This is a genomic window from Microbacterium ureisolvens (assembly GCF_019511645.1).
In the GTDB taxonomy this organism is placed as follows: Bacteria; Actinomycetota; Actinomycetes; order Actinomycetales; family Microbacteriaceae; genus Microbacterium; species Microbacterium ureisolvens_A.
Map to the genome: position 1 here is coordinate 112,408 of NZ_JAEUAX010000007.1, position 57,671 is coordinate 170,078.

46 protein-coding genes and 1 tRNA gene (2 of these 47 only partly in view) are annotated in these 57,671 nt (G+C 71.3%); 21 read left to right on the forward strand and 26 right to left on the reverse strand.

Features of this window, described 5'->3' with window-relative positions:
- On the forward strand, positions 1–159 hold the 3' end of the coding sequence (locus JNB61_RS13915) for an SDR family oxidoreductase (RefSeq protein WP_220289924.1). It extends 831 nt beyond the left edge of the window; only the last 159 of its 990 coding nucleotides appear in the window; its start codon lies beyond the left edge, outside the window; it ends in the stop codon at positions 157–159.
- A 14-nt stretch (positions 160–173) separates the two neighbouring features.
- Here JNB61_RS13915 and JNB61_RS13920 read toward each other — a convergent pair whose 3' ends face one another.
- Positions 174–899, reverse strand: coding sequence for an ABC transporter ATP-binding protein (locus JNB61_RS13920; protein ID WP_220340053.1), 726 nt, complete (start codon positions 897–899; stop codon positions 174–176).
- Between the two features lie 65 nt (positions 900–964).
- A complete protein-coding gene (locus JNB61_RS13925; protein WP_220340005.1) occupies positions 965–2,434 on the reverse strand; it encodes an ABC transporter permease in 1,470 nt (489 codons plus the stop codon).
- Positions 2,435–2,672: 238 nt separating this feature from the next.
- Here JNB61_RS13925 and JNB61_RS13930 point away from each other — a divergent pair, with 238 nt between their 5' ends.
- Both JNB61_RS13930 and JNB61_RS13935 read left to right on the forward strand, forming a co-directional pair.
- Complete coding sequence (locus JNB61_RS13930; protein WP_220289928.1) at positions 2,673–3,401, forward strand: response regulator transcription factor; 729 nt, start codon at positions 2,673–2,675, stop codon at positions 3,399–3,401.
- A gap of 176 nt (positions 3,402–3,577) precedes the next feature.
- Positions 3,578–4,981 (forward strand): sensor histidine kinase, encoded by a 1,404-nt coding sequence (locus tag JNB61_RS13935; RefSeq protein WP_220290097.1) that lies wholly within the window; start codon positions 3,578–3,580, stop codon positions 4,979–4,981.
- Here the strand turns inward: JNB61_RS13935 and JNB61_RS13940 are convergent.
- The 8 genes from JNB61_RS13940 to JNB61_RS13975 form a co-directional block, all read right to left on the reverse strand.
- Positions 4,968–6,530 carry an FAD-dependent oxidoreductase gene (locus JNB61_RS13940; protein WP_220340006.1) on the reverse strand — a complete coding sequence of 521 codons (1,563 nt, stop codon included), beginning with the start codon at positions 6,528–6,530 and terminating at the stop codon, positions 4,968–4,970. The genes JNB61_RS13935 and JNB61_RS13940 overlap by 14 nt on opposite strands.
- A gap of 5 nt (positions 6,531–6,535) precedes the next feature.
- Positions 6,536–7,090: an MOSC domain-containing protein gene (locus tag JNB61_RS13945; protein WP_220340007.1), complete on the reverse strand. Its 555-nt coding sequence runs from the start codon at positions 7,088–7,090 to the stop codon at positions 6,536–6,538.
- On the reverse strand, positions 7,087–8,022 hold the full coding sequence (locus JNB61_RS13950) for an FAD:protein FMN transferase (RefSeq protein ID WP_220340008.1): 936 nt from the start codon (positions 8,020–8,022) through the stop codon (positions 7,087–7,089). The genes JNB61_RS13945 and JNB61_RS13950 overlap by 4 nt, the downstream gene beginning before the upstream one ends.
- Before the next feature lie 3 nt (positions 8,023–8,025).
- Positions 8,026–8,496, reverse strand: coding sequence for an FMN-binding protein (locus JNB61_RS13955; RefSeq protein ID WP_220340009.1), 471 nt, complete (start codon positions 8,494–8,496; stop codon positions 8,026–8,028).
- 71 nt (positions 8,497–8,567) lie between these two features.
- Positions 8,568–11,327, reverse strand: coding sequence for a cation-translocating P-type ATPase (locus JNB61_RS13960; protein WP_159843177.1), 2,760 nt, complete (start codon positions 11,325–11,327; stop codon positions 8,568–8,570).
- A 49-nt stretch (positions 11,328–11,376) separates the two neighbouring features.
- Positions 11,377–12,411, reverse strand: coding sequence for a ribose-phosphate diphosphokinase (locus JNB61_RS13965; protein WP_159843175.1), 1,035 nt, complete (start codon positions 12,409–12,411; stop codon positions 11,377–11,379).
- On the reverse strand, positions 12,386–13,858 hold the full coding sequence (gene glmU, locus JNB61_RS13970; RefSeq protein WP_159843173.1) for a bifunctional UDP-N-acetylglucosamine diphosphorylase/glucosamine-1-phosphate N-acetyltransferase GlmU: 1,473 nt from the start codon (positions 13,856–13,858) through the stop codon (positions 12,386–12,388). Before glmU ends, JNB61_RS13965 begins: the two co-directional genes overlap by 26 nt.
- A gap of 1 nt (position 13,859) precedes the next feature.
- A tRNA-Gln gene (locus JNB61_RS13975) sits at positions 13,860–13,931 on the reverse strand.
- Positions 13,932–14,136: 205 nt separating this feature from the next.
- On the opposite strand from JNB61_RS13975, the gene JNB61_RS13980 reads away from it, so the two are divergent.
- Positions 14,137–14,640 carry a MarR family winged helix-turn-helix transcriptional regulator gene (locus JNB61_RS13980; protein WP_220289942.1) on the forward strand — a complete coding sequence of 168 codons (504 nt, stop codon included), beginning with the start codon at positions 14,137–14,139 and terminating at the stop codon, positions 14,638–14,640.
- Positions 14,641–14,648: 8 nt separating this feature from the next.
- Here JNB61_RS13980 and JNB61_RS13985 read toward each other — a convergent pair whose 3' ends face one another.
- Positions 14,649–16,460: an ABC-F family ATP-binding cassette domain-containing protein gene (locus tag JNB61_RS13985; RefSeq protein ID WP_220289944.1), complete on the reverse strand. Its 1,812-nt coding sequence runs from the start codon at positions 16,458–16,460 to the stop codon at positions 14,649–14,651.
- Positions 16,461–16,673: 213 nt separating this feature from the next.
- Here JNB61_RS13985 and JNB61_RS13990 point away from each other — a divergent pair, with 213 nt between their 5' ends.
- The gene (locus tag JNB61_RS13990) at positions 16,674–19,331 is read left to right on the forward strand and encodes an AMP-binding protein (RefSeq protein WP_220340010.1); all 2,658 of its coding nucleotides are present in this window, start codon (positions 16,674–16,676) and stop codon (positions 19,329–19,331) included.
- On the opposite strand, the gene JNB61_RS13995 is transcribed toward JNB61_RS13990, so the two are convergent.
- The 6 genes from JNB61_RS13995 to JNB61_RS14020 all read right to left on the reverse strand — a co-directional run bounded on the left by JNB61_RS13995 (position 19,306) and on the right by JNB61_RS14020 (position 26,537).
- On the reverse strand, positions 19,306–20,427 hold the full coding sequence (locus JNB61_RS13995) for an ABC transporter ATP-binding protein (protein ID WP_220289948.1): 1,122 nt from the start codon (positions 20,425–20,427) through the stop codon (positions 19,306–19,308). The genes JNB61_RS13990 and JNB61_RS13995 overlap by 26 nt on opposite strands.
- Positions 20,424–21,899, reverse strand: a complete 1,476-nt coding sequence (locus JNB61_RS14000) for an ABC transporter permease (RefSeq protein WP_308289195.1) — start codon at positions 21,897–21,899, stop codon at positions 20,424–20,426. Before JNB61_RS14000 ends, JNB61_RS13995 begins: the two co-directional genes overlap by 4 nt.
- Before the next feature lie 77 nt (positions 21,900–21,976).
- A complete protein-coding gene (locus JNB61_RS14005; RefSeq protein WP_220340011.1) occupies positions 21,977–23,026 on the reverse strand; it encodes an iron ABC transporter substrate-binding protein in 1,050 nt (349 codons plus the stop codon).
- A gap of 93 nt (positions 23,027–23,119) precedes the next feature.
- Complete coding sequence (locus JNB61_RS14010) at positions 23,120–24,487, reverse strand: GNAT family N-acetyltransferase (RefSeq protein ID WP_220340012.1); 1,368 nt, start codon at positions 24,485–24,487, stop codon at positions 23,120–23,122.
- Positions 24,488–24,546: 59 nt separating this feature from the next.
- Positions 24,547–25,473: a 4-(cytidine 5'-diphospho)-2-C-methyl-D-erythritol kinase gene (locus JNB61_RS14015; protein WP_220340013.1), complete on the reverse strand. Its 927-nt coding sequence runs from the start codon at positions 25,471–25,473 to the stop codon at positions 24,547–24,549.
- Complete coding sequence (locus JNB61_RS14020) at positions 25,470–26,537, reverse strand: aldo/keto reductase (RefSeq protein ID WP_159843158.1); 1,068 nt, start codon at positions 26,535–26,537, stop codon at positions 25,470–25,472. Before JNB61_RS14020 ends, JNB61_RS14015 begins: the two co-directional genes overlap by 4 nt.
- A 197-nt stretch (positions 26,538–26,734) precedes the next feature.
- Here JNB61_RS14020 and JNB61_RS14025 point away from each other — a divergent pair, with 197 nt between their 5' ends.
- Positions 26,735–28,321: a stealth conserved region 3 domain-containing protein gene (locus JNB61_RS14025; RefSeq protein ID WP_220340014.1), complete on the forward strand. Its 1,587-nt coding sequence runs from the start codon at positions 26,735–26,737 to the stop codon at positions 28,319–28,321.
- Here the strand turns inward: JNB61_RS14025 and JNB61_RS14030 are convergent.
- Positions 28,269–29,189, reverse strand: coding sequence for a phosphodiesterase (locus JNB61_RS14030; RefSeq protein ID WP_220340015.1), 921 nt, complete (start codon positions 29,187–29,189; stop codon positions 28,269–28,271). The two genes, JNB61_RS14025 and JNB61_RS14030, sit on opposite strands and share 53 nt — an antisense overlap.
- A 118-nt stretch (positions 29,190–29,307) precedes the next feature.
- Entirely contained in the window at positions 29,308–30,168 is an 861-nt protein-coding gene (gene rsmA, locus JNB61_RS14035) for a 16S rRNA (adenine(1518)-N(6)/adenine(1519)-N(6))-dimethyltransferase RsmA (protein WP_220340016.1), read from the reverse strand.
- Between the two features lie 92 nt (positions 30,169–30,260).
- Between rsmA and JNB61_RS14040 the strand changes: the two genes are divergently transcribed.
- Both JNB61_RS14040 and JNB61_RS14045 read left to right on the forward strand, forming a co-directional pair.
- The gene (locus tag JNB61_RS14040; protein WP_220340017.1) at positions 30,261–31,724 is read left to right on the forward strand and encodes a sugar porter family MFS transporter; all 1,464 of its coding nucleotides are present in this window, start codon (positions 30,261–30,263) and stop codon (positions 31,722–31,724) included.
- Between the two features lie 83 nt (positions 31,725–31,807).
- A complete protein-coding gene (locus tag JNB61_RS14045) occupies positions 31,808–33,112 on the forward strand; it encodes an MFS transporter (protein ID WP_220340018.1) in 1,305 nt (434 codons plus the stop codon).
- 50 nt (positions 33,113–33,162) lie between these two features.
- On the opposite strand, the gene JNB61_RS14050 is transcribed toward JNB61_RS14045, so the two are convergent.
- From JNB61_RS14050 to rsmI, 4 genes are all read right to left on the reverse strand, one after another.
- A complete protein-coding gene (locus tag JNB61_RS14050; RefSeq protein ID WP_220340019.1) occupies positions 33,163–33,699 on the reverse strand; it encodes an NUDIX hydrolase in 537 nt (178 codons plus the stop codon).
- Between the two features lie 19 nt (positions 33,700–33,718).
- Positions 33,719–34,630, reverse strand: coding sequence for a TatD family hydrolase (locus JNB61_RS14055; RefSeq protein WP_220340020.1), 912 nt, complete (start codon positions 34,628–34,630; stop codon positions 33,719–33,721).
- Complete coding sequence (gene metG / locus JNB61_RS14060; protein ID WP_220340021.1) at positions 34,630–36,210, reverse strand: methionine--tRNA ligase; 1,581 nt, start codon at positions 36,208–36,210, stop codon at positions 34,630–34,632. Before metG ends, JNB61_RS14055 begins: the two co-directional genes overlap by 1 nt.
- A 153-nt stretch (positions 36,211–36,363) precedes the next feature.
- Positions 36,364–37,182 carry a 16S rRNA (cytidine(1402)-2'-O)-methyltransferase gene (gene rsmI, locus JNB61_RS14065; protein WP_220340022.1) on the reverse strand — a complete coding sequence of 273 codons (819 nt, stop codon included), beginning with the start codon at positions 37,180–37,182 and terminating at the stop codon, positions 36,364–36,366.
- 23 nt (positions 37,183–37,205) lie between these two features.
- Here rsmI and JNB61_RS14070 point away from each other — a divergent pair, with 23 nt between their 5' ends.
- A complete protein-coding gene (locus JNB61_RS14070; RefSeq protein ID WP_308291270.1) occupies positions 37,206–38,789 on the forward strand; it encodes a dolichyl-phosphate-mannose--protein mannosyltransferase in 1,584 nt (527 codons plus the stop codon).
- Between the two features lie 6 nt (positions 38,790–38,795).
- Here JNB61_RS14070 and JNB61_RS14075 read toward each other — a convergent pair whose 3' ends face one another.
- Positions 38,796–40,646 (reverse strand): thioredoxin domain-containing protein, encoded by a 1,851-nt coding sequence (locus JNB61_RS14075; RefSeq protein ID WP_220340023.1) that lies wholly within the window; start codon positions 40,644–40,646, stop codon positions 38,796–38,798.
- A 28-nt stretch (positions 40,647–40,674) separates the two neighbouring features.
- On the reverse strand, positions 40,675–41,511 hold the full coding sequence (locus JNB61_RS14080) for an aldo/keto reductase (RefSeq protein WP_220340024.1): 837 nt from the start codon (positions 41,509–41,511) through the stop codon (positions 40,675–40,677).
- A gap of 79 nt (positions 41,512–41,590) precedes the next feature.
- Here JNB61_RS14080 and hrpA point away from each other — a divergent pair, with 79 nt between their 5' ends.
- The gene (gene hrpA / locus JNB61_RS14085; protein WP_220340025.1) at positions 41,591–45,556 is read left to right on the forward strand and encodes an ATP-dependent RNA helicase HrpA; all 3,966 of its coding nucleotides are present in this window, start codon (positions 41,591–41,593) and stop codon (positions 45,554–45,556) included.
- A 29-nt stretch (positions 45,557–45,585) separates the two neighbouring features.
- A complete protein-coding gene (locus JNB61_RS14090; protein ID WP_220289998.1) occupies positions 45,586–46,527 on the forward strand; it encodes a quinone oxidoreductase family protein in 942 nt (313 codons plus the stop codon).
- Between the two features lie 15 nt (positions 46,528–46,542).
- Here JNB61_RS14090 and JNB61_RS14095 read toward each other — a convergent pair whose 3' ends face one another.
- Positions 46,543–47,397: a sulfurtransferase gene (locus JNB61_RS14095; protein ID WP_308289196.1), complete on the reverse strand. Its 855-nt coding sequence runs from the start codon at positions 47,395–47,397 to the stop codon at positions 46,543–46,545.
- A 115-nt stretch (positions 47,398–47,512) separates the two neighbouring features.
- On the opposite strand from JNB61_RS14095, the gene JNB61_RS14100 reads away from it, so the two are divergent.
- From JNB61_RS14100 to JNB61_RS14145, 10 genes are all read left to right on the forward strand, one after another.
- The gene (locus JNB61_RS14100; RefSeq protein ID WP_223214839.1) at positions 47,513–48,883 is read left to right on the forward strand and encodes an O-acetylhomoserine aminocarboxypropyltransferase/cysteine synthase family protein; all 1,371 of its coding nucleotides are present in this window, start codon (positions 47,513–47,515) and stop codon (positions 48,881–48,883) included.
- A gap of 42 nt (positions 48,884–48,925) precedes the next feature.
- Entirely contained in the window at positions 48,926–49,918 is a 993-nt protein-coding gene (locus JNB61_RS14105; protein WP_220340027.1) for a Gfo/Idh/MocA family protein, read from the forward strand.
- A 1-nt stretch (position 49,919) separates the two neighbouring features.
- A complete protein-coding gene (locus JNB61_RS14110) occupies positions 49,920–50,795 on the forward strand; it encodes an NYN domain-containing protein (RefSeq protein WP_220290006.1) in 876 nt (291 codons plus the stop codon).
- Positions 50,796–50,851: 56 nt separating this feature from the next.
- Complete coding sequence (locus tag JNB61_RS14115; protein ID WP_220290016.1) at positions 50,852–52,054, forward strand: ROK family transcriptional regulator; 1,203 nt, start codon at positions 50,852–50,854, stop codon at positions 52,052–52,054.
- A 9-nt stretch (positions 52,055–52,063) separates the two neighbouring features.
- Positions 52,064–53,161 (forward strand): sugar ABC transporter substrate-binding protein, encoded by a 1,098-nt coding sequence (locus JNB61_RS14120; RefSeq protein ID WP_220340028.1) that lies wholly within the window; start codon positions 52,064–52,066, stop codon positions 53,159–53,161.
- A gap of 40 nt (positions 53,162–53,201) precedes the next feature.
- A complete protein-coding gene (locus JNB61_RS14125; RefSeq protein WP_159843121.1) occupies positions 53,202–54,137 on the forward strand; it encodes an ATP-binding cassette domain-containing protein in 936 nt (311 codons plus the stop codon).
- A complete protein-coding gene (locus JNB61_RS14130) occupies positions 54,134–55,381 on the forward strand; it encodes a sugar ABC transporter permease (protein ID WP_220290022.1) in 1,248 nt (415 codons plus the stop codon). Before JNB61_RS14125 ends, JNB61_RS14130 begins: the two co-directional genes overlap by 4 nt.
- A gap of 294 nt (positions 55,382–55,675) precedes the next feature.
- Positions 55,676–56,758, forward strand: a complete 1,083-nt coding sequence (locus JNB61_RS14135; RefSeq protein ID WP_223214840.1) for a sugar ABC transporter substrate-binding protein — start codon at positions 55,676–55,678, stop codon at positions 56,756–56,758.
- Positions 56,759–56,842: 84 nt separating this feature from the next.
- Positions 56,843–57,649 (forward strand): ATP-binding cassette domain-containing protein, encoded by an 807-nt coding sequence (locus tag JNB61_RS14140; protein ID WP_220340029.1) that lies wholly within the window; start codon positions 56,843–56,845, stop codon positions 57,647–57,649.
- Positions 57,649–57,671, forward strand: partial view of a sugar ABC transporter permease gene (locus tag JNB61_RS14145; protein ID WP_159843113.1) — the start only. Its footprint extends 1,246 nt past the window's final position; only the first 23 of its 1,269 coding nucleotides appear in the window; its start codon is at positions 57,649–57,651; its stop codon lies beyond the right edge, outside the window. The genes JNB61_RS14140 and JNB61_RS14145 overlap by 1 nt, the downstream gene beginning before the upstream one ends.

Here is a 57,671-nt window from a genome sequence, read left to right on the forward strand (position 1 = left end):
ACGCAGCTCGTGCCCGAGTTCCGCACCACGGTGACGTTCGACGAGGGCGCGCGCCGAATCCTGGCGTACTACGACGCCCACCCCGAGGCCCAGGAGATCGACGAGGGCCGCGATGCGGTCTTCGATCGCATCGCGGCCCATGCCCGCTCGGCGGGCTGATCGGACGAGCAGGCTCAGCGGGTGATGTCGCGCACCGTGCCCTTGTCGAGGCGCAGTCGGCGCCGGGCGCGTCGCGCGACGGCCGAGTCGTGCGTCACGACGACGAGCGTGAGCCCTTCCTCGTTGAGCGACTGGAGCACGGCGAGGATCTCGTCGCGCATGCTCTCGTCGAGGTTGCCGGTGGGCTCGTCGGCGAGGAGCACGCGTGGACGCTTGACGATGGCACGCGCGATCGCGACGCGCTGCTGCTGACCGCCCGACAGCTCGCCGGGCCGGTGGTCCGCGCGCTCGGCGAGACCGACGTGCGTGAGGGCCTCGGCGACGCGTGCGCGGCGCTCGTCCCTCGACAATCCCAGCGGCTCGAGCGCCATGTCCACGTTCTCGTGAGCCGTGAGCGTCGGGATGAGGTTGAATCCCTGGAACACGAAGCCGATCTCGTGCGCGCGGATGCGGCCGAGCTCGCGGTTGTTCGCGGTCGCGATGTCGATCTCGCCGAGGTGCACCGAGCCGGTGGTGGGCCGGTCCAGCGCGCCCAGCAGCTGCAGGAGCGTCGACTTTCCGCCGCCGGTCGGGCCCTGGATCGTGACGAAATCGCCTGCCTCGATGGTGAGGTCGACGCCCGCGAGCGCCTTCACGATGCGGCCCTTCTGCGAGTAGGTGCGGGTCACGCCTTCGAGACGGTACCGCGCCGGGGGCGCAGCATCCGGAACTGATTGCGGCTCGGTGTCGATGATGGTCATGACGTGCTCTCCCGTCGGTGAGGTGAGTTCGGGTGCGGTGGGGATGTGGTCGGCCATGGGATGCCTCAACCGACCGATCGGAGCGCTTCGGCGGGGCTCAGCCGGGCCGCGCGCCAGCCGCCGAACGCGCCGGCGACGAGACCGCCTAGGACCGCGATGCCGACCGCGGCGACGACGACCCACAGGGTGATCGGTGCGGAGAGCACGATGTCGGTGCCGGCCGACTGCATGGCGCTGCCGAACGCACCGGGCCCGCCGCCCATCGGGGCGCCGCCCTCGCCACCGGGGCCGAACGTCTGCGCCGTCGGGGCTGTCGAGATCGTCGGCGAGATGAGGTTGATCGCGAGAATGCCGGCGAGGCCGATGACGAGTCCACCGACGCCGCCGATCGCGCCCTGCACGACCGACTCCCCCGCGACCTGGCCGACCACGCGGCCGTTCGACCAGCCGATGGCCTTGAGCGTGCCGAACTCGCGGGTGCGACGCGAGACGCCGGAGATCGTGAACAGCACCGCGAGGACGAGCGCCACCGCGAGGACGATGATCGAGAGCCACGTGCCGAGGTTGGTGATCAGTGACGAGGCGCTCGAGAGCGATCCCGACACGGTGGAGGCCAGGTCCGACTGCGAGCTGACGGTCGCCTCCGGCAGCTCCTCCTGGATCGCCGCCTGCACCGAGGCGATCGAGTCCGACGAGTCGGCCTGTACGTAGACCGTCGACACGACATCGCCCGCGCCGGAGAGCTCCTGCGCCACGTCGAGGGGGATGTACACGTTCGACGCGGTGTCGGCCTCGTCCGAGGTGGACGTGACGATGCCGACGACCTCGAAGTCCTGGCCGCCGACGTCGATGGTGTCGCCGACGGCGAGCTCCGCCGTGGTGGCGTAGGTCGCATCGAGCACGGCCACATACGCGCCCTCGTCGGAGGACTCGAGGCCGCGACCGTCGGACACCTCCACGGCCGACAGCGGGCCGACCGCGTCCGCCGACGGATCGATGCCCAGAACCGTGAACGAGTCGACGTCGAACGAGCCGCCGCCGAAGCTGCCGCCCTCCCCCTGCTGCGGCGGCTGCGCCTGCGTCACGTCGCCCTCGGCGCCGTCGGCCGGGCGCTGCGGCAGCTCTCCCGAGAAGGTCGAGTTCGTGAGGCTCAGTGCCCCGGACGCCGCGGCGACGCCCTCCACCTCCGCGACCGTTTCGACGGTGGAGGCGTCGAGCGTGCCGCGCATGAAGTCCGTCATGAGGCGGGACTGACTCAGCTCGGTCGTACCGTCGTCGGTCGTCGAGCCGGCGTCCTCGCCGAAATCGAAGCGCGCGCCGCCGCCCTCACCGGGCTCCGCCTGGGCTCCGGTGACCGTGAGGTCGGTGCCGACGCCGTAGACGGACTCGAGCGCCTTCGCCTGTGCGGAGCTCACCCCCGCGGCGAGCGAGTTCACGATCATCACGAGCGCGATGGCGATCGCGAGGCCGGCGGCCACGATGATCGTCTGCTTCTTGCGGCCGGCCAGCTCCCGCCGCAGATAGGTCATGTACATGGGTCTCCTCCTGGGCGGGCGGAATGCCGGCCGTCGTCGTGACGCTACGAAGGGATGTGATGCGCCTCTCCAGCGGGAGCTAGGTGCGACCTATGAAGGCGACAGCGCAGTCGCGAGGCGAGAGCTGAGGAGCGCCGGGTTCCCGACTCGCAGCCTTCCTTTCGGGAGCGGCCGATCTCACAGCCGCTGCATAGCCGGCTCCATAGGAACCGCATAGGAAGGCGTCCACAATGGACGCATGACCAACCCCGCACCGGCACTCCTGCGTCCCGACGGCTCGAACCTCCGCGTCCTCGTGGTCGACGACGAGCAGATGCTCACCGACCTGCTGTCGATGGCGCTGCGCATGGAGGGTTGGGAGGTCCGCACCGCGGGCTCCGGCTTCGAGGCGCTGCAATCGGCGCGCGAGTTCGAGCCCGATGCGATGGTGCTCGACATCATGATGCCCGATCTCGACGGCATGGCCGTGCTGCAGCGGCTGCGTCAGGCCGGCGACGACGTGCCGGTGCTGTTCCTGACCGCCAAGGACGCCGTGACGGACCGGGTCGCGGGGCTCACCGCCGGAGGCGACGACTACGTCACGAAGCCCTTCAGCCTCGAAGAGGTGGTCGCACGCCTGCGCGGGCTGATGCGTCGCGCCGGCACCGCCCATGCCGCGGGCGCCGAGCCGATCCTCCGCGTCGGGGACCTCACCCTGAACGAGGACAGCCACGAGGTCGAGCGCGCGGGCTCCGAGATCGAGCTCACCGCGACCGAGTTCGAGCTGCTGCGCTACCTCATGCGCAACCAGCGTCGCGTGGTGTCGAAGGCGCAGATCCTGGACCGCGTGTGGAACTACGACTTCGGCGGCCGCTCCAGCGTCGTTGAGCTCTACATCTCGTACCTTCGCAGGAAGATCGACGCGGGCCACGAGCCCCTCATCCACACCGTGCGCGGCGTCGGATACATGATCAAGGCGCCGCAGTGACGTCCGACGGGAACCCCACGACGGGGACAGTGGCGGATGCCTCGGCCGGCGCAGACGCGCGGGCAGAGGCATCCGGTGACTTCGTGGAAGCCCCGGCCGAGGCGCTCCCCCGCCGCGCGCCGTGGACGCTGCAGCGCCGGCTCATCGTCACCGTCGTCGGCATCACGTCGTTCATCATGGTGCTCGTCGCCGTCGCGACCAGCGCGATCCTCGGCCAGGTGCTGGAACAGCAGCTGGAGGCGGAGGTGAAGTCCGCCCAGCAGAGTGTCGAGTTCATGCGCGTGCCCATCGCCTCCGGATTCACCGCGCAGCAGATCCTCGAGCAGCAGCCGGCGCCGCGTCCAGGGTTCTTCCTCGCCGTCGAGTCGACGCGCGGCGAGCCTTCGGCCGCGGTCGTCGACTCCGAGGGCGACGTCGTCGCCCTCACGGACGACCAGATTCAGTCCATCGCCGACAGCCTGAAGAACCAGCGCGGGCAGTTCGTCGTGACGATCGACGGACTCGGCACCTACCGCATCGAAGGGGTCCCACTGGGAAACGCCTTCGCGATCGTCGGCCTGTCTCGCGCCGGGATCACCGAGACCCTCTCCCGGATGCTGATCACGATCGGCCTCCTCACGGCGGGCGGCCTGCTCCTCCTCGCCGTCGCGACCGCCTGGACGATCCGCCGAGGGCTGGCTCCGCTGCGCGCCGTCGCCGACACCGCCGCGCGGGTGTCGTCGCTGCAGCTGGACCAGGGCGAGGTCTCGATCGCGGAACGGGTGCCGGTGCGGCAGGCCGACCCGCGCACCGAGGTGGGACGCGTCGGGGCGGCCCTCAACACGCTGCTCGATCACGTCGACGAGTCGCTCACCGCCCGCCAGCGCAACGAAGAGCGCATGCGCAGCTTCGTCGCCGACGCCAGCCACGAACTGCGCACGCCCCTCGCGTCGATCCGCGGGTACTCCGAGCTGTCGCTCACGGCGCTGGGCCGCGGGCAGAGCACGGCGCTCGAGACGACCGAGGCGTCGCTGGAGCGCATCCAGGCGCAGTCGCTGCGCATGACCTCGCTCGTCGAGGACCTGCTGCTGCTCGCCCGGCTCGACGAGGGCCAGGAGCTCGTCTACGGCACCGTGGACCTGACCCGGCTCGCGATCGACGCGGTCGCCGACGTCACGCCCACAGGGCCCGACCACGAGTGGGTGCTCGAGGTGGGCGACGAGCCGGTTCTCATCGCCGGAGACACCGGACGCCTGCACCAGGTCGCCGCGAACCTGCTCGCCAACGCCCGCACGCACACGCCGGCCGGCACCACGGTCACCGTGAGCGTGTCGCGCAACGGTCACGACGCGATCCTCCGCGTGCACGATGACGGCCCGGGGATCGACCCCTCGATCAAGGACGAGCTCTTCGAGCGCTTCTCCCGCGCCGATCGCTCACGTGCCCGTCAGACCGGCGGCACCGGCCTCGGGCTCTCGATCGCCCGTGCCATCGTCGACGCCCACGGCGGCAGCATCCGTGTCGAAAGCGCGCCCGGCGACACCACCTTCGAGGTGCGTCTGCCCGCTCGCCCCGCCGACCCCGTGGTCAGTAGCCGCTGAAGGCGTCGGTCGTGATCGAGCGGGCCTTCTCGAGCGCGGGGGCGAGCTCGGCGATCAGGCCCGCCGGGCCGGAGATGTACGCGTGGCGCGCGGCGATGTCGGGCACGACCCTCACGAGGCCGTCGGCGTCGAGGCGCACGCCCTGCGCCCACGTCCAGTGGGCGGGGAGGTCGGCAGGCCGGTCGCGCGTGAACACCACGACGCGGGCTCCGGATGCCTCGATCTCATCGCGGTACGCCAGCTCCGAGGAGTCCGACGCGACGTAGACCAGGACCACGTCGCGGTCGAGGCCCATCGCCCTCGCCTGGCCGAGCTGTGACACGAACGGCGTCACGCCGATGCCGGCTGCGACCATGAGGATCGGCGCGGCGTCGCGCTTGGGGAGCAGGAAGTCGCCCCACACGCCGGTGATGGCGAGCTCGTCCCCGGGCTCGACCAGCGCGAGCGCCTTCTTGTACGAGCTGAGCGCCTGTGAGGTCTTCCCCTCCTTGAAGGCGACCTTGACGAACGGCAGGTCGGCCGGCGCCGACGCGATGCTGAACTCGCGGCGCGTGCCGCGCGCGTCGGGGTGGCGGTGCGGCACCTCGAGCTCGAGGTACTGGCCGGGCAGGAACGCGAGCCGGTCGTGCACGCGGAACGTGAGCTCCTGGACGGTCGGGGTCGGCTCCGAACGCGCGACGAGCGTGAGCCGCACCGCGGTGCGCACGGCGAACGCGAAGGCCACGAGGTTGCCGACCAGGAGCGCGCGCTCCTGGCCGAGGGTGATGTCGCCGACCGGGATCGGCCAGCCCGCGAGCACCCCCACGACACCGGCGACGACGAACTGCTGCCAGCGGCGCGGTGGGAGCGTCAGCGGCTCGGAGAGCATGAACGCGCCGAGGAAGAGGAACGGCGACGACCACAGGACCGGCCAGAGGAGATCCAGCACCTCGGTCTGGAGGCCCGCCTGCTGGTACTGCACCGAGGTGCGGATGACGGCGACCGCGACCGCGACCACGAGGAACACCGCGATGACGCGCACCTTCTCGGTGCGCACGAGGACGGCCAGGCCCAGCAGGATCACCGGCGCGGCGAGCGCGGGCGTGCCCACCCACCACGCCGAGGCGCCCAGCGCGGGCCACGCGAGGCTCAGGAGGGTCAGGACGGTCGCGCCGACCGCCGCGGGGTTGAAGATGTGGCGGCCGCGCCATGCGAGCACGTACTTCGACAGCGAGGCGACGGCCGCAGCGATCGCGATCCCGATGAGCCCGACCAGCTCGTACGTCGGACGCAGCACGAACAGGAGGATGTGCGCCGTGATGAGCGACGATTCGAGCCGCCACGGGAGCTTCAGCACGCGCTGGGCGGCGGCATCCACCCCCACGCACACGGCCGAGAGCACGACCAGCGTCGCGATCAGCTCGAGGGGGTCGGGCCCGACGAGGCCGAAGAGAGACAGCAGCACCGCCACGACGGCGAGCGCGGCGAGCGCGAAATAGGCGAGGCGGTACATCGACATGCGGCCGAGCACCGCGAAGACGCGGTTCCAGAGGGCGGTGAGCGATCCCATGCGCGTCACACCGGCTGGAGGGGCTCGAAACGACCCGCAGGCGGGAGGGCACGGATGCGGTCGCCCGGGCGGACGATGCCACCCGTGAGGACGACCGACATGACACCGGCCAGCCGCACCGTGGCGCCCGTGTCGTCGACGTGGACCAGTTCCTTCATGAGCCCTTCCGAGAGTCCGTTGATCTGCGCACAGGGGTTGCGGAGCCCGGTGATCTCGATCACGGCGTCCTCCCCCAGCTCGAGCCGCGTGCCGCGCGAAAGCCCGAGCAGATCGATGCCGGCGGTCGTGATGTTCTCGCCGAGAGCTCCGGGGGTCACCGCGTGTCCGCGGTCGGCCATGTCGTCGAACAGCTCGGCGTGGATGAGGTGCACCTGCCGGAGGTTCGGCGTCGACGGGTCCCGCTTGATGCGGGAGAGGTGCTGCACGGTGGCGCCGGCGTGGGCGTCACCCTCGACGCCGACCCCGGCGATCAGGGTGATGCTCTCGCGCGCCGGCTTGCTGAAGCGATGCGCGTCGTCGCGCGCGACGGCGACGACGTGTCCGGGGAGGGGCTCGGTCACCGTTCCAGGCTATTCGCTCGCGCACCGGGCGCGGTCCGCGCCCCGCTGCCGGGGCGCACGAAGAGGTCGGCGCGGCAGCCGGGCGACCACTCGACGCGGCCGTCGGTGGTCATGCGCACCCACTCGACGCCCCACTCGTGCGCGAGGCGCGGGCCGCCGTCGAAGAACAGCGCCGTCGCGACCGCGTCGGCGGTCATCGCGTCGGGCGCCACCGCCCACGTCGCCGCGATGGTCCTGACCGGCTGTCCGGTGCGCGCGTCGAGCACGTGGTGCAACGTCGTCCCTGTCGCCGACGGCCACGCGCGCCGGTTGATCGCGGACGCGCAGAGCGCAGCATCCACCAGCTCCCACACCCCGATCGCGCGTCGCGGATCGAACGGATGCTCCAGCCCGATGCGCTGCGGACGCCCCCGCACGGCGAGGTCCCCACCGGCGTCGACGGTGATGTCCGCGGACTCGGTGAGCGACAGGAGGCCGAGCACGAGATCGACCAGACGGCCCTTGCCGAGCGCACCGACGTCGAGTGCAGCGGGTTCGGCGAGCGCGAGGCGACCGCTGTGCCAGTCGAGCCGCTCGCGCCAGTCGACGGGCGCGGCGACCGGCCCGGCGTCGTGGAACGAGTAGCGGGCGTCGTAGCCGAGCGCGTCGAGGGACGCGCCGACGAGCGGATTGACCGCGCCGTCGGTCGCGTCCGACACCGCGGCGAGGGCGTCGAGCATAGGCGCCGCGTCCTCGGGCGCGGGGATCGATCCCCCGGTGCGAGCCAGTGCGCTCACGTCGGAGTCGGGCCGGAACCGCGACCATGCGCGGTCGAACGCCTCGATCCGCGCGGTCACCTCCTCGCGCACGGCCGCGGGAAGCGGGCGCTCGGTGACGATCTCCCACGTCGTGCCGATGGCGTCGAAGCGCCAGGACGCCGGCACAGGGTCCATGGGCTAATTCGCCGCTTCGGACTTGATCGCCTCGATGGCCTCGTTGAACCCACCGCTGGTGAGCGACGACCCGGCGACGCGGCTCACCTGGAGGTCGTCGATGTCCTCCCCGACCACCGCGTCGGCGATGCCACCGATGAACTGGCTCTGGTACTGCTCGGACTCGCGCTTCTGCGGGTCGCCGGTGACCTCGACCGCCGTGATGGTGTCGTCCTCGAGGGTCACCGTGACGGTGATGGTCTCCACGGACTCGGGCGTCGCGTAGGAGCCGTCCGCCGTGTAGGTGCCGTCGGCGTACGCGCCGGAACCGGTCGAGCCCGTGTCCGTCGAGGACGACGATCCGGTGTCGGGCGTAGCCTGTTCCTCGGCCTCCGAGGCGGTGGCGGCGCACCCCGAGAGGAGGGCGATACCCGCGACGGCGGTCAGAGCCGCTCCGGCGCGGACGGGGCGGGAAGGAAGTCGGCTGCCGGTCATGGCGGTCCTCCTGGCTCGGGTCGGGCTCGTGCGGCGGGATGTCGCGTCGGATCGAATCCTGTCAAGCCCGCCTATGAGCCGGCTTTGAGCGCCGCAGCGGCACGTGATGAGCGCTGCCGCGCACGGATCACCGCCTTCAGCACCTCCACCGCCAGGAAGATGCCGATCGACACGAGGACCGGGAGGATCCAGGATGCGGCGGGCACCGGTCGCGACTCGAACAGCACGTTCATGAACGGCACGTAGGTGTAGATCAGCTGCAGCACCACGAGCGCGATGGCCGACCACCACACCGTGCGATTGCCGCGCAGCACGTCGATCGTCAGGCTCGAGCGGGACAGGAACCGGCAGTTGAAGAGGAATGCGAGCTGCCCGAACGCGAGCATGAGCACCGCCTCGGTGCGCGCCACCTCGATGTCGGCTCCGGTCGCCGCGACGCCGTAGAACACGCCCATCGCCGCGCCGCCGATGAGCAGCGACACGACGAGGATGAAGCCCAGCTCGCCGCGGTCGATGATCGGGCCTCCGGTCGCGCGAGGCGGACGGCGCATGATGCCGCGCTCGGCCGGCTCGTACGCGAGGGCGAGGGAGAGCGTGACGGCGGTGACCATGTTCACCCACAGGACCTGGACGCTGGTGAGCGGCAGCGCGAGGCCGAACACCACCGCGACCAGGATCACCAGGGACTGGGCGCCGTTCGTCGGCAGCAGGAAGACGATCGACTTGCGCAGGTTGTCGTAGATGCGCCGGCCCTCGGCGATGGCGCTGCGGATGGTCGCGAAGTTGTCGTCGGCGAGGACGAACTCCGCCGCTTCCTTCGTCGCCTCGGTGCCCTTGATGCCCATCGCGATGCCGACATCCGCGCGGGTGAGCGCCGGGGCGTCGTTGACGCCGTCTCCGGTCATCGCCACGACCTCGCCGTGCGACTGCAGCGCTCGCACGATGCGGATCTTGTGCTCAGGACTCGTGCGCGCATAGACGTCGACGTCGCGCACCACCTCACGCAGCTGCTCCTGGGTGAGCGCCTCGAGCTCGGCGCCGGTGAGCACCTCGGCGTCGGCGCCCGCGAGGCCCATCTCGTGGGCGATCGCCAGGGCGGTGCCCGCGTGGTCGCCGGTGATCATCTTCACGCGGATTCCGGCGGCGTGGCAGTCCGCGATCGCCTCGACGGCTTCGGGCCGGGGTGGATCGACGATCCCCCAGAGGCCGATGAACTCGAGGTCGACCAGGTCGTCGAGTGCGAACTCCTCGGTCGTCGCACGCACGGGCTTGCGCGCCGCCGCCAGCACGCGCAGGCCCTGGCCGCTCAGCGCGGCGACCGCCGCGTCCCATCGCGCGAGGTCGAGCGGTTCCGACCCGTCGGCGCCGCGCTGCGTCAGCGAGCGCTCGAGCAGGCGGTCGGGCGCGCCCTTCACGAGGATCGCCCGCGACACCTCGCCGGCCTCGCCGCCGGAGCGCGCGCCCTCGTTGAGCGTCGCCATGAGCTTGTTCGCCGAGTCGAACGGGATGACCGCGACCCGGCGTCCGCCGGCACTGCCGACGCCGCCCTTGATCGCGACGGCTTTGAGCGCTCCCTCGGTCGGCTCGCCGACGAGGCTCCACGTCCCATCATCGCCCTGCACGATGTGCGCATCGTTGCACAGGGTGGCGATCGCGAGGATGGCGGCCAGATCGCCTCGGGGCGCAGCATCCGTCCCCTGGGTGCCCGCCCGCACGATCTCGCCCTCCGGTGCGTAGCCGAGGCCGGTGACGTCGTACTCCGCGAGCGGGGTGACGATGTGACGCACGGTCATCTCGTTGCGGGTGAGCGTGCCCGTCTTGTCGGAGCACACCGTGGTGACCGAGCCGAGCGCCTCGACCGCGGGGAGCTTGCGCGTGATGGCGTTGTGGCGCGCCATCTGCTGCACGCCGATGGCGAGCGTGATCGTCACGAGCGCCGGGAGCCCCTCGGGGATCGCCGCGACGGCGAAGCCGATGGCCGCCGAGATCAGCTCGTCGAAGGGCATGCCGTGCAGGAAGCGGCCGATCATCAGCATGACCGCGGCCATGCCCAGGATCACGACGGTCAGCACGCGGCCGAAGCTGTCGAGTTGACGCGTGAGCGGCGTGTCCAGTGCGTCGGCCTCGTCGGCCAGGCTCTGGATGCGGCCGAGCTCGGTCGTCGGCCCCGTCGCGGTGACGACGCCGCGGCCCTGCCCCGCACTCACGATCGTGCCCGAGAACGCCATCGAACCGCGGTCGCCCACGCCCGCGTCGGCGTCGACGGGGTCGGTCGTCTTGGACGACGGCACCGACTCCCCCGTGAGCGCGGCCTCGTCGATGCGAAGCTGGTGGGCCTGCAGCAGCCGCAGGTCCGCGGGCACCTTGTCGCCCGGCATCAGCCGGACCACGTCGCCGGGCACGAGATCAGCCGCCGGGACCGTGACCCAGCCGCCGTCCCGCCGCGCGCCGGCGTCGGCCGACAGCATCCCGCGGATCCCCGCGAGCGCCTTCTCGGCGCGCCCCTCCTGGACGTAGCCGATCACGGCGTTGATTATCGCGACCACCATGATCACCCAGAAGTCGAGCCAGTCGCCCATGAGCGCCTTGATGACGGCGGCGCCCAGCAGGATGTAGATCAACGTGTCGTTGAAGTGCGCGAGGAAGCGCAGCCAGCCCGGCTTGCGCTCCGGCTCGGGCAGCCGGTTGGGCCCGGCGATCTCGAGCCGTTCCGCCGCCTCGGCGGTGCGCAGCCCGCCGGCGTCCGCCTCGAGATGCGCGAGCACGTCGTCCGAGGGCATCGCCCAGGGACGCGCCACGGTCAGACGTGCTTCCGTCAGCGGCTGCGACATGCTGATTCGTCCTTCCGTCGCCGCCGGGAGGCTCGACTCGCTGCCGGCGTCAGGCGGCTCCGTCGAACATGCTGGTGACGGAGCCGTCCTCGAACACTTCGTGGATCGCACGTGCGAGCAGGGGTGCGATAGGCAGAATCGTAAGGCTTGGGAAGCGCTTCTCGGCGGGGAGCGGCACCGTGTCGGTCACGACGACCTCGTCGATCGCCGGGCTCTGCAGACGCTGCGCCGCCGGATCGCTGAAGATCGCGTGCGTCGCCGCCACGATCACCTTCACCGCGCCGTTCGCCTTGAGCGCCTCGGCGGCCTTCACGATCGTGCCGCCGGTGTCGATCATGTCGTCGACCAGGAGGCAGACCCGCCCGTCGACGGCGCCGACGATCTCGTTGACCGTGACCTGGTTGGCGACGTTCGGGTCACGGCGCTTGTGGATGATCGCGAGCGGCGCGCCCAGGCTGTCGGACCACTGGTCGGCGACGCGCACGCGCCCGGTGTCGGGCGAGACGACGGTCAGCCGCTCGCGGTCTTGCGCGCTCAGCGTGCTCTCGAAGTACTCGAGCAGCACGGGCTTGGCGAACAGGTGATCGACGGGGCCGTCGAAGAAGCCCTGGATCTGCGCGGCGTGCAGGTCGACGCTCATGACGCGGTCGGCGCCCGCGGTCTTGAAGAGGTCGGCGACGAGGCGGGCGCTGATCGGCTCGCGGCCACGGCCCTTCTTGTCCTGCCGGGAATACGGGAAGTACGGTGCGACGACGGTGATCCGCTTGGCCGACGCGCGCTTGGCGGCGTCGAGCATGATGAGCGTCTCCATCATCCACTCGTTGACCGGTGGTCCGAAGCTCTGGATGAGGAACAGGTCGCAGCCGCGGATCGAGACCTCGAAACGGGTCAGGATCTCCCCCGACGCGAACGTGCGGTACTCGGTCGGCACGAGCTCCGTGCTCAGCTGCGCAGCGACCTCGGCCGCGAGCTCGGGATGCGAGCTTCCCCGTGCGACCACGAGGCGCTTCTTCGTCTTCGCGACGAGTCCCGGGGCGATGTCGTTCGCCCGGTCGAGCTCAACGGTCTTCTTCTTGCGCGCCATCGTCCGCCTTCTGTGCGCTGCGGGCCTTGGCGGCGACGTCCGCCGCTCCGGTACCCGGTCTGTTCTTCTCGACCCACCCCTCGACGTTGCGCTGAGGGGCGACGCTGAGAGCGAGGGCACCGGCGGGCACATCCTTGCGGATGACCGCCCCCGCCCCGGTCTTCGCGCCGTCTCCGATCCTAACGGGCGCCACGAAGACGTTGTGCGAGCCGGAGTGGACCTCGTCGCCGATCTCGGTGCGGTGCTTCGTCAGGTCGTCGTAGTTCGCGGTGATCGCGCCGGCGCCCAGGTTGACGTGCTTGCCGATCGTGGTGTCGCCGATGTACGACAGGTGCGGCACCTTGCTGCCCTCGCCGATCGTCGAGTTCTTGGTCTCCACGAAGGTGCCGATCTTGCCCTTGTCGCCGAGGTACGTGCCCGGGCGCAGGTAGGCGAACGGTCCCACGGTGGCCTTGGCGCCGATGACGGCCAGCGTCGCGTCGGTGCGGGTGACGGTGGCGTCCTCCCCGACCTCGCAGTCGACGAGGCTGGTGTCGGGCCCGACGGTCGCACCGCTCGCGATGACGGTGGTGCGCAGGATGTGCGTGTTGGGCAGCACCGTGACGTCGGGGGCCAACTTCGCGTCGACGTCGATCCACGTCGTCGCGGGGTCGATGATCGTCGCCCCCTCGAGCTGCCAGTGACGGACGATGCGCGCGTTCAGCACGCGGGCCGCCTCGGCCAGCTGCACGCGGTCGTTCACGCCGAGGGCGGCCGCGGCATCGGGGGCCGTCTGCGCCGCCACGAGCAGGCCGTCGCCGCGCAAGAGCGCGACGACATCCGTCAGATACTTCTCGCCCTGCGCGTTCGCGGTGCCGACGAGCGCCAGCTCGGTGCGCAGCGCCTGGATCTGGAAGACGTACACCCCCGCGTTGATCTCGGTGACGGACGCCTCGTCCGCGGTGGCATCCTTCTGCTCGACGATGCGCGACACGGCACCGTCGGCGTCGCGGATCACACGGCCGTAGCCGGTGGCGTCGTCGAGCGAGGCGCTGAGCACGGTCGCGGCGACGGCACGGTCGCGGTGCGTGCGCACGAGCGCGGCGAGCGTGTCGGCTTCCAGGAGCGGCACGTCCCCGCTGAGGACGAGCACGTCGCCGGCGAAGTCGCCGAGGGCGTCGAGCGCCACCTCCACCGCGCGGCCGGTGCCCGGGATGTCGTCCTGGTCGACGACCACCGCTGCGGGCACCGCCTTCACCACGGCGTCGGCGACGAGGTCGCGCTCGTGGCGCACGACGACGACGACGCGCTCGGGCTCGAGGGCGATCGCGGTGTCGAGCACGTGCCCGACGAGCGGACGCCCGCCGATGCGGTGCAGCACCTTGGGCACCGAGGACTTCATGCGCGTGCCTTGTCCTGCGGCCAGGACGATGACGGCCAGTGCGTTGTCGCGGGTCGTGTCGGTCATGCTCCGCCGCCAGGACTCGAACCTAGACCTCACAGCTCCAAAGGCTGTCGTGCTGCCATTACACCACGGCGGACCACGGCGCTCCCGGGTGCCGGGCGCCGCCCGTCAAGTCTGCCAGATGCCCCGCGCGCACCCGTCCCGGAGGCCGCCTCGCGTGCCGATCGCGTGCTCTCGCCGAGGCGACACGTCATCCGCGTTCGGATCGTGTCGTCCCGGCGAGAGCACACGATGTCGGCGTGAGCGCGGGGACGCAGCATCCGTCCCGGGATAATGGGGGCATGACGGGGCAGAGCGACGAGGTGGACCGCATCGTCGAGGCATGGACCACGCAGCGCCCCGACCTGGACTTCTCGCCGCTCGGCGTGCTGTCGCGCGTCGACCGGCTGTCGCGGCACCTCGACCGGGCTCGCCGCGACGCGTTCAGGCGCAGCGAGCTCGAGCCCTGGGAGTGGGACGTGCTGTCGGCATTGCGCCGGGCGGGCGAGCCGTTCCAGCTGAGCCCGAAGCAGCTGCTGCAGCAGACCCTGGTCTCGAGCGGCACGATGACGAACCGCATCGACCGTCTCGTCGGGCGCCGGCTGGTGCGTCGCGAATCCGACCCCGACGACGGCCGCAGCATCTTGGTCACCCTGACCGATGAGGGCAGGATCCGGGTGGATGCTGCGATCACGCGTCTCGTCGACGCCGAGGCGCTCCTGCTCGAAGCGCTGTCCCGCGGCGACCGCGACAGGCTCGCCGCGCTGCTGCGCAAGCTCAGCCTCGGCTTCGACGCCGCCGACTGACCGCGGGCTCAGCCGATCTGCTCGGTGAGCTCGAACCAGCGCTCCTCGACGCCGTCGCGCTCCTTCTCGAGCTCGCCGATGCGCGCCATCTCAGCGCCGAGGCCGACGTAGTCGGACTGGTCGTGGTCGGCGAGCGCCGTGCGCGCGGCGCCGATCTGCGTCTCGAGCTTCTCGAGGCGGCGCTCCAGCGACGCGACCTCCTTCTGCGCGGCGCGCAGCTGCGGCCCTGACAGCGATGACGTGGTGGAGACGGATGCCGCGGCCGCAGCATCCGCCGCCTTCGACGTCGCGGGCCCCGCGGTCTTCTCGCGCTCGCGCAGGCGCAGGTACTCGTCGACGCCGCCGGGGAGGTGCCGGACGTGGCCGCCCAGGATCGCGTACTGCTGGTCGGTGACGCGCTCGATGAAGTACCGGTCGTGCGACACCACCAGGAGCGTGCCCGGCCACGAATCGAGGAGGTCCTCGATGGCGGCGAGCATGTCGGTGTCCAGGTCGTTCGTCGGCTCGTCGAGGATCAGCACATTGGGCTGCTCGAGGAGTATGAGCAGCAGCTGCAGACGGCGCTTCTGACCGCCCGAGAGGTCCTTGACCGGGGTGGAGAGCTGCGCGCTCTGGAAGCCCATGCTCTCGAGCAGCTGACCGGGCGTGAGCTCCTGCGCCTTCGAGCCGCTGCCGAACGTGTACGTGGTGCGCAGACGTGAGATGACGACGCGGACCGGATCGTCGAGGTGCTCCTCGAGCTCGTCGAGGCGCTGCGTGAGCGTCGCGACCTTGACGGTCTTGCCCCGCTTCACGCGGCCGGCGGTCGGCTCCACATCACCCGACACCAGCCCCAGGAGCGTGGACTTTCCGGCACCGTTGACGCCGAGGATGCCGGTGCGCTCGCCGGGCGCGATGCGCCACTCCACCGGATGCAGCACCTCGCGCCCGTCATACGAGACGGCCGCGTCGAGGAGGTCGACGACGTCCTTGCCGAGGCGCGACACAGCGAGCGAACGCAGCTCGGTGGCATTGCGGATCTCGGGTACGTCGGCGATCAGGACGTTCGCGGCGTCGATGCGGAACTTCGGCTTCGACGTGCGCGCCGGCGCGCCGCGGCGCAGCCATGCGAGCTCCTTGCGGGCGAGGTTCTGACGGCGCTGCTCGATGACCGCTGCCTGGCGATCGCGCTCGACTCGCTGCAGGATGTACGCCGCGTACCCGCCCTCGAAAGGCTCGACGATGCGGTCGTGCACCTCCCACGTCGTGTTGCACACCTCGTCGAGGAACCAGCGGTCGTGCGTCACGACCAGGAGGCCGCCCTGGTTCGCCGGCCACCGCCGCTTGACGTGCTCGGCCAGCCACGCGATCGCCTCGACGTCGAGGTGGTTGGTCGGCTCGTCGAGGAACAGCACGTCGTGGTCGCCCACCAGCAGGGCCGCGAGCGACACCCGGCGGCGCTGACCACCCGACAGCCCCGCGACGGGGCCGTCCCACGCGAGGTCGCCGAGGAGGCCCGCGATGACGTCGCGCGTGCGCGCGTCGCCGGCCCACTCGTGATCCGGGCGGTCGCCGACCACGGCCTCACGGATCGTGAGGGAGTCGTCGAGCGTGTCGGCCTGGTCGAGCACTCCCACCCGGACACCGCCGCGCACCGTGACGCGGCCGCCGTCGGGCTCCAGGCGTCCGGCGAGCATCGCCAGCAGACTCGACTTGCCGTCGCCGTTGCGGCCGACCACGCCGATCCGGTCGCCCTCGTCGATGCCCAGCGACACGCGGTCGAAGACGACCTTGGTCGGAAACTCCAGGTGCAGGGCCTCGGCCCCCAGAAGATGTGCCATGTCCCCTCAAGGCTAGGCGACGGACCGTGGCCGTGCCGCGAGCAGCCGCCGTTGCGCACAAGCGCTCTCCCCGGTGCTGTTCCGTCGCTGAACGAGGTCCGATCGCCGTCACACTTCGAGCGGGAGAAACCGGACAGGTTAGGCTAGGCATACCTAGCACCCGCGCATGCAGCTCATGCCGCATCTGCGCGCCAGGAGAAAGTCCCCGCCTTCATGACAGCGACTGCGCCCGCCCTCGGCCTGTCCCTCCTCGGAGGAGATCCCGAACACACGGCGCTGATCGCCGACGGCACGCGGATCGACTACGCGGAGCTGGGCGAGCGGGTGAGGCGGCGCAGGCGCGAGCTCGGCGACGTGCGCCGACTCGTGATGATCGCGGCGGGCAACGCCGTCGAGCCGATCGTGACCTACCTCGCCGCGCTCGAGGGCGGACACCCCGTGCTTCTGGTCTCGGGCGACGCGGACGAGGCCGCCCGCGCCCACCGCGCATCCCTGATCGCGAGGTTCGACCCCGACGTCGTCGCGTACGACGGAGCCTCGGGCTGGACGCTCGACGAGCGCCGCCCGGGAAGCCGTCACGCGTTCCACCCCGACCTCGCCGTCCTCTCGAGCACGTCGGGCTCCACCGGCTCGCCGAAGCTGGTGCGGCTTTCGGCCGAGAACGTCCGCAGCAACGCGGCGTCGATCGCCGAGTACCTGGGGCTGACCGCCGCCGACCGCGCGGCCACGACGCTTCCGCTGCAGTACTGCTACGGCCTGTCGGTGGTCAACAGCCATCTGCTGACCGGCGCGAGCCTGGTGCTCACGGAGCGCTCCGTCGCCGACGAGGAGTTCTGGGTGCGGGCACGCGCCCACGCCGTCACGTCGTTCGCCGGCGTCCCCTACACGTTCGAGCTGCTCGAGGCGCGAGGCTTCGACGGCGGCGATCTTCCGTCCCTGCGCTACCTGACGCAGGCGGGCGGGCGCATGGCTCCCGATGCCGTGCGCCGGATCGCGCATCTCGGACAGCAGCGCGGGTTCGAGCTGTTCGTGATGTACGGGCAGACCGAGGCCACCGCGCGCATGGCGTACCTCCCGCCCGATCTCGCGATGACGCACGCCGGCGCCATCGGGCGCCCTATCCCCGGCGGCGCGTTCCGCATCGACGCCGTAGACGGCGCCGAGTCCGGCGAGCTGGTGTACGAGGGCCCGAACGTCATGATGGGCTACGCCCACGGCCCCGAGGACTTCGCCCTCGGACGCACCGTGACCGAGCTGCGCACCGGAGACGTCGCGCGGCTGCGCACCGACGGGCTCTACGAGATCGTCGGCCGCATGAACCGCTTCGTGAAAGTGTTCGGTCTGCGCCTCGACCTCGACCGCGTCGAGCGCCTCCTCGCCGACGAGGGGATCGAGGTGCGCGCGGCGAGCGCCGACGAGCGGCTGCTGCTGTTCGTGACCTCCGACCGCGCGGCGGCCGGTGCGCGCGAGCGCGCGGCGGCCCTCACGGGCGTGCCGGCGCGGGTGATCGGCGCGTACGCGGTGACCGAGTTCCCCCGCACGTCCAACGGCAAGCGCGACTACGCGGCGCTGGTGCGCTTCGCCGCCGTCCACGACCGCACTGCCGCGGCGGCCACCGCGGCGCCGCCCGTACCGGCCGCGGTCACGCCCGAGACCGTACGCGATCTGTACGCCTCGCTCCTCGGCAAGCCCGACGCGGGCCTCGACGACACGTTCGCCGGGCTCGGCGGCGACTCCCTGAGCTACGTCGAGGTGTCGCTGCGCCTGGAGGACATCGTCGGCACCCTCCCCCGGGACTGGCCGACGCGCACCCCCCGCGAGCTGGCGGCCCGCGCGGCGCCCGCGCAGCCGGCTGTCGCCACAGCGGAAACGGATGCCGCGCCCGCGGGTGAGCCGGCGGCAGCGGCCGTGCGGCCGCGGCCTCGCCGGCGCGCCTGGACGCGTCTCGAGACGCCGGTCGTGCTGCGGGCGGCGGCGATCTTCCTCATCGTCGCCACCCACGCCGACCTGCTCGCACTGAAGGGCGGGGCGCACCTGCTGCTCGCCGTCGCCGGCTACAACCTGGCGCGATTCCAGCTGGCACCCGTCGAGGGCACCGCGCGCCTGCGGCGGCTGGGCTCCAGCGCCGCGCAGCTGGCGGTGCCCGCGGTGCTGTGGATCGGCGCCGTTGCCCTCATCACCGGCCAGTACGCGCCGACGACCGTCGGGCTCGTGAACAACCTCGTCCCGGGCGACGGGCGGTGGAACGAGCAGTGGCAGTTCTGGTTCCTCGAGGCGATGCTCTGGTCGTTCGCCGGCGCAGCGGCGCTCTTCGCCGTGCGCCGCATCGAGCGGCTGGAACGGCGGGCGCCGTTCGGGTTCGCCCTCGTGGCGTTCGTGGTCGCACTCGCGGCCCGCTTCGCGATCGCCGGACCCACCGCGGAGTACGTGGAGCGGTACTCGGCCCCGGTCGTCCTGTGGCTCGTCGCCCTCGGGTGGCTCGTGTCGCGCGCGGACACCGCCGCCAGGCGCATCCTCGTCTCGGTGGTCGCGGTCACGGCGACATTCGGCTTCTTCGGGGAGCCCTGGCGCGAGGCCGTCGTCGCGGGCGGGATCCTGGCGCTCGTGTGGATCCGGGCCATCCCTCTCCCCCGTTTCGCGGTGCCGCTCGTGGTCACCGTGGCGGGAGCATCCCTGTTCGTGTACCTCACGCACTGGCAGGTGTACCCGCCGTTCGAAGAGAGCGCGCCGTGGCTCGGGACGCTGCTGTCGTTCGTCGTGGGCGTGATCGCCTACCGTCTCTACTCCCAGGCGGCCGCCGGCGCGGTGGCGGGGTGGGCGCGGCTGCGCCGCGCGACGGCGCCGGTCAGCCTGCGGCTGCGCCGCGCGTGACGACACTTCCGGTCGCGGCGGTCTCGCCCGAGGCGGCGTAGAGGACGACCCCGCCATCGACGATCACGCGCACCGCCGTTCCGGGAGCGAACGCGGCCGCGCGATGCTGCGGCACCCGGTACATGAGCTCGGCCTGGAGCTCGCCGCTGCCGACGCGCAGCCGCAGGTCGGCGGTCGACCCGGCGGGGCGCACGGCGACGACCGTGCCGTTGGCCACCGGGGCAAGGCCGGCGGCCGCCCCGTGCGCCGCGGCTGCCACCCGCAACTGCGCAGGGCGCACCATCGCCCGCACGCGCGAGGCCCCGCCCGACAGGTCGTGCCGCACGTCCAGGCGGCCGAACCCGCACTCCACGCCGTCCGCGTCGGCGCGAGCGGGAACCACGAGCGCGTCGCCGAGGAACAGTGCCACGCTCGCGTCGATCGGCGCGTCGTACACCGCCATCGGGTCGCCGGACTGCACGAGACGACCGCCCACGAGGACGCCGACCTGGTGGCCGAACGACAGGGCCTCGTGCTGATCGTGGGTCACCAGCACGGCGGTGACGCCGCTCTGCTCGAGGACGTCGACGACCGCATCACGGGTGGCGGATCGCAGGCCGGTGTCGAGCGCGCTGAACGGCTCGTCGAGCAGGATCATCGCGGGATTCTGAGCGAGTGCCCGCGCGAGGGCGACCCGTTGCTGCTGGCCGCCGGACAGCTCGTGCGGCATCCGCGCGGCGAGGTCCGGATGCAGGGAGGCGAGCTCGAGGAGTTCACGCACGCGGCCGGCGCGGCCGGGTCCGCGCGGGAGACCGAACGCGATGTTGCGGGCGACCGACAGATGCGGGAACAGCGCGCCGTCCTGCGCGACGTACCCGATGCCGCGTCGGTGAGTCGGCACTGTTCGGCCGTGCCCCGACAGCTCACGGCCCCCCAGACTGATCACTCCGGCGTCGGGGTCGATGAATCCCGCGACGAGGCGCAGCAGCGTGGTCTTGCCGCTTCCCGAGGCTCCGACCAGTGCGAGGCGGGTGCCCTGGGGAACCTCGAGCGAGACGTCGCGCAGCACCTCGGTGCCGCCGTACGCCTTCGAGACGCCCTCCAGCCGAAGAGTCATCTGAGGGTCCTCCCCGTCGCGTGCGTGAACATGAGGGCAACCGCGGGCACCGACAGGAGCACCAGCAGCACCGCGTACGGTGCGGCGGTCGGGTAGTCGAGGGCGGAAGCCGACGACCAGAAGCTCGTGGCGACCGTCGAGGTGCCGGTCGGGGCGAGCAGCAGCGTCGCGGTCAGCTCGTTCGCCGCGCCGAGGGCGACCAGGGCGGCGCCGGCGCCGATCGCGGGAAGCAGCAGCGGTACCGTGACCCGCAGCCGGGCGGCGGTGGGCGGCACCGCGAGAGCGCGCGCAGCCTCCTCGAGCGATTCCGGCACCTGCGACAGTCCGGCGCGCAGCGGCACCAGGGCCCGCGGGAGGAAGATCACGACATAGGCGGCGACCACGGTGAACGCCGTCTGATAGAGCGACGGCGCGAAGGCGAGCGTGACCGCCACGAACGAGAGCGCGACGATGATCGCCGGGAGGCTGCTGGCCAGGTAGGCGGCGCCTTCGAGCAGCCGCGACAGCCGCCCCGGGTAGCGCACCGCCAGCCAGGCAAACGGCAGGGCGACGGCGATCGTGCAGAGTGCGCCCGCGACCGCGAGGCCGAGCGTCTGGAGCGCCGCGATGCCGACGTCGCCGAAAGCCGCAGCATCCGCTCTCAGAAGCCACCGGACCACGCTCGTCAGGGGAACCACGAGCGCACCCCCCAGCACCGCAGCCAGCGCCGCGAGCGCGGGCACGGTGAGCCGACCGAGTCCGAGCGTCTCCGGCGGGTGCGGGGAACCGCCGCCCACGCGCGCGTAGTGTGCGCGGCCGCGAGCGGCCGACTCGGCGCCGAGGAGGATCAGGCACAGGAGCGCGAGCACGACCCCGAGGGCCGCCGCGTTGGGACCGGCGAACATGCTCTCGTAGGCGACGACGATGGCCGTGGTGAACGTGTCGAACCGCAGGAACGCGAACGCGCCGTACTCCGCGAGCAGATGGAGGGCGACCACGAGCGCCCCGCCGAGCACCGCCACCCGCAGCTGCGGCGCGACGACCCGGAAGAACACCGCCCACGACCCCATGCCGAGCGAGCGGGCGGACTCCTCGAGCGCCGGGTCGAGACCCCTGATCGCGGCGAGGGCGGGCAGGTACACGAGCGGGAAGTACGCCAGTGTCGCGACGAGCACCGCCGCCCACAGTCCGTTCATCGACGGGATGGCGCTCGCCCATCCGTAGCTCGCGACGAACGCCGGTATCGCCAACGGGGCGGCGAGGGCGACCTTGAAGAGCCCACGGCCAGGAAGCGTCGTGCGCTCGACCAGCCATGCGCCGCCCACTCCGAGCAGCACGGTCGAAGGGACGCCGATCACCACCAGCAGCACGGTGTTGACGAGAAGCTCGGCGACCTTCGGGCGGAAGACGAGAGCCGACAGCTCCTCCCATCCCATCGCGAACGCCGCCTGCACGACATAGCCGATCGGGATCAGAGCGCCGAGTGCCAGCACCGCGACGACGACGACGAGCCCGGCGGGCGGACGCCTTTCGGCCGTGCCGCGCGCGGGTGTTCGCGTCTGGAGCTGGGTCAGAGGAGTCCGGCTTCCGTCATGAGTTCGATGACCGCCGGGCCGTTGAGGGTGGACGGATCGATCGTGGGCGCGTCGAGCTCCGCGAGCGGAGGAAGCTCGGCCTTGGCCGCGACATCGGACGCGACGGGGTACTCGAAGCTGTAGCCCTCACCGAGGATCTGCTGGCCCTGCTCCCCCGCGATGAACGCGAGGAACTGCTGCGCCTCGTCGGGGTGGGGCGCGTTCTCGAGGACCCCGCCGCCCGAGATGCTCACGAAGGCGCCGGGATCCTGGTTGCCGAAGTAGTGCAGCTTCGTGTTCGCGCTGTCTTCGGCCGCGGCGTCCTGATCGCGGAACCAGTAGTAGTGGTAGATGATGCCCACGGGCACTTCGCCCGCGTTGACCGCCTTCATGGTCACGATGTTGTTGCGGTACTCGACCGCGTTCTCGGCCATGCCCGCCAGCCATTCGCGCGCGCCGTCCTCGCCCTGGGTCGCGAGCACGGCCGACACGATCGCCTGGAAGTCGGCCTTCGCGGGCGCGGCGCCCCACTTGCCCTTCCACTCGGGGTCGGCGAGGTCGAGGAGGGATGCCGGCAGCTCGCTCTCCGAGATCAGCTCCGGGTTGTAGACCAGCACGGTGGAGCGGGCGGCGATGCCCGTCCACAGCCCCGAGGCCGGACGGAACTGCTCCGGCACCAGCGCCAGCGTCGATTCGTCCACGGGAGCGAACAGGCCGGCCTCTTCGACGAGCGACATCGCCGGCGAGTTCTCGGTGAGGAACACGTCGGCCTGGGACGCCGTGCCCTCCTGGACGAGCTGGTTGGCGAGCTCGCTGTCGTCGCCGTTGCGGAGCACGACCTCGATGCCCGTCTCTTTCGTGAAGGCGTCCGCCCACTCCTCGGTGAGCTGCTCGTGCTGGGCGTTGTACACGACGAGCGCGTCCGGGTTCGCGGCGTCGTCGCCGGCCGTACCGCCGGCGCAGCCGGCGAGGGCGAGTCCGGCGAGCACGACAGGCACGACGAGGATGTGACGCAGGCGCGCCGAAGACGGAAGGCGTGAAGGCATGGGGGACCCCTCAGGAACAGGCAGGTAAGGCTAGCCTAAAGCACCGGCTCCTGGTGTTTCGTCCGGATCTCGTCGCCGTGCGCGACGGACCGGTCAGTACCAGATGCTTAGGCGCGGCGCCGTGTGCCAGCCGAGCACGCGCGTCGCGATCGTCAGCGGATCGGATGCCCCGTCCCCGGCGCCTGCGACCGTCACGCGCCCCGCGGCGGCCAGGGTCGCGAGCGACACGCCGCCCAGGTAGGTCGCCGACAGCTCCGCCACGCCGAGCATCACCGTCACGCCCTCGGCCACCTCGCCGCCGAGCGCTCGCACACGGCCGGCACCGGACTCGTCGACCTCCAGGAGATAGCGCCCGGCGGCGATGCCCAGCGGATCGGACACATCGAGCACGAGCGCACCGGGGCCTCCGTAGCGGCGGGTCTCGAGAGCGGCGACGACGTCGAGGATCCGCACGTACTGGTGGTCGCGCACGCTGACCTTCGCGGCGCGCTGGTCGGCGATCATCCACAGCAGCGGCTCGTCGACCGACAGCTCGCCGGCGTGCACCTCGGCGACGAGATCGAGCTCGAGGAGGAACCGCCACAGTGCCGCGTAGGCGTCGTCCGTCTCTGCCAGCAGGTAGTGGACCGAGACGGTCGCCTTCGTGAAGTCGTCGTGGTTCTCGCGAACCGCGTATACGGCGGCGCCGCGCACATCGCCGTCGGCGTCGGTGTACTGCACCGCCCGCTTCTCGGCGGTCTTCTCCGCCGCCGGGTTCGTCCCGGCGAATCCGTCCCAGTGGCTGTGGGGCACGTCGATCTCACCGGCCCGGCGGTGCCGCACCCGCTCGTGGAGGGCGGGCATCAGCTCGCGCACGCGCTCGCGGCTGATGAAGTCGATCCGCCCAGCCGGCTGAGGCCCGATCCATCCCGCACGCTTCGTCTCGATCCGCCAGGACGCGCCGGCGGCGGCCGGTGCGAATCCGTAGCGCCCGTAGAGCGGCGACTCGCTCACCGTGAGCATGGCCATCGGGACGCCGGCCGCGTGGGCGGCCCGCAGCTCGCCCTCGAGCATCGCCCGTGCGACGCCCTTACGCCGATGCGTCGGCGCGACGGTGACCGCCGAGATCGCGCAGGACGGGATCATCGCCTCGCCGGGAACCGTGAGCTCGCCCAGCCACGACGCGATGGTCGCCACGGGTGCGTCCATCGGCGATTCCGGGTCGAAGACCCCGGTGAGCCGCCGGTAGCCGCTGCGCTCGCGCGACGCCGCGATCTGCTCGGCGGTGCGTTCTCCGTCCTGGAAGCCCCGCGCGACGGACTGCAGCCAGCCGACGTACTCGTCGCTGTCGACGGCCAGGCGCCGGTAGTCCAGTCCGTTCGCGGCCAGGCGCTCGGCGGACTCGCCGTCGACGGGTCCGGCACGGAAGGCGGCGCGCTCGGTCTCGCCGACACGGCCGTAGGTCGTTTCGCGCATGCTCATGGATCTCCTCTCCACGCCCGTGAGGGCACAGCTTGATGTGCGGCCGACGCTGAGCCGCTTCAGGTGACCACTCGCGCGCCGGCGACGGGGCCGTGCACGTGGAGCGCCTCGTAGCCCGCCGCCGACAGCGTGATCTGCAGTTCCAGCGCCGACTCCGGGTCGACGGTGAGGAACGCCAGCGTAGGCCCCGACCCCGACACCATCCCCGCCAGGGCACCGGACTCCTCGCCGAGCTCGAGCACCTCGCGCAGCTCCGGGCGCAGCGAGAGCGCCGCCACCTGCAGATCGTTGCGCGTGTGCTCGGCGAGCGCGATGGGGTCCGCCGCCCGCAGCGCCTGCAGAACGCCGGGCGCGACGGCGGGCGCGTGCGCGCCAGAGACGATGTCGGGCCGCGCGCGCAGCTCGTCGAGGTGCCTGTAGACCTCCGGCGTCGACAGGCCCGCGTTCGACGGCACCACGACCCAGTCGAAACGGCCCTTCGCGAGCGCCGGGCTCAGCTGGTCGCCGCGCCCGGTGCCGATCGCCGTTCCGCCCATCAGAGCGAACGGCACGTCGGCGCCGAGCCGGGCCGCGAGCTTGTGCAGCTCGGCGGTGCCGAGCTCTGCCCCCCACAGCGCATCGCACGCGACGAGGGCGGCCGCAGCATCCGCCGACCCGCCGCCCATGCCGCCCGCGACCGGCACGTGCTTCACGATGTCGAGGTGCACGCCGCCGGCGTGCCCGATCCGCTGAGCCACGAGCCGTGCCGCGCGCACCGCGAGGTTGCGGTCGTCGGCGGGGACCCCCGACACGTCGACGGTTCCCGAGATCGACACCGTGAACTCGTCGGAGGGCGACGCCCACATGTCCTCGTACAGCGACACCGCCTGGTACGCCGACGCGACGTCGTGGTACCCGTCCTCGTGCACGCCGCCGACCTCGAAGAAGAGGTTGAGCTTGCCGGGCGCCCGGACCCGGACACCGGAGGCTTCGAGAGCCTGACTCACCGGTTCGCCGATTCCGCCCAGAGGTCCACGTCGATCCCGTCCGACAGGGCGTCGATCCGCTCCTCCTCCTCGACGGTGAAGGCCGGACCCTCGAGCGCCTTGAGGTTCTCATCGAGCTGCTCCGCGCGCGAGGCGCCGATCAGCGCCGACGCGACCACCGGGTTGCGCAGCACCCACTGGATCGACATCTGGGCGAGGGTCTGCCCGCGCTCCTTCGCGATGACGTCGAGCGATCGCAGGGTCGACAGCCCCTTCTCGCTGAGCGAGCCGTTCGGAAGCGACCTGCGCTGCTGCGCACGCTCGGCCGAGCCGTCGCCCAGGTACTTGCCGGTGAGCAGCCCCTGCGCCAGCGGCGTGAACGCGATCGCGCCCATGCCCTCCTGCTTCAGCACTCCCGTGAGGCCGTCCTCGACCCAGCGGTTCAGGATCGAGTACGCCGGCTGGTGGATCACGAGCGGGGTTCCCAGCGAACGGGCGACGGATGCTGCCACCGCCGTGCGCTCCGCGCTGTAGGACGAGATGCCGACGTAGAGCGCCTTGCCCTGCCGCACCAGCGTGTCGAGCGCGCCGACGGTCTCTTCGATCGGCACGTCGGGGTCGACGCGGTGCGAGTAGAAGATGTCGACGTAGTCGACGCTCATGCGCTTCAGCGACTGCTCGGCGCTCGAGATGAGGTACTTGCGCGAGCCGCCGTTGCCGTAGGGACCGTGCCACATGTCGTAGCCGGCCTTGGACGAGATGATGAGCTCGTCGCGGTACGGCGCGAAGTCCTCGCGCATCATGCGCCCGAAGTTCGTCTCCGCGGTGCCGTAGGGAGGGCCGTAGTTGTTCGCCAGGTCGAAGTGGGTGATGCCGCGGTCGAACGCGTGACGCAGCAGCGCCCGCTGGTTGTCGAACGGGATGTTGTCGCCGAAGTTCCACCAGAGGCCGAGCGACACGGGCGGCAGCGTGAGCCCGGAAGCGCCGACCCGGCGGTAGCCCGCGCCGTTGTAGCGGTCGGCCGCGGCGGTGTAGGGGCGGTGGAGGTCTCCTCCATGGGACAGGTAGCGCGCGTCTTCGGTCACCGGTCCAGGCTAGCGAGGTCGGCCCCGGCGCGCAGGAGGAGTGGCGCGGCACATCGGAGTGCCCCGTGTCAAGGGTCTACGCACGAAACGTCGTCGTAACGGACGCTCCCTATCGTGGCGTCACCGCGACACCGCGCAAGAGCCCACGACACCACGCGGCCCGAGCGCACCGCCCATCGAGCGAGAAGGAGGACGGCATGACCCTGCTGTCTGCACTGCCCCCGGCCACCGACCCGTGGAGCGTGCTCGCCGCGCGCGCCGACGTGGTGGTCGATCGTGGCATCCTCCATGTCGTCCACGACGACGTCTCGCCTCACGACGCCCGCGAGCGCGACCTGCTCCTCGTCGCCGACGCGCTCGCCGACGCCGGCGTCGAGGTCCTCCTCATCCGGCACGATCGCACTGTTCCGGCGCTGGTCGTGGACGTCCGCCATCGTGAGGCGGTGCACGCGGCGCTGGCCGCGGTCTGCACGCGCGAGCCGCTGTACGTCAAAGCCAAGGGGCGCGCCCCGCAGCTCGCCTGCGACGCCGCGGACGTGCCGGACTCGCCCACGGCGCTGCGCGTCTACCGTCCGCGCCTCAGCCGCTCTGGGTCGCTCCGCTACGGCCCCTCGCTGGCAGTGCATCTGGAGTTCTGGCGCTTCGGCGACGACGTGATCGAAGCGCCCCGCGACAACGCGCTGCTGCGCCGTCGCACCGCGGCCGAGGACATCGCGTACGAGACGGTCGAACGCCACGGCCGCACCTGGCGGACGATCTCCGGCATGTTCGATCCGCAGCCGCTGGAGGTCACCGAGGATGTCGACCTCGTCTTCTCCTGGGTCGACGGGTCGTCGAGCGAGTTCCGCCGCCAGCGCGCTGCCCAGCTCTCCGAGTACGTCGTGGGCGAGGGCGACGACGGCCCGGCGCGGTACCGCCACGTCGACGAGCTGCGCTATGCGCTGCGAAGCGTGCACATGTACGCGCCGTGGATCCGGCGCATCTTCATCGCCACCGACTCGCCGGCACCGTCGTGGCTGCTCGACCACCCGAAGGTGACGATCGTGCGCAGCGAGGAGTTCTTCGCCGACCCGTCGGTGCTGCCCACGCACAACTCGCACGCGGTCGAGGCGCAGCTTCACAGGATCCCCGGCCTTGCGGAGCACTTCCTCTACTCGAACGACGACATGTTCTTCGGGCGTGCCGTCGAGCCCGAGCTGTTCTTCACCCCCGCCGGGGTCACCAAATTCGTCGAGTGCGGGGTGCGCATCGGCGCCGGCGAGCCCGCCCTCCACCGCAGCGGCCACGACAACGGCCTTCGGGTCAACCGCGCGCTGTTGAAGGAGCGGTTCGGCCGCACGATCGTGCGCGACCTGGAGCATTGCGCGGCGCCGTTGCGTCGAAGCGTCATGGCCGAGCTCGAAGCGACTTTCCCCGACGATTTCGCGCGGACCGCGGCATCCCGTTTCCGCTCGGCGACCGACGTGTCGGTGACCAACAGCCTGTACCACTACTACGCCCTGCTCACCGGGCGGGCGATCGCCACGCGGGCGCCGCGGGTCCGCTATGCGCAGACCACGATCGCCGCCGGGCTTCGCCGCATGGAGCGGCTCGCCGAGCGCTGCGACGTCGACATGTTCTGCCTCAACGACGGCGGGGAGGTCGAGGTGCCCGAAGACGTGCGGGTACGGGCCATCCGCGGCGCTCTGGAGCGCATGTTCCCGGTGCGGGCTCCCTGGGAGCGGGACGAGCTCAGTGCATCACGGGAATCGGCGCGGTCGGCGCATCCTTCCGCGCGGCGATGAACGGCGCGACACCGGCCAGGCCGAGCCGGCGCTGCGCCTCCTCGGCATCGATGTGCTCGAGCGCACGGGGAGCGTCGACCGGAACCACCGAGTGCACGACGGTGTCGTCGTACACGTGCACGATGTTGAACGCCTGCGCGCCGTCCTGAGGACGCGTGCCCCCGGTGGGAACCGTGAGGTCCTGGGCGTAGCAGGTCGACGACGCCACCGACACCGGGATGCCGGCGAACGTCGCGAACGTCGAATAGTGGAGGTGGCCGGCGATGATGGCCCGCACGTCGGTGCCCCGCAGCACCGCCGCGAGCCGCCGCTGGTCGTGCAGCTCGACGCTCGCCGCGAGCGGCAGCACGCTCGGCACCGGCGGGTGGTGCATCGCGAGGATCGTGCCCAGGGGTGCGGGCGTCGCCAGCACGCCGGCGAGCCACATGAGCTGATCGTCGCTCACCTCGCCGTGGTGGTGGCCGGGCACGCTGGTGTCGAGCGTGATCACGCGGAGGCCGTCGAGCTCGTCGACCCGGTCGACGGGTCGATCGTCGGACGCCTCGTCGTACAGGCCCGCGCGGAAAGCCCCTCGCTCGTCGTGGTTGCCCATCACCCACAGCACGCGCGCGCCGATTCGCTCCGCGAGCGGCTCGACGAGCCCGCGCAGCGCGGCGTACGCGCCCGGTTCGCCGAGGTCGGCGAGGTCGCCGGTGACGATGATCGCGTCAGGGCGGATGCCGCTCGCCTCGATCACGCCGACGGTGTCGGCGAGCCGGTTCGCGCCGTCGACGACGTCGAAGAGGCGCGGGGTCGATGGCGCGCGCAGGTGGGTGTCGCTGAGGTGCAGCAGGATGCGTTCGGGAGCCGGGTATTCGGCGGTGCGCATGTCGGGTCACTCCGGTCCGCCGGAAGGCGAGGTGCCTGTGGATCCGGACGACGGACCCTGGAATGTTACCGGCTTGTTTCGCACGAAGCCCGACGGCGCGGTGAAGATCCGCTGAATTTCAGCTGACCGTCGCGCCCTCCGCGGCCTGCGCGATGCGCACGTAGTCGTCGATCGAGAGGTCCTCGCCGCGCGCGGTCGGCGCGACGGCGGCGGCTTCCAGGATCATGGATGCCGCGGCCGCCGACCCGCCGAGCACGCCGGCCGTCGCCTGCCGGAGCATCTTGCGCCGCTGCTGGAACGCGGCATCCACGATCGCGAACGTCCGCCTGCGCAGCTCCTCGTCGCCGCGCGGCTCGGCGGCGCGGTGGAACCCGACGAGCACGCTGTCGACGTTCGGGACCGGCCAGAAGACCTGTCGGGAGACCGTCCCCGCGAGGCGCCACGGGCCGTACCACGCGGCCTTGACGCTGGGCGCCCCGTACACCTTCGATCCGGGAGGGGCGGCGAGCCGCTCCCCCACCTCGGCCTGCACCATCACGACGCCGCGGTCGAGCGCGGCGAAGTTCTCGAGGAAGTGCAGGAGCACCGGCACGCTCACGTTGTACGGCAGGTTCGCGACCAGCACGGTCGGATCGCCCGGCAGCTCGGTGACGCGCAGCGCGTCGGCGTCGACCACCGTGAGCGCGCCGTCGGCGACGCCATGGGCGGCTGCGGTGACGGGCAGCCGCTCGGCCAGGCGGTGGTCGATCTCGACGGCGGTGACGGATGCCCCGGCCTCCAGGATCGCGAGGGTCAGCGACCCCAGTCCCGGCCCCACCTCGACGACACGGTCGCCCGGCTCGACCTCGGCGACGTGCACGATCTTGCGAACGGTATTGGCGTCGACGACGAAGTTCTGCCCGAGCTTCTTGGTCGGCGTCACGTCGAGTTCGGCGGCGAGCGCGCGGATCTCGGCCGCACCGAGGAGTGTCACGGGCATGCGCCCCACTGTACCGAGCGCCGCCCGGCGGCATCGGCGACGAGCCGCGGATGCCCTCGCCCTCGCAAGTGCCGGACGCTAGCGTGACCAGCATGAACTCGACCGGATCGATCCCCGCAGATGCGTTCACCCTCCGCAGTCCCTACGGGCGGCGGGCGATCGGTCTCTCGGTCGCGGCGGCGGTCGGCGGCTTCCTCTTCGGCTTCGATTCGTCGGTGATCAACGGCGCGGTCGACTCGATCTCGAAGGACTTCGCGCTCAACGATGTCATCACGGGGTTCGTCGTCGCGATCGCCCTGCTCGGCTGCGCAGTAGGTGCGATCATCGCGGGCAACCTGTCGGACCGGTGGGGGCGCCTGCGGGTGATGTTCCTCGGCGCCATCATGTTCTTCGTCAGCTCGATCGGCGCCGGCCTCGCCTTCTCGGCGTGGGACCTCGCCCTGTGGCGCGTCGTCGGCGGCCTCGGCATCGGCATCGCGTCGGTGGTGGCCCCGGCCTACATCGCCGAGATCGCGCCGCGCCAGATCCGCGGCGGACTCGCGTCGCTGCAGCAGCTCGCGATCACGATCGGCATCTTCGCGGCGCTCCTCTCGGACGCGCTGCTGGCGAACGCCGCGGGCGGAGCCGACAGCGTGCTGTGGTTCGGGCTCGAGGCGTGGCGGTGGATGTTCCTCGTGGGAGTGATCCCGTCGGCGGTGTACGGCATCCTGTCGTTCACCGTGCCCGAGTCGCCGCGCTACCTCCTGTCGAAGGGCCGCGTCGACGAGGCCCGCGCGATCTTCGCGCGCCTCATGCCGCCCGCCGACCTCGACCAGACGATCCGCGAGCTGCAGAACGCGATCGAGACCGACCGCAAGAACGCCGGCGTCTCGATCCGTGGACCGGTGCTCGGGCTCCAGCGCATCGTGTGGGTCGGCATCATCCTGTCGGTGTTCCAGCAGTTCGTCGGCATCAACGTGATCTTCTACTACTCGACGAGTCTCTGGCAGTCGGTCGGGTTCGACGAGAGCGACTCGTTCACGATCAGCGTCGTGACCTCGATCACGAACGTGCTCGTCACCCTGATCGCGATCTTCCTGGTGGACCGCGTCGGCCGCAAGCCCATCCTGCTCACCGGCTCCGTCCTGATGACGCTGTCGCTCGGGCTCATGGCCATCTCGTTCCTGTTCTCCACGACGGACGCGCAGGGCGCGGTCGTGCTACCCGCACCGTGGGGGCCCATCGCACTCATCGCAGCGAATGTCTTCGTGGTCGGGTTCGGCGCGTCGTGGGGTCCGCTCGTGTGGGTGCTCCTCGGCGAGATCTTCCCGAGCCGCATCCGCGGCAAGGCGCTCGGCGTCGCCGCCGGCGCCCAATGGATCGCGAACTTCCTCATCACCATCTCGTTCCCGGCGATGTCCTCGTGGTCGCTCCCGCTCACGTACGGCATGTACGCCGTGTTCGCTGCCCTGTCGTTCATCTACGTGGCGTGGCGCGTGCCCGAGACCAAGGGCATGGACATCGAGCAGACCGAGACGCTGTTCGTCCACCCGAAGGACGTGCCTTCCGCGCGCTGACACGACCGCGCACGCACGCGACCGCGGGTGAGCCCGGTTCTCATCCCCCGTGTCGCCGGACCGTGGCGTTCTAGGATGGCGGGATGCCTTCGCTCGGGGAACTGATCGCACCGCGGCGCCTCGGAACGGACTTCCGGTGGCTGCTCGCCTCGTCGTGGACGAGCAATCTCGGCGACGGCATCGCACTCGCCGCCGCGCCGCTGCTGATCGCCTCGCTCACCTCGTCGCCGGTGCTCGTCGCTGCCGGCGCCATGATGCAGTTCCTGCCGTGGCTCCTGTTCGGCCTCCTCGCCGGCGCCGTCGCCGACCACCACGACAGGCGGCGCCTGGTGATGCTCGCCAACGGCCTGCGGGCGGTGATCGTCGCCGTGCTCGTGGCGTTCCTCGTCACCGGGCAGGCGACCGTGTGGCTCGTGCTGGCCGTGGCGTTCCTCTACGGCACGGCCGAGGTGTTCGCGGATTCGGCCGGCAGCACGCTGCTGCCGATGCTGGCGAAGCCCGCAGACCTCGGTATCGGCAACGCGCGCATGCAGGCCGGTTACCTCGTCGCCAACCAGCTCGCCGGGCCGCCGCTGGGCGCCTTCCTCTTCGCGGTGGGCTCGTTCTGGCCGTTCGTGCTGCAGGTGCTGTGCGTGGCGCTGGCCGTGCTGCTCGTCTCCCGGATCGCGCGTACGCCGGTAGCAGGGCACTCCGATTCGGGCCGCGGCACCAAGGCGCACGCCATCCGCGAGGGACTGCAGTGGCTGCGCCACAACGCGCCGGTGCGCACGCTGGTCATCATCATCCTGGTCTTCAACGTCACGTGGGCAGCCCCCTGGGGCGTGCTCGTGCTCTACGCCACGGAGCACCTGGGCATGGGTCCCGTCGGCTACGGCGCCCTCACGACCGCCGCAGCGGTCGGCGGCATCATCGCGGTCTTCAGTTTCGGCTGGCTCGAGAAGCACGTGTCGTTCTCGACGCTCATGCGGGTGTGCCTGTCGCTCGAAGTGCTCATGCACCTCTCCTTCGCCCTCACCACGTCGCCCGCGGTGGCCTTCGTGATCATGTTCGGCTTCGGCCTGTACGCCTTCGTCTGGGGCACCATCTCGACCACCGTCCGCCAGCGCCTCGTGCCCATGGAACTGCAGGGCCGCATCGCCTCCGTGAACATGGTCGGCGTCTTCGGCGGCCTCGTGATCGGGCAGTTCATCGGCGGGATCCTCGCGCAGGTGTGGGGCCTCACCGCTCCGTGGTGGTTCGCATTCGGCGGCTCGCTCATCACGCTGCTGCTGGTGTGGCGCTCGATCTCGCACATCGCGGCCGCGAAGCCCGCTCTCGACGCGGAGGAAGCGGAGCAGGTCGCCGATGAGGACGAGCCGGGCGCGGGCGGCCTTCCGCTGATCGACTGACGCCGTCGTCGCCTCGCCGAGCCACGGGATTCCCGCTGAGACGGGGGACGTCACCGTCGGTTTCGGCGCGAATCCCCTGCTTCGACGAGGACCGCGAGCCTCTCGCCCAGCTGCTCCAGGCGCGGGGTCCACGGACCCGCCATCTCGCCGGCCGCGCCGCGACGCATCGCCTCGGCGAACGGCACCCACGCGCTGTCGCACACCTCCTCCGGGTCGAGCGCGAGCACCGGGTCGCCGGCCACGTGCGTCACATAGACATCGAAAAGCGCGGTCCGCTCGGTGAGGCGGCCGACGAGGCGCAGGTCCGATGTGCTGACCCGCACGCCGGTCTCCTCCTGCAGCTCGCGCACCGCCGCCTGCTCGCTCGACTCACCCGTCAGTGCGCTTCCCGCTGGAAACTCCCAGGTGAGCCCCCAGTCCTTGCCCGCCGCCCGCCGCGTGAGCAGCACGAGCCCGTCGCCGCGCACGACGCACACCGACGCCACGACGTGGAACAGCCCGGCGGGGAAGCGGGGGTCGCCGCGGCGGTGGGTCCGGCCGACGGGGGCGCCGGCAGCATCGATCAGGTCCCACAGCTCGTCGTCCATCGAGGTCCCCCCGCGCCGGTCAATCCTCGAACGCGCCGTACACCTCGAGCGTGTTCGCCGCGATCTGCGCGCACAGCTCATCGACGCCGACGCCGAGCTCGGCGGCCATGTACCGGACCGTCACCGGGATGAGGTAGGGCGCGTTCGGGCGGCCCCGGTGCGGGGTCGGCGTGAGGAAGGGGGCATCCGTCTCGACCAGGATCCGCTCGCGCGGGATCACCGCGAGCGCGTCGCGCAGGTTCTGCGCGTTGTTGAACGTCACGTTGCCCGCGAACGACAGCCAGTAGCCCCGCTCGCCCGCGATGCGCGCCATGTCGGCGTCGCCCGAGAAGCAGTGGAAGACGGTGCGCTCCGGCGCGCCGACCCGCTCGAGCGTCTCGAGCACGGCGTCGTGGGCGTCGCGATCATGGATCTGCATCGCGATGCCGTGCTTCTTCGCAAGCGCGATGTGCGCCTCGAAGCTCTCGAACTGTGCGGGCCGGCCGTCCTCGTCGGTGCGGAAGAAGTCCAGGCCCGTCTCGCCGATCGCTCGCACGCGCGGCTGCGCGGCCAGCTCATCGATGACCGCGATCGCCTCCTCGAGCCGCCCGGCCGCGTGATACGCGGGTGCCTCGTTCGGGTGGATCGCGACCGCCGCGAGCACGCGGGGATGGGATGCCGCCGCCCACGCCGACCAGCGGCTCGAGTCGATGTCGCCACCGGCCTGCACGACGCCGACCACGCCGACCTCGCCGGCACGCTCGAGCTGCTCGTCGAGCGACAGGCCGACGCCGTCCTCGATCTCGAGGTGGGCGTGATTGTCGTACACGGGCACCGTGAGCGGTTCGGGCGCCGCCGGGTACGTGACGTCGCGCGAGCCCTTCTCGCGGGTGCGGACGTACTGCGACGGGTCGGAGCCCGCCGCAGGGTACGGCACCGGAGGTGTCGCCATCAGACCGACTGCTCGACGCGCGGGAACAGCGGCGCGAGGCCGTTGACGCTGGTGCCGGGCTTCAGCACGCCCCAGGCGCCCGCGTCGCGGATCGGCTGGTCCTGCAGGCGTCCGAGCGACTCTGCCGCGCCCAGCGCGACCCAGAGCTTCTCGGTCGACTCGGGCATCACCGGCGAGAGCAGCACCGCGAGGGCGCGCAGGCCCTCGGCGGCGGTGTAGAGCACCGTGCTCAGGCGCTCGCGCTGCGCATCGTCCTTGGCGAGAGCCCACGGCTCGTTCTCGGTGATGTAGAGGTTCAGGGCGTCGACGATCATCCAGATCCCGTGGATCGCCTCGTCGATGCGGAACCGCTCGATCGCGGCGTCGGCGTGGGCGGCAGCATCCGCCACCGTCTTCTGGATGTGCAGGTCGGCGTCGGTGTAGGTCCCGGCCGGAGGCACGATCCCCTCGAAGTACCGCTCGATCATCGCGGTCGTGCGCGAGGCGAGGTTGCCGAAGCCGTTGGCGAGCTCCGCCTGGTAGCGGGCGGAGAGGTCCTCCCACGAGAACGAGCCGTCCTGGCCGAACGCGATCGCCGACAGGAAGTAGAAGCGGTAGGCGTCCGAGCCGAACACGTCGGTGATCTCGGTGGGCGCGATGCCGGTGAGCTTCGACTTCGACATCTTCTCGCCGCCGACGAGCAGCCAGCCGTGCGCGAAGACGCCGCGCGGCACCTCGAGCCCCGCCGCCATGAGCATCGCCGGCCAGATGACGGCGTGGAAGCGGAGGATGTCTTTTCCGACGATGTGGTAGGCCGGCCAGCGGCGGGCGAACTCGGCGGGGTCCTCCCCGTAGCCGATCGCCGTGGCGTAGTTGAGGAGGGCGTCCACCCACACGTAGATGACGTGCGACGGGTCCCACGGGAGCGGGATGCCCCAGTCGAACGCCGAGCGCGAGATCGAGAGGTCCTTGAGGCCGTTCTTGACGAACGACACGACCTCGTTGCGCGCCGACTCGGGTCGCACGAAGTCCGGCACCGTCGAGTACAGCTCGAGGAGCTTGTCCTGGAACTCGCTGAGCTTGAAGAAGTAGTTCTTCTCCTGCAGCAGCTCGAGCGGCTTCGAGTGGATCGCGCAGACCTTGAGGCCCTCGAAGGCGCCCGTGCCGTCGACGATCTCGGACTCGGGCTTGAACTCCTCGCAGCCCACGCAGTACAGCGCCTCGTACTCGCCGGCGTAGATGTATCCGCGGTCGTAGATCGCCTGCACGAACTGCTGCACGCGCTGCTCGTGGCGCTCCTGGGTCGTGCGGATGAAGTCGTCGTTGGCGACGTCGAGCGTCTCGAGCAGCGGGAACCACGCCTCGGTGACCAGCTTGTCGACCCACTCCTGGGGCGTGACGCCGTTCGCCGACGCCGCGCGCATCATCTTCTGGCCGTGCTCGTCGGTGCCCGTGAGCATCCAGGTGTCGTCGCCCGCCTGGCGGTGCCAGCGCGCCAGGGTGTCGACCGCCACGGTCGTGTAGCCGTGGCCGATGTGGGGCACGTCGCTCGGATAGTAGATCGGCGTCGTGATGTAGAAGGACGAGGGGCCGGAAGTCACCCGACGAGTCTAGCCAGCGCGGATGCCCCACCCGCCGCTGTGACCGGACGCCGCCGTCCGGACTCGCTCAGGCGCCCGAACGTAACAGGCGGGCTCTGTGTTTCACGAGCCGCCGCTTCTGCTCGCCGCACAAGGGACGGCGACCTGCCGGCGCTACCCGCGGACAGCGAGCGCGGCCTGATAGAGCTCGCGGCTGGAGTGTCCGGTGAGGCCGGACACTTCGGCTGCTGCCTCCTTCAGGCGCGTCCCGCCTCGCACCAGCTCGAGCACCTGGCTCACCGCGTCGGGGAAGGCGACGCCGCGCGCGGGGGCCCCTTCGACGACGATCACGAGCTCACCGCGGACGCCGGACTCGGCCCACGCGGCGAGGTCGGCAAGCGTGCCCCGCGCCACCTCCTCGTGGAGCTTCGTCAGCTCGCGGCACACCGCAGCGCGACGGTCGGCGCCGAACGCGGCCGCCATGTCGGCGAGCGTCGCGGCGACGCGCGACGGCGCCTCGAAGAAGACCATGGTGCGCGGCTCCGTGCTCAACCCGCGGAAGGCCGAGGCCCGCTCCCCCGCCTTGCGCGGCACGAAACCCTCGAAGGTGAAGCGGTCGGTCGGCAGGCCCGACACCGCGAGCGCCGTCACGACCGCGCTCGGACCGGGGATCGCCGTCACGTCGATTCCGGCCGCGGCCGCCGCCGCGACAAGGCCGTAGCCGGGGTCGCTCACGGTCGGCATGCCGGCATCGCTCAAGACGAGCACGTCCCGCTCGCGCGCGAGCTCCACGAGCTCGGGCGCGCGCTCCTTCTCATTGTGGTCGTGCAGCGCAATCAGACGCGGCCGGTTCGCGATGCCGAGAGCGGCCAGGAGACGCTGGGTCGTGCGGGTGTCTTCGGCGGCGACGATCGTCGCCTCCTCGAGGGCCTCGACGAGACGCTTCGAGGCATCTCCCAGGTTGCCGATCGGGGTCGCCGCGAGGATGATCACGGCCTCAGCCTAAACTTGACCGGGTGACGGATGCCCCGCGGCTCGAGGCCGATCAGCCCGCCGCGCCGCTCGCGCCCCCGGCCCGACCGAGCCTGTACGACCGCTTCGCCCGCCGGCTGAGCGAGGACGCGCGCGCTCGGCGACTGTATCGGTGGCTCGGTCCCGCGATCGTCCTGGTCATCGCCGCGGTCCTGCGGCTGTGGAACCTCGCCGCGGCGCACGACCTGATGAACCAGTTCGACGAGACGTACTACGTCAAGGACGCCTGGACGCTGCTCAACCTCGGGTATGAGGCGTCCTGGCCCCCCGGGGCCAACGACAGCTTCCTCGCAGGCGACGTGAACGTGTTCACGACCGACCCCGCGTTCGTCGTGCATCCTCCCCTCGGCAAGTGGATCATCGCACTCGGCATGGCGGTGCTCGGCCCGGGCTCCGGCTGGGGCTGGCGTATCACGACCGCACTGCTCGGCATCGCGTCCGTGCTGGTGCTCATGCTCATCGCCAAGCGCCTCACCCGATCGACGACGTTCGCGGTCGTCGCGGGCCTGCTCATGGCTGTCGACGGCCTGGCCATCTCGATGAGCCGCATCGCGCTGCTCGACACGTCGCTGACCTTCTTCGTGCTGCTCGCCTTCCTGTTCGTGCTGCGCGACCGCGAGCGCACGATGGCCCGCATCGCCGAGACCGTCGCCGCCCGCTACGGCGGCGACGCGCCGCCCTCCTGGGGTCCCGTGCTGTGGAATCGGCCGTGGATCATCGCCGCGGGCGCCGCGCTCGGCGCCGCGAGCGCCGTGAAGTGGTCGGGCGCGTGGGTGCTCGCCGGTCTCGGTCTCTACCTCGTGGTGACGGACGCGCTCGCGCGTCGTCGGGCGGGGGTCCTCTTCTGGCCGACGGACGCCGTGCGTCAAGGGCTGGCGACGTTCACGCTGCTCGTCCCGGTCGCGATCGCGGTGTACCTCGCGTCGTGGACCGGCTGGCTCGTCACCGACCGCGGGTACGACCGCCACTCCGGCGGCAACGCTCTCGAGAGTCTGTGGCTCTATCACGTGGCGATGTACAAGTCGACGGCCGGGATCATCTCCGGCCACTCGTACGCGAGTCCGGCGTGGCAATGGCCGCTGCTGTGGCGTCCCACCGGCGTCTACTACCACAACGACGCCCAGGGCGTGAACGGCTGCACCGCCCCGAGCGGATGCGTCGACGTGATCTCGACGATGCCGAACCCGCTCGCCTGGTACGCCGGCGTGGCGGCCGTGCTCTACCTCGCCTACCGCTTCGTCGTCGTGCGCGACTGGCGCCACGCGCTCGTGCTCACCGGGATCGCTGTCACCTACGTCCCGTGGCTGTTCCTTCCCGAGCGCACGATCTTCCAGTTCTACACGGTGCTGATCCTGCCGTTCATGCTGCTCGCGCTGACGTTCGCCTTGAAGGACATCGCCGGCAGCCCCTCGGCGGACCGCTACCGCCGGCTCACGGGCCAGCGCCTCGTGCTGGTGTTCCTGGCGGTCGCCCTCGCGCTGTCGGCATTCTGGTACCCGATCATCTCGGCGATGACCGTGCCCTATGACTTCTGGCACCTGCACATGTGGTCGGACAGCTGGGTCTGAACCGCCTCACGCCCGGAGGTCGGCGGCGTCGGTGACGGGCAGCCGGCACGCGAAGTCGCGGCAGTCGTAGGCGGTCGGGCGCCCGTCGCGCTCAGCCTTCTCGGCGAACAGCTCGAATCCCGCCGCGGCCCACGCGAGCGCCTGTTCCGGCGACACGATGGCCACGGCATCGGCACGGATGCCGCGCGCCGCCGTCGCGAGCGTCGCCCGGGGGTCGTCCGTGACGACGACCACCTGCCGCGGCGGCTCGGCGAGGCCTGCCGCGACCCGCAGCAGCGCGCCGTACGCGAGCGGCTGCGCGAGGGCCGACCGTGTGTGGGCGGCGACGAGTCGTTCGGCGATCGACCGGTAGCGGTCCCCGGCGCCCAGCACCCAGAGCGCGGCCGCGGCCTCCGCGACCGACGCCGCGCCGGACGGCTCGTCGGCGTCGGAGGCGGCGTCGGGGGCACCGATCCCCTGCCGCGACAGCACCGGGTCTCCCCCGCCGGGTACCGAGATGCGGCCGTCTGCACCCATGCAGGCATCGACGAGTCCGCGCGCCCGGAGGGCATAGGCGACCTCGCCCGTGGCGACGGCGAGCGCGAGCAGGCCTGCACCCAGCTGCCCGTGGTCAGCGAGCGTCGCGTGGGCCCGCGACGGCACCTCGTCCAGCGACGCCCGCAGCAGGCGCCCGTCGGAGGCGATGTTCACCTCGAGCACCGCATCGGCCGCCCAGCGCGCCGCCTCGATCCAGGATGCCTCGTCCAACCGCGCGCCCGCACGCGCGAGCGCGCCGATGGCGAGGCCGTTCCAGCCGCTGACGACCTTGCCGTCGACCGCCGGTGGCTCGAGGATCGCCCTGTCCGCGGCATCCCGAGCGTAGTAGCCGCCCTCGCTGCGGGCACCGTCGATCCACGATTCCGAATCCTGTGCGGCGCCGAAGCCTCCCCCGGGCTGCTGGAGCACGTCGCGCAGGAACCCGGCGATGCCGCGAGCCACGTCGTCACGGGGGGAGATCGTGTCCATCGCGACGTCGAGCAGCTGCGCGTTGTCGGTCAGCATGCGCTCGTAGTGCGGCACCGTCCAGTCGGGCCGGGTCGCGTAGCGGAAGAACCCGCCCTCCACGGCGTCGCGCAAGGGCGAGGCGGCCATCGCCGCGAGCGCGCGGTCGGCGACGGCGGATGCCTCAGCCGCCCGCTCCCGGACGATCCGCGTCTGCAGGAAGCGCAGCGCCGTGGCGACCGGGAACTTCGGGGCTGCGGCGCCGGGATCGCCGAAGCCGCCGTGGCGCGGATCCTCCCGGGCGGCGAGGGCGCGTGCCGCGTCCGCCAGGTCGTCGGCGGACGGTATCCGCGCGTCGCCGGCGGCCGCCGACTCGCGGACCTCCGCGAGAGCACCGGCGACGGCATCCGCCGTCTCGTCGATCTGGTCGCGCCGCTCGGTCCAGGCCTCGCGCACGGCGGCGAGCACCTGCCGGAACGCGGGGATCCCCGCCCGCGGTCGCGGCGGGAAGTAGGTTCCTGCGTAGAACGGTCGTCCTTCGGGCGTCGCGAACACGGTGAGGGGCCAGCCGAGGCTCGGCGAGAACGCCGACGCGGCGGCCATGTACGCGGCGTCGACCTCGGGATGCTCCTCGCGGTCGACCTTGATCGAGACGAACCCGGCGTCGAGCTCGGCGGCCGTCGTCTCGTCCTCGAACGATTCCCTCGCCATCACGTGGCACCAGTGGCACGTCGAGTAGCCGATCGACACCATCACGGGCACGTCCCGGCGCCGCGCCTCGGCGAACGCCTCCTCGCCCCACGGAAACCACGCGACCGGATTGCCCGCATGAGCTCTCAGGTACGGGCTCGTCGCTTCTGCGAGGCGAGGATTCACGGCATCCGCTCCTGCCGCCCGGGAGCGGTCAGTTGACCTCGTCGGGGTGCGCGCTGACGCGACCCGTTCCGTCGCCCGGCTCCATCGCGTCGATGGCGGCGATCTCGTCGGCGGTGAGCTCGAAGTCGAAGACGTCGAGGTTCTCCTCGAGGCGCTCACGGCGCACCGACTTCGGGAAGACGATGAAGCCCTTCTGCAGGTGCCAGCGAAGCACGGCCTGAGCCGGCGTCTTGCCGTGCGCCTCGGCGGCCGCGGCAACCGGCGCCGCACCGAACAGGTCGTACTTGCCCTGTCCGAGGGGGCCCCAGGACTCGATCTTCACGTCGTGGGCGGCGGCCCAGTCCGTGATGTCGCGTTGCTGGTGCGCGGGGTGCAGCTCGATCTGGTTCACGGCCGGCGCGACCCCCGTCGCCGACACGATCTTCTCGAGGTGCGGGACCAGGTGGTTCGAGACGCCGATGCTGCGCGTGAGGCCCGCGCCGCGCAGCTCGATGAGCTTCTCCCACGCGTGCAGATAGTTGTCGTGCGCGGGCGTCGGCCAGTGCACCAGATACAGGTCGACCTGATCGAGCCCGAGCTTGGCGAGGCTCTCCTCGATGGCGGCGTTCGGCTCGTCGCCGTCGTGGCGGTCGTTCCAGAGCTTGGTGGTGACGAACAGCTCCTCGCGGGCGATGCCGCTGGCGGCGATCGCGGCGCCCACCCCCTCCTCGTTGCCGTAGATCGCGGCGGTGTCGATGTGGCGGTAGCCGACCTCGAGGGCCTCGGCGACGGCCCGCTCGGTGTCCGCCGGCGGCACCTTGAAGACGCCGTAGCCGAGCTGAGGGATCGAGTTGCCGTCGTTGAGGGTCACGCTGGGGACTGTCATGGTCCCCAGCCTAGGCGCGCGGGCGCGGCGTCGGACGGGTCGATCCAGCGGGCGACGTGACGGGATACGATCGAAGGCTATGTCTGCGCCCGAACCCGTCATCTCGTATCCGCCGGAGCTCCCCGTCAGCGCCGCGCGCGACGAGATCGCGCGCGCCATGCGGGACCACCAGGTGGTGATCGTCGCGGGCGCGACCGGTTCGGGCAAGACGACGCAGCTGCCCAAGATCGCGCTGGAGCTCGGACGCACGCGCATCGCGCACACCCAACCGCGTCGCATCGCGGCACGGACGATCGCCGAGCGCATCGCCGAGGAGCTGCAGGTGCCGCTCGGATCGACCGTCGGCTACAAGGTCCGCTTCACCGACAAGGTCTCGGAAGACACGCGCATCGCGCTGATGACGGACGGCATCCTCCTCAACGAGATCCACCGCGATCGCCTGCTGCGCCGCTACGACACGGTCATCGTCGACGAGGCCCACGAACGCTCACTCAACGTCGACTTCCTCCTCGGATACCTGCGACGGATCCTGCCGAAGCGCCCCGACCTCAAGGTCGTCATCACGAGTGCGACCATCGACCCTGAGAGCTTCGCGAAGCACTTCGCGAAGCCCGACGGCACGCCCGCCCCGATCATCGAGGTATCGGGACGCACCTATCCGGTCGAGATCCGTTACCGCCCGCCCGCGCGTCCGGCGAAGGGCGAGGACGAGTCCGACGACGTGGACGGCATCACCGCCGCACTGCGGGAGCTCGACCGCGAATCCCCCGGAGACGTGCTGGTGTTCCTCCCCGGCGAGGCGGAGATCCGCGACGCGGCCGACGCCGTGCGGGGCATGTACGCGAAGGATGCCGCGCCCACCGAGGTGCTCCCGCTCTACGGGCGCCTGTCCGCTGCCGAGCAGCACCGGGTCTTCGAGCGGTCGCAGGTGCCCGGCATCCGTCGCCGCGTGATCCTCGCGACGAACGTCGCCGAGACGAGCCTCACCGTGCCGGGGATCCGGTACGTCGTCGACACGGGCACGGCGCGCATCTCGCGCTACAGCAACCGCAGCAAGGTGCAGCGCCTGCCGATCGAGGCGGTGTCGCAGGCATCCGCCCAGCAGCGGTCGGGGCGTGCGGGCCGCACCAGCGACGGCATCGCGATCCGGCTGTACTCCGAGGAGGACTTCGGCACCCGGCCGGAGTTCACCGAGCCCGAGATCCTGCGCACGAGCCTGGCCTCGGTCATCCTGCAGATGCTCTCGCTCGGCTTCGGCGACATCTCGTCCTTCCCGTTCCTCACGCCTCCGGACTCGCGCGGCGTCAAGGCCGCGCTCGACCTCCTCGTCGAGCTGGGTGCGGTCCGGACGGGCCGCGATCACCCCACGCTCACCGACCTCGGCCGCGAGATCTCGCGACTGCCGATCGACCCGCGGTTCGCCCGCATGCTCGTCGAGGCGCGACGCACCGGTGTGCTGCGGGACATTCTCGCGATCGTCGCGGGGATGTCGATCCAGGATGTGCGCGAGCGCCCTGAAGACCGTCGCGAAGAGGCCGACCGTCTGCACGCCCGGTTCACCGACCCGTCGAGCGACTTCCTCAGCCTGCTCAACCTCTGGAACCACCTGCAGCAGAAGCAGGCAGAGCTCGGTTCGAGCGCCTTCCGGCGCCTGTGCCGCGCCGAGCACCTCAACTACGTGCGGGTGCGCGAGTGGGCCGACGTGCATCGCCAGCTGAGCGCACTCGCAGGCGCGCCGCGCAAGGCGCCGCCGGGAACTGCCGATCCCGACGAGCTGCACAAGGCCATCCTTTCCGGCCTGCTCTCCCACCTCGGGATCCTCGACGAGCGCACCACGACGACCGCCGCCCGTGGCCGCACCGGCCCTGACCGCGCCGACCAGCGGCGCGGCGCCGAGTATCTCGGCTCTCGCGGCACCCGCTTCGCGATCTTCCCGGGCTCAGGGCTCAAGAAGAAGCGGCCGACCGCCGTCATGGCCGCGGAGGTCGTCGAGACCAGTCGCCTGTTCGCGCGCACCGTCGCCGCGATCGACCCCGCGTGGGCTGAGCCGCTCGCGGGCGATCTGGCCAAGCGCTCGCTCAGCGAGCCGCACTGGTCGAAGGCGTCGGGAGCGGCCTCCGCCTACGAGAAGGTCACGCTGTTCGGCCTCGAGATCGTGCCCAAGCGCCGGGTGCAGCTCGCACGGTTCGACCGGCCCTTCGCGCGTGAGCTGTTCGTGCGCCACGCGCTGGTCGAGGGCGAGTGGGACTCGTCCCACCTCGACAAGAAGCTCACGGCGTTCGAGCGCCGAAACCTCGAACTGCGCCGACGGCTCGAGAAGATCGAGGAGCGCGAGCGCCGCCGCGACATCCTCGTGGGTGACGAGGCCGTGTTCCGGTTCTACGACGCCCGGATCCCCCGCGACGTGTTCGACGCGCGCTCCTTCGAAGCCTGGTGGAAGGATGCCTCGGCACGAACGCCGCGACTGCTCGACATGACGGAGGCCGACCTCGTCGATGAGGCGTCGCGCGGCGACGAGCGCGACTTCCCGGCTCTCTGGACCCAGGGCGACCAGGTGCTCTCGCTCGCGTACCGCTTCGAGCCCGGCGCCGCCGACGACGGCGTGACGGCGGTGGTTCCGCTGGCCCTCCTGGCGCAGCTGCGGCCCGATGGGTTCGACTGGCAGGTGCCCGGGATGCGCGACGAGCTCATCACGGCCCTGCTGCGCTCGCTTCCCAAGGCCATCCGGCGCCACGTCGTGCCCGCCGCGGACTGGGCGGCCACCTTCTCCGCCGACCTCGCGGGGCAGGGCCCGGAGGCCCATGACGGCCTGCCGCCCACCGCGCTGCGTGACGCCCTCGCGACGCGGATCCAGCGCGTGGCGAGCCGGCCCGTGAGTGCCGCCGACTTCGACATGGAGCGGGTGCCGGGGCACCTGCAGGTGTCGTTCCGGGCGGTCGACGAACGCGGACGCGCCGTCGGATCCGGCCGCGATCTGGCCGCACTGCAGGCGCGCCTCGCCGAGAGGGCCCGGGCGTCCGTCTCCCGCTCGCTGACGGCGAAGGGCTCCGGTCCCCGCTCGTCGGGCGAGCCGGCGACCCGAGACGGGCAGGCGACACGGCCCGCAGCATCCGGCGGCGCCGGGCGCCCCGAGTCGCTCGTTCCTCGCCCGGCCGGCGACCGGGATGCCGCGACCTTCGCGGAGCGCACGGGCCTCACGGACTGGACGTTCGGCGACCTGCCCGACGTCGTCGACACGAAGGTCGCGGGCGGCGTCGTGCGCGGCTACCCCGCGATCGTCGACGAGGGTGCGTCGGTCGCGCTGCGGATCGAGACGACGCCCGAGGCCGCGGCCCGTGCCACGAAGGCGGGGGTACGGAGACTGGTGCTGCTGGCGGTCGCGTCGCCGTCCGCCTACGTGCTCGAACACCTGACCTCTGCCGAGAAGCTCGCGCTCGCCGCATCCCCGTATCCGTCCGCGAAGGGGCTCATCGAGGACGCCCGCGTGGCGGTGGCGGATGCGGTGATCGCACGCACCGCTCCCGACGCGGTGGTGCGCACCCGCGCGGGCTTCGAAGCGGTGCGGGACGCGTTCTCCGGCGCGGTGGTCGACGAGCTCTTCCAGACGGTGTCACTGACCGCCCGCATCCTGACGGCGGCCCGCGACGTGGAGCGCGCGATGCGCGAAGCGAACTCGCTCACGCTGCTCGGCGCCCTGAACGACGTCAAGGGACAGCTGGCGGGTCTGGTGTTCCCGGGTTTCGTGTCCCGTACCGGCACCGCCCGGCTGGGCCAGCTGCCCCGCTACCTGCGCGGAGCGCTCGAGCGCGTCCGCACCCTCACCGACAACCCCGGCCGCGACCGCCAGCGCATGACCGAGTTCGAGCGGGCGGCCGCGGTGTTCGCCGAGGCCGGCGGCGCGATCCCGCCGGCGGATGACGCCCCGGGTCCGCTCGTGCACGCCCGGTGGCTGCTCGAGGAGTACCGTGTGAGCCTGTTCGCGCAGTCCCTCGGCACCGCCGAGCCGGTATCGCTGCAGCGGATCCAGAAAGCCCTCAGGGAATAGCCGTCTCGACGACAGGAGTTGCCCCCGTCATGACCACTGCGATCGCGTACGCCGAGTTCGGGGGCCCCGAGGTCCTTCACGAGATCCCCGTTCCCGAGCCCGTGGCAGGCGCCGGGCAGCTCGTGATCCGCGTCACGGCGGCGGGTGTCAATCCGATCGATGTGAAGCTCCGCTCCGGCCGTCGGGCGTCGGCTGAGATCACCGAGCCCCGACGCATCGGCTCGGACGGCGCGGGCGTCGTGACCGGCGTCGGGGAAGGCGTCGACGGATTCCGCGTCGGCGATCCCGTCGTCTTCGCGAGCGCCGCCGGCGCGTACGCGACCGACATCGCGGTGCCCGCATCGCGCGTGTTCCCCCGGCCGCCGCAGGTGAGCGCCGCCCACGGCGCCGCGCTCGGCATCCCGGTCGGCACCGCATATCAGGCGCTGCGCTCGCTGGCGGTCAGCAGCGACGACACCGTGCTCGTGCACGCCGGGTCAGGTGCCGTCGGCCAGGCCCTCATCCAGTTCGCCGTGCTGTGGGGCGCCACCGTGGTCGCCACGTCGTCCGAGGGGCGCTTCGACCGCGTCCGCGAGCTCGGGGCGCTCCCCGTCGCGTACGGTGAGGGGCTCATCGACCGCGTGCGCGAAGCAGCTCCCCAGGGCGTGACGGTCGCCGTCGACGCCGCCGGCACCGACGAGGCCCTCGACACCTCGCTCGAGCTGGTCGCCGACCGTCAGCGGATCGCGACGCTGGTTCGGGGCCGGGATGCTGCGGGCCGCGGCATCCGCGCATTCTCGGGCGGTTCGCCCGAGCCCCTCACCGCGCAGCAGCAGGCCTGGCGCACCGAGGCGGTTCCGGTGGCGCTCGCCCTGATCGCCGCGGGGCGCTTCTCGGTCGAGCTCGGCCCGTCGTTCGCCCTCGCCGACGCCGCCGAGGCGCATCGCGCGATCGAGTCAGGCGTGGCCGGGAAGATCACGCTGGTCCCGTGACCCGGGCAAGCCCCGTCACTGCGCCCGCCCGGTGACCTCCGCGGACGAGGGGCCCGTCGCGATCGGCCTCCCCGGCGTGTTCGACCACTGACTCCACGAGCCCGGGTAGATCCCCAGTTCCAGCCCGGCCAGCTCTGCAGCGAACACGGCCTGCGCGGCGGTCACGCCAGACCCGCAGTACGCTGCGGCCGACACGCCTTCGCCGACGCCGACGCTGGCGAAGAGCGCGCGCAAGGTCGCCGCATCCCGGAATCGGTCTCCGTCCATGTACGCGCCGGTCGGGAGGTTCACGGCGCCGGGGATGTGGCCCGCGATCGGGTCGATCGGCTCGACCTCGCCGCGGTAGCGCTCGGCGGCGCGCACGTCGATGAGCACACCCGACGCGGCGAGCGCGGCGGCCTCCTCGATCGAGAGCACCGGCTCGGCGATGGGGGCGAGCGTCACGGCGCCGGGTGCCGGGGTGACGGGTCCGGACTCGAGGGGCCGGCCGGCTGCGGTCCAGGCGCCGAGGCCCCCGTCGAGGATGCGCACGTCGGCGATGCCGGAGCGGGTCAGCAGCCACCACGCGCGGGAGGCGCCCAGCGCACGGTCGTCGTCGTAGACGACGACGGTGTCGCCGTCGTCGATGCCCCAGCGGCGCGCGGCCGCCTGCAGCGCCTCCTGCGAAGGCAGCGGGTGCCGCCCCTCGTCGGGTCGGCCGTGGTGCGAGAGCTCGGTCTCCATGTCGACGTAGACGGCGCCCGGCACATGACCCTCCCGATGCTCGGCGCTCCCGTCGGGGCGGTCCAGCCGATACCTCACGTCGAGCACGCGCACGGCGGCGGACCGGAGGAGATGATCGAGTTCTGCGGGGGTGATCAGCTGCGCCACCCCACCATTCTCGCCCGCGCACGCACTACCGCTGCCGCGATCGGGCCGCGCCGCCGGCGCAACAGTTCGACACACGACACCCCGCCGCGGGCGCCTCGGCTCGACAATGGTGGGCATGCCTGAACAGACTCGTCCTGCCGCCCCTCGCTCGTTCGCGACGGCGCAGGTGCAGGCCGGGTTCGACTCCGGCATCGCGGAGAACACCGCCATCCCCTCCATCCACCAGTCGAACGGGTTCGAGTTCCGCTCGCTCGCCGAGGCGCGCGACCTCTTCGCGCTGCGCAAGGACGGCAACATCTACAGCCGCGCGGCGAACCCCACGGTGCTCGTGTTCGAGCGCCGCGTGGCCGAACTCGAGGGCGGCATCGCCGCGGCGGCCGTGGCGTCCGGCCAGGCGGCCGTCGCGGTGGCGCTGCTGGCCCTCGCCAAGCAGGGCGAGCACATCGTCGCGGCCCGTCAGCTCTACGGCGGCACGGTCGATCTGCTGCAGGACACCTTCGCCGACTGGGGCATCGAGGTGACGTTCGTCGACCAGGACGACCTCGACGCGTGGCGCGCCGCCGTGCGTCCGACCACGCGCGCGCTGTTCGCCGAGTCGATCTCGAACCCCATCGCGCAGGTGCTCGACCTCGGTGCCGTCGCCGCCGTCGCCAAAGAGGCCGGCGTGCCCCTCGTGATCGACAACACCGTCGCGACGCCGTACCTTCAGCGCGCCAAGGACTTCGGCGCCGACATCGTGGTGCACTCCGCCACGAAGTTCCTCGGCGGCCACGGCACGTCGCTCGGCGGCGTCGTGGTGGATCTGGGCACGTTCGACTTCACCGCCGAGCCCGCGCGCTGGCCGCAACTGACCCAGACCTACCCGCGTGTCCCGGACGGCAGCCTGGTGGAGCGCTTCGGCGAGACCGGTTCGCCGTACATCGCGCTGGTGAAGACCAAGTACGTCCACGACCTCGGGCCCTCGCTGTCGGCCTTCAACGCCTTCCAGCTGCTGCAGGGGCTCGAGACGCTCGACCTGCGCATGCAGCGCCACACCGCGAGCGCGCTCTCCGTCGCCCGATTCCTCGAGACCCACCCCGCCGTCTCGCGCGTGCACCACCCGGGACTGGAGTCGAGCCCGTGGTACACACAGGCCCAGGCGTATCTCCCCGACGGCGTGAGCTCGGTCTTCGCGTTCGACCTCCCGACGACCGGCGACGCCGAGGCGGACTTCCGCCTCGTCGAGGCGTTCGTCTCGCGCCTTCAGGTGATCCGCCTGGTCGCCAACATCGGCGACGCACGCAGCCTCGTCGCGCACCCGGCATCCATGACGCACAGCCACATGTCGCCCACACAGCTCGCCGAGGCGCACATCGGCCCGACCACCGTGCGCCTGTCGATCGGTCTCGAGGACGCCCGCGACATCGTCGACGACCTCGCCCGCGCGCTCGACCAGATCACCGTGGCCGAGGGCCACACCGAGCTCGCGCAGAGCGTCGCCCGCTAGTCGTCCGGGCAGGCGCGGCATCGCGCCGCTAGCCTCGTGTTCATGATCTCGCCCTCCTCCCCCCGCTGGGGGATCCTCGGTCCGGGCGGCATCGCCCGCGCCTTCGCCGGCGACCTGCGCACGGCCGGACTCGATATCGCCGCCGTGGGTTCACGCCGGCGCGCGACCGCAGAGGCGTTCGCCGCCGACTTCGGCATCGCGCACGCCCATGGCTCCTATGAGGACCTCGTCACCGATCCCGACGTCGACATCGTCTACATCGCCACGCCGCACCCGATGCACGCGGCGAATGCGCTGCTCGCCCTCGAGGCGGGCAAGCACGTGCTGGTCGAGAAGGCGTTCACCCTCAACGCCGCCGAGGCGGCGGCCGTGCGCGACGCGGCGGCCGACCGAGGACTGCTCGCGATGGAGGCGATGTGGACCCGGTACCTGCCGCACATGGTCCGCATCCGGGAGCTGGTCGAGTCCGGCGCGCTCGGCGAGGTCCGCGCCGTCACCGCCGATCACACGCAGCTGCTGCCCTCTGATCCGGCGCACCGCATCAACGCGCTGGAGCTCGGCGGCGGTGCCCTCCTCGACCTGGGCGTCTACCCCGTGTCGTTCGCGTGGGACATCCTCGGCGAGCCTCTCTCGATCGCCGCGGCCGCGCGCATCGGCGACGCCGGATCCGACACCGAGGTCGCGACGATCATGACGCACGCGTCGGGTGCGCTGTCGACCTCCATCTCGGCATCCCGCGGCGCAGGACCCAACACGGCGACCATCATCGGCACCGAGGCCCGCATCGACATCGACCGCGTCTGGTACTCGGCCACCTCGTTCCGCCTCGTGGGTCCCGACGGCACGGTGCGCGAGGAGTTCCGCCCCGACATCGAGGGGCGCGGCATGCAGTATCAGGCGCTCGCGGCCGAGCGGTACCTCGCCGAGGGCCGCACCGACTCCGACGTGCTGCCCATCGACGAGACCGTGGCGATCATGGCGACCCTGGACGAGATCCGCGACCTCGTCGGCGTCCGCTACCCCGGTGAGGAGTGACATGCCCGACCTGCTGAGCCCTCGGGTGGCGGTGTATCTGGACTTCGACAACATCGTGATGTCCTGGTACGACCGCGTCCACGGCAAGAACTCGTACTCCCGCGACCGCCAGAAGATCGCGACGGATGCTGCGGACCCCGAGATCGCCGAGCGCCTCGCCGCCGCGACGATCGACGTCGGCGCCATCATCGACTACGCGACGTCGTTCGGCACGCTGGTGCTCACGCGGGCCTACGCGGACTGGTCGGCACCCGTCAACGCGGAATACCGGTCGCAGCTCGTTGCGCGCGCCGTCGACCTGGTGCAGCTGTTCCCGGCGGCGGCATACGCGAAGAACGGCGCCGACATCCGCCTCGCCGTGGACGCCGTGGAAGACATGTTCCGCCTGCCCGACCTGACGCACGTGGTGATCGTCGCCGGCGACTCCGACTATGTTCCGCTCGCCCAGCGATGCCGCCGCCTGGGCCGCTTCGTCGTGGGCGTGGGCGTCGCGGGCTCCACCGCGAAGTCGCTGGCCGCGGCGTGCGACCAGTTCGATTCGTACGACGCGCTGCCGGGCGTGGCGGCTCCGCCGTCGGGGAAGAAGGATGCCGCGCCGCAGCGCGCGTCCGCCAGCCGGCGCGCGAGGAAGGCCGCCGTCGACCCGACCGAGTCCCTCCTCGAGCGCGCGCTGCGTCTGGAGAGCGACAAGGAAGGCGTGGAGTGGCAGCACGCCTCGGCGGTCAAGAGCCTGATCAAGCGACTCGACCCGTCGTTCAGCGAGAAGGCCCTCGGACACAAGAGCTTCTCGGAGTTCGTGAAAGCCCATCCCGGCGTCGCCGAAGTCGACGAATCGGGCAACATCGTGCTCATCCGCCTCGCCGCCGACCGGCGCTGACGCCGGGTGAACCCAGAGCCGACCTGGGAAATCGGCCGTGGGATACAGTGTCAACTGTGGCACGCCGTCAAGCCCCGCCGGGCTCGCAGACCTCGCTCCGCGAGGCCAATCGTGCGCGCGTCATCGAGTCGCTGAAGCGCCACGGTCGCCTGACGCAGATCGAGCTCGCCGGCAGCACCGGTCTGTCGCCGGCCACGGTCTCGAACATCGTCAAGGAGCTGACGGCGTCGGGCCTCCTCCACACGTCGTTCACGACGAGCAGCGGCCGCCGCGCCACCCTCGTGTCGCTCGCCCGCCGGCTCGGCCTGGTCGCCGGAGTCCACTACAGCTCGCGCCACCTGCACCTCGCGATCGCCGACACGGCGCGCACCATCGTGACGCAGTCGTCACTGCCGCTCCCCCTCGACCACCGGCACGACTCGGAGCTCGACCGCCTCGCACTGCTGCTCGGCGACATGATGGAGTCCCTGGGCGGCTCCATCACCGACCTGCTGGGGGTGGGCCTGGCTCTTCCGGCGCCCATCGATCCGCGCACGGGCATGGTCTCGACGCCGGGACTCCTGCGCGGCTGGGAGAACGTCGACGTCGCGGACAGCCTGGCGATCCGGATCGGGCGCCCCGTGCACGTCGACAGCGAAGCGAATCTCGGCGGACTGGCGGAAGCCCGCGAGGGCAACGGGCGCTCCGCCGCATCGTCGGTCTTCATCCGCGTCGGTCACACCATCAGCGCCGGGCTCATCGTGAACGGCGACCTGTTCCGCGGCGTCAACGGCAAGGCGGGGCAGATCGGCCACGTGACCCTCGACGAGAACGGCCCGATCTGCCGCTGCAGCAATCGCGGCTGTCTCGAGACCTACGCCGGCGGACCCGCCCTGCTGTCGCTCTTCCCGCCGAGCGAGGGCATGCACCGCCTCGGCGACCTTCTGCACGCCGCCGAAGCCGGCGACGGCGCGGCGCGGCGCGTGATCGCCGACGCCGGACGCCACATCGGCATCGCGGCCGCGAGCCTGTGCAACCTCTTCGATCCGGAGCTCATCGTCGTCGGCGGCGAGCTGGGCCAGGCCGGCGAGATCCTCATGGCACCCATGCGACACTCGCTCGAGCGCACGGCGCTCGCGTCCGCGAACGGCCTGCCCGAGATCGTGGGCGCCTCGTTCGGCGAGTGGGCCGAGACGCGCGGGGCGATCGCGATCGCCCTCGACCATGTCACGGTCGACGCCCAGCTTCCGACCGCACCCTCGCTGCCCATCACCGCATAGGCTCGTCCGATGCCACGCACGCGCACCGATCGGCCGCGTCGGCGCCCGGACGGGCGTCACGCGCCGGCTGCGGCATCCGGTCTCCTCCTGGTCGCGGCCATGCTGTCGGCGTGCTCAGGCACCCCCGGCACGGGCGGATCGCCCGTCGACGACACGATCGCGCTGCTGCTGCCCGACGCCAAGACCGCGCGCTACGAGACGTTCGACCGCCCGATGTTCGAGGCGCGTGTCGCCCAGCTCGGCGACTATGAAGTGCTCTACGCCAACGCCGACCAGGACGCCGCGAAGCAGCAGCAGCAGGCGGAGTCGGCGCTCGCCGCCGGCGCCGGCGTGCTCGTGCTCGACCCCGTCGACGCGAACGCCGCCGTCAGCATCGTGAGCTCGGCGAACGCGAAAGGCGTGCCCGTCATCTCGTACGACCGGCTCGTCGCCGGCGGCGACCTCGCGTACTACATCTCGTTCGACAACGAGAAGGTCGGAGTGCTGCAGGCCGCCGCGTTCGTGGAGGGCATCCGGGCGGAGGACGAGGGTGGCGGCATCCTGATGGTCAACGGCTCGCCCACCGACAGCAACGCCGCGCTGTTCAAGCAGGGCGCGCACAGCATCATCGACGACAGCGGCCTGCGCGTGCTCGCCGAGTACGACACCCCCGGGTGGAACCCCGAGAAGGCACAGGAGTGGGTGTCGGGCCAGATCGCGCAGCACGGCGGCGCCATCGTGGGCGTGTACGCCGCGAACGACGCGACGGCCGGCGGCGCGATCGCGGCGCTGCGGGTCGCGAACGTCGATCCGCTGCCGATCGTGACGGGGCAGGATGCCGAACTCTCGGCGATCCAGCGGATCCTGACGGGCGACCAGTACATGACCGTGTACAAGGCGATCAAGCCGCAGGCCGAACTCGCGGCCGAGGTCGCGGTCAAGCTCCTGCACGGCGAAGAGGTCACGGCCCCCCTCGAGATCCAGGGGACGCCGGCCACTCTTCTCGACCCGGTTGCCGTGACGATCGACGACATCATGCAGACGGTCGTCGCCGACGGGTTCTGGACCGTCGAGGACATCTGCACACCGGCGTACGCGGATGCGTGCGAAGCGGCGGGCATCGGGTAGGGTCCTGACTCTGGCAGGGATCGATGAGGACGAGGCGAGGATGTCGATGACGCACCCGCGGGCGGGGCGCCCGCGTGAACGCGTGCTGACGATGCGCGGGATCGGCAAGCGCTTCGGCGCGGTCAAGGCCCTCACCGACGTCGACTTCTGGGTGAACGAGGGCGAGGTGGTCGCCCTCGTCGGCGACAACGGCGCGGGCAAGTCGACTCTCGTGAAGGTGCTCGCCGGCGTGCACCCTCCCGACAGCGGATCGATCGAGTTCGACGGCGAGCCCGTCGGCATCGGCACCCCGGCCGACGCGCAGGAGCTCGGGATCGAGACGATCTTCCAGGACCTCGCACTGTGCGACAACCTCGACGTCGTCGCGAACCTGTGGCTCGGCCGCGAGCTTCGCGATGGCGCGACGCTCGACGAGGTCGACATGGAGCAGCGCACGTGGACCCTGCTGCGAGAGCTGTCGGCCAAGATCCCCTCGGTGCGCGTCCCGGTCGCCTCGCTCTCGGGCGGGCAGCGCCAGACCGTCGCGATCGCGCGATCGCTCATCGGCGAGCCCCGCGTCGTGATCCTCGACGAGCCGACTGCCGCCTTGGGCGTCGCGCAGACCGCCGAGGTGCTGAACCTCATCGAGCGGCTGCGCGAGCGCGGGCACGGCGTCATCCTGATCAGCCACAACATGGCGGACGTGATGGCCGTAGCCGACCGCGTCGTGGTGCTGCGCCTCGGCCGCAACAACGGGGTGTACAATGTGGCCGACGTCACGAGCGAGACCCTCATCGCGGCCATCACCGGTGCGGTCGACCACTCGGCTCTGCGACGGGCACCGGAGCGGACGGATGCTGCGCCCCCGCCGTCGCAGGTCGGGCTCCCACCCGACGAACCCCCGCTCGACGAGCACACGGGCGGGGGCACGGTCATCCGCATGCCGCGCGCCGGCTCCCGCGGCACCTCTCGTCCCCGCGGAGACGGGACCCGATGAGTCTCCACGGCGAAGAGCGCCTGGCAGAGACCGCCGCCCAGGAGCGGCTCCTGAGCGGAAGCGGCATCCGTCACGCCCTCGAGGCGTTCGTGGCGCGCGTGCGCGGCGGCGATCTGGGGGCGCTTCCGGTCGTGCTCGGGATCGTGGTGATCTGGACGGTCTTCCAGTTGCTGAACCCCGTGTTCCTCTCGAGCGAGAACCTGGTCAACCTCACGATGCAGTGTGCGGCGATCGGCACGATCGCCCTCGGCGTGGTCCTGGTGCTGCTCGTGGGCGAGATCGACCTCTCGGTCGGTTCGGTGTCGGGCCTGGCCGCAGCGGTGCTCGCCGTGACGTTCGTGCAGCTGCAGTGGAGCCTCGTGCTCGCGCTGATCGCGGCGATCGCGATCGGCTGCCTCGTCGGGCTGCTCTACGGCTACCTGTTCACACGGTTCGGTCTTCCGAGCTTCGTCATCACGCTCGCCGGCCTGCTCGGCTTCCTCGGCCTGCAGCTGTGGGTGCTCGGCGAGACCGGATCGATCGCCATCCCCTTCGATTCGTGGCTCGTGCAGTTCGCCCAGCAGATGTTCCTGCCGGCGTGGGCGTCCTACGTGGTAGCCGTGCTCGCCGTGGCCGCCTTCGCCCTCTCACTCGTGCGACGTGCGCGACGGCGCGCGGCGGCCAACCTGGTGAGTCAGAGCTACGGCGAGATCGCTCTGCGCAGCGCAGCGCTGCTGGTGTTCCTCCTCGTCGCGACGTGGTACCTGAATCTCTACCGGGGCGTCGGCGTGATGTTCCTGTTCTTCCTCGCGCTCGTCGTCGCGATGAACTTCGCGCTCACCCGCACCCGCTGGGGCCGCGCGGTCTACGCGGTCGGCGGATCGGTCGAGGCGGCGAGACGGGCGGGGATCCGTGTCGACCGGATATACCTGTCGGTCTTCGCGATGTGCTCCACCCTCGCCGCCGTGGGGGGCATCCTCGCCGCAGCCCGGCTGGCCTCGGCCAATCAGAGTTCCGGCACCGGCGATGTGAACCTCAACGCGATCGCGGCCGCCGTCATCGGCGGCACGAGCCTGTTCGGCGGGCGAGGATCCGCGTTCTCGGCACTCGTCGGCATCGTGGTGATCCAGTCGATCTCCTCGGGCCTGACGCTTCTGAACCTCGACTCCTCGGTGCAGTTCATGGTCACCGGCGTCGTGCTCGTGCTCGCGGTGATCGTCGACTCCCTCTCGCGCCGCACCCGCGCGGCCACCGGTCGCGCCTAAACCGGTCCCGGCGTCGCCTGGCTTCACTTGGCGAACGCTCCCAGCCGGCGTCCAGGACGGCACCCGGTCTTCGCTTGGCGAATTGTCGCCTTTCACCCCCGCACACGGGCACTGTGCACGGTAAGCGCTCTCTGCCTTCGCCGGATGAGAGCATCCGTCACGCGCCGCCCTCGGCGTTGCCAAAGCGTTACGTTCAAGACTTGACGATAAGAATCAGCGTCGTCGATGATCTCATCAGCGCGATGAAAACCAGGGATGATCCTGGGACTCGCTCGCTTCAACGACGAAAGGCGAATGATGAAGAAGTCTTCGATCCTCGCCGTGGCTGCCCTCACGGGCGCGGCCGCGGTGATGCTGGCCGGCTGTGCCGGCGGCGGCACCGGCGACGGCGGCGCCACGGAGGGCGGCGGCGACGCGGCCGGCCGCGCGTGCGTGATCCTTCCGGACGCGGCGTCCTCGCCGCGCTGGGAGAACCTCGACCGCCAGTTCCTGCAGGAGGGACTGGAGGCCGCCGGATTCGAGGCGGACATCCAGAACGCGCAGGGCGACAAGGACAAGTACGCGACCCTCGCGGATCAGCAGCTCACCAAGGGCTGCGGCGTCATGCTGCTCGTGGACCTCAACGGAGCCGCCGTCTCGGTCGCCGAGAAGGCAAAGGCCGAGGGGATCCCGGTGATCGCCTATGACCGTCCCTTCGAGGGCTCGGACTACTACGTCTCGTTCGACAACGAAGAGGTCGGCCGGCTTCAGGGGCAGCTCGTCCTGGACGGCCTCGAGGCGAAGGGCGTCGCTCCGGCTGACGCGGTCGTCGTCTACATGGGCGGAGACCCGACCGACGGCAACGCGAAGATGTTCCACGACGGCGCCGTCGAGGTCATGGAGGCCGCGGGCATCACTCCGGCCGCCGAGCCTCCGGGGGTCTGGGACCAGGCGAAGTCGCAGACCAACTTCGAGCAGGCGCTCACCAGCCTGAACGGCCAGGTCGACGGCGTCTGGGCGGCCAACGACACCAACGCCGCGGGCGTGATCAAGGTCCTGCAGGACAACAACCTGACCGGCGTGGCCGTGTCGGGCCAGGACGCGAACGTCGCGGGCCTGCAGAACATCCTCCTCGGGTGGCAGACCGGCACGGTGTGGAAGCAGGTCAACCTCGAGGCGGACGCCGCGATCGAGACGGCCGTCGCCCTGCTGAACGGTGAGACGCCGGAGGCGGACGCCGAGCTCGAGGACGGCACGCCGTACATCCAGGTCACGCCGACGGTGGTCGGCCCGAACGAGGTCAAGGACGTGGTCGCCGCCGGCGGCTACGCGAGCTACGACGACGTCTGCACGCCGGACGTCGAGGCGAAGTGCACCGAGTTCGGAGTCACGGAGTAACGTTCGGTTCAAGCCGCGAGGGCGTCGCGTCATCGAGGCGCGGCGCCCTCGCGCGCACCACACCGACATCGCAAGGAAGCGAGCATGTCAGACACACTCACCGCCACCGAGCCGATCATCAAACTGGTCGGCGTCAAGAAGTCCTTCGGCCCGGTCAGCGTCCTGAAGGGCGTCGACCTCGAGGTCCACCCCGGCAAGGTCACCGCCCTGGTGGGCGACAACGGCGCCGGCAAGTCCACGCTCATCAAGGGCCTCGCCGGCGTTCAGCCGTACGACGAGGGCGAGGTGCTCATCGACGGAACGCACCGTGACCTGCACGCTCCCCGCGACGCCTCAAGCCTCGGCATCGAGGTCGTCTACCAGGACCTCGCCCTGTGCGACAACCTCGACATCGTGCAGAACATGTTCCTCGGTCGCGAGGAACTGTCGCACGGCACGTTCGACGAGGGTCGCATGGAGAAGGAGGCATCCGACACCCTGCGCTCGCTCTCGGTGCGGACGGTCAAGTCCGTTCGCCAGAAGGTGTCGAGCCTCTCCGGCGGCCAGCGTCAGACCGTCGCGATCGCCCGCGCCGTGCTGAAGAAAGCACGCGTCGTGATCCTCGACGAGCCCACCGCCGCCCTCGGCGTCGCGCAGACCGAGCAGGTGCTGAACCTCGTCAAGCGCCTGTCGGAGCAGGGCGTCGCAGTCATCCTCATCAGCCACAACCTCGCCGACGTGTTCGAGGTGGCCGACGACATCGCCGTGCTCTACCTCGGCCAGATGGTCGCCCAGATCCCGACCACCGAGACCACCCGCGACGACGTCGTCGGCTACATCACCGGCACCAAGACGCCGAAGGGCGTGACGATCGTCGACACCTCCACGATCCTCACGGAAGGGGACCTGTGATGAGCAGCAACGTCACGCGGAC

Bases quoted from the DNA above. Each gene is read 5' to 3' on its own strand.
- hrpA (WP_220340025.1), top strand. From the start codon at position 41,591: ATGTCTGCGCCCGAACCCGTCATCTCGTATCCGCCGGAGCTCCCCGTC.
- JNB61_RS13955 (WP_220340009.1), bottom strand. From the start codon at position 8,496: ATGACCGGCAGCCGACTTCCTTCCCGCCCCGTCCGCGCCGGAGCGGCT.
- JNB61_RS13935 (WP_220290097.1), top strand. From the start codon at position 3,578: ATGGTGCTCGTCGCCGTCGCGACCAGCGCGATCCTCGGCCAGGTGCTG.
- JNB61_RS14045 (WP_220340018.1), top strand. From the start codon at position 31,808: ATGCCTTCGCTCGGGGAACTGATCGCACCGCGGCGCCTCGGAACGGAC.
- JNB61_RS14125 (WP_159843121.1), top strand. From the start codon at position 53,202: ATGTCGATGACGCACCCGCGGGCGGGGCGCCCGCGTGAACGCGTGCTG.
- JNB61_RS14130 (WP_220290022.1), top strand. From the start codon at position 54,134: ATGAGTCTCCACGGCGAAGAGCGCCTGGCAGAGACCGCCGCCCAGGAG.
- JNB61_RS14090 (WP_220289998.1), top strand. From the start codon at position 45,586: ATGACCACTGCGATCGCGTACGCCGAGTTCGGGGGCCCCGAGGTCCTT.
- JNB61_RS14140 (WP_220340029.1), top strand. From the start codon at position 56,843: ATGTCAGACACACTCACCGCCACCGAGCCGATCATCAAACTGGTCGGC.
- JNB61_RS14010 (WP_220340012.1), bottom strand. From the start codon at position 24,487: ATGAGCATGCGCGAAACGACCTACGGCCGTGTCGGCGAGACCGAGCGC.
- JNB61_RS13990 (WP_220340010.1), top strand. From the start codon at position 16,674: ATGACAGCGACTGCGCCCGCCCTCGGCCTGTCCCTCCTCGGAGGAGAT.
- JNB61_RS14110 (WP_220290006.1), top strand. From the start codon at position 49,920: ATGCCCGACCTGCTGAGCCCTCGGGTGGCGGTGTATCTGGACTTCGAC.
- JNB61_RS14135 (WP_223214840.1), top strand. From the start codon at position 55,676: ATGATGAAGAAGTCTTCGATCCTCGCCGTGGCTGCCCTCACGGGCGCG.
- JNB61_RS13930 (WP_220289928.1), top strand. From the start codon at position 2,673: ATGACCAACCCCGCACCGGCACTCCTGCGTCCCGACGGCTCGAACCTC.
- JNB61_RS14005 (WP_220340011.1), bottom strand. From the start codon at position 23,026: ATGCCTTCACGCCTTCCGTCTTCGGCGCGCCTGCGTCACATCCTCGTC.
- JNB61_RS14025 (WP_220340014.1), top strand. From the start codon at position 26,735: ATGACCCTGCTGTCTGCACTGCCCCCGGCCACCGACCCGTGGAGCGTG.
- JNB61_RS13960 (WP_159843177.1), bottom strand. From the start codon at position 11,327: ATGTCGCAGCCGCTGACGGAAGCACGTCTGACCGTGGCGCGTCCCTGG.
- JNB61_RS14100 (WP_223214839.1), top strand. From the start codon at position 47,513: ATGCCTGAACAGACTCGTCCTGCCGCCCCTCGCTCGTTCGCGACGGCG.
- JNB61_RS13925 (WP_220340005.1), bottom strand. From the start codon at position 2,434: ATGTACATGACCTATCTGCGGCGGGAGCTGGCCGGCCGCAAGAAGCAG.
- JNB61_RS14120 (WP_220340028.1), top strand. From the start codon at position 52,064: ATGCCACGCACGCGCACCGATCGGCCGCGTCGGCGCCCGGACGGGCGT.
- JNB61_RS13985 (WP_220289944.1), bottom strand. From the start codon at position 16,460: ATGGCACATCTTCTGGGGGCCGAGGCCCTGCACCTGGAGTTTCCGACC.
- JNB61_RS13980 (WP_220289942.1), top strand. From the start codon at position 14,137: ATGACGGGGCAGAGCGACGAGGTGGACCGCATCGTCGAGGCATGGACC.
- JNB61_RS14050 (WP_220340019.1), bottom strand. From the start codon at position 33,699: ATGGACGACGAGCTGTGGGACCTGATCGATGCTGCCGGCGCCCCCGTC.
- JNB61_RS13950 (WP_220340008.1), bottom strand. From the start codon at position 8,022: ATGGACCCTGTGCCGGCGTCCTGGCGCTTCGACGCCATCGGCACGACG.
- JNB61_RS14080 (WP_220340024.1), bottom strand. From the start codon at position 41,511: ATGACAGTCCCCAGCGTGACCCTCAACGACGGCAACTCGATCCCTCAG.
- JNB61_RS14030 (WP_220340015.1), bottom strand. From the start codon at position 29,189: ATGCGCACCGCCGAATACCCGGCTCCCGAACGCATCCTGCTGCACCTC.
- JNB61_RS13965 (WP_159843175.1), bottom strand. From the start codon at position 12,411: ATGGCGCGCAAGAAGAAGACCGTTGAGCTCGACCGGGCGAACGACATC.
- JNB61_RS14105 (WP_220340027.1), top strand. From the start codon at position 48,926: ATGATCTCGCCCTCCTCCCCCCGCTGGGGGATCCTCGGTCCGGGCGGC.
- glmU (WP_159843173.1), bottom strand. From the start codon at position 13,858: ATGACCGACACGACCCGCGACAACGCACTGGCCGTCATCGTCCTGGCC.
- JNB61_RS13940 (WP_220340006.1), bottom strand. From the start codon at position 6,530: ATGGGATCGCTCACCGCCCTCTGGAACCGCGTCTTCGCGGTGCTCGGC.
- JNB61_RS13995 (WP_220289948.1), bottom strand. From the start codon at position 20,427: ATGACTCTTCGGCTGGAGGGCGTCTCGAAGGCGTACGGCGGCACCGAG.
- JNB61_RS14040 (WP_220340017.1), top strand. From the start codon at position 30,261: ATGAACTCGACCGGATCGATCCCCGCAGATGCGTTCACCCTCCGCAGT.
- rsmA (WP_220340016.1), bottom strand. From the start codon at position 30,168: ATGCCCGTGACACTCCTCGGTGCGGCCGAGATCCGCGCGCTCGCCGCC.
- JNB61_RS14055 (WP_220340020.1), bottom strand. From the start codon at position 34,630: ATGGCGACACCTCCGGTGCCGTACCCTGCGGCGGGCTCCGACCCGTCG.
- JNB61_RS13920 (WP_220340053.1), bottom strand. From the start codon at position 899: ATGACCATCATCGACACCGAGCCGCAATCAGTTCCGGATGCTGCGCCC.